General features: G+C 73.2%; 48 protein-coding genes (1 of these 48 cut by a window edge). 31 read left to right on the forward strand and 17 right to left on the reverse strand.

Features of this window, described 5'->3' with window-relative positions:
- The 5 genes from D7I43_RS05960 to tkt all read right to left on the reverse strand — a co-directional run.
- Window positions 1-897, reverse strand: the 5' portion of a protein-coding gene (locus D7I43_RS05960) for a glucose-6-phosphate dehydrogenase assembly protein OpcA (RefSeq protein WP_120327364.1). 117 nt of this gene lie to the left of the window's left edge; 897 of the gene's 1,014 nt are visible here — the first part of the coding sequence; the start codon lies at window positions 895-897; the stop codon falls past the left edge of the window.
- Window positions 894-2,444: a glucose-6-phosphate dehydrogenase gene (gene zwf, locus D7I43_RS05965; RefSeq protein ID WP_120327365.1), complete on the reverse strand. Its 1,551-nt coding sequence runs from the start codon at window positions 2,442-2,444 to the stop codon at window positions 894-896. Before zwf ends, D7I43_RS05960 begins: the two co-directional genes overlap by 4 nt.
- A gap of 2 nt (window positions 2,445-2,446) precedes the next feature.
- Window positions 2,447-4,096 carry a glucose-6-phosphate isomerase gene (locus tag D7I43_RS05970; protein ID WP_120327366.1) on the reverse strand — a complete coding sequence of 550 codons (1,650 nt, stop codon included), beginning with the start codon at window positions 4,094-4,096 and terminating at the stop codon, window positions 2,447-2,449.
- A gap of 67 nt (window positions 4,097-4,163) precedes the next feature.
- On the reverse strand, window positions 4,164-5,342 hold the full coding sequence (gene tal, locus D7I43_RS05975) for a transaldolase (RefSeq protein ID WP_120327433.1): 1,179 nt from the start codon (window positions 5,340-5,342) through the stop codon (window positions 4,164-4,166).
- Window positions 5,343-5,358: 16 nt separating this feature from the next.
- Window positions 5,359-7,494, reverse strand: a complete 2,136-nt coding sequence (tkt, locus tag D7I43_RS05980; RefSeq protein ID WP_120327367.1) for a transketolase — start codon at window positions 7,492-7,494, stop codon at window positions 5,359-5,361.
- Window positions 7,495-7,759: 265 nt separating this feature from the next.
- On the opposite strand from tkt, the gene D7I43_RS05985 reads away from it, so the two are divergent.
- The 3 genes from D7I43_RS05985 to D7I43_RS05995 all read left to right on the forward strand — a co-directional run bounded on the left by D7I43_RS05985 (window position 7,760) and on the right by D7I43_RS05995 (window position 10,338).
- Window positions 7,760-8,719, forward strand: a complete 960-nt coding sequence (locus D7I43_RS05985) for a heme o synthase (RefSeq protein WP_120327368.1) — start codon at window positions 7,760-7,762, stop codon at window positions 8,717-8,719.
- Window positions 8,720-9,081: 362 nt separating this feature from the next.
- The gene (locus D7I43_RS05990) at window positions 9,082-9,411 is read left to right on the forward strand and encodes a hypothetical protein (RefSeq protein WP_120327369.1); all 330 of its coding nucleotides are present in this window, start codon (window positions 9,082-9,084) and stop codon (window positions 9,409-9,411) included.
- Between the two features lie 6 nt (window positions 9,412-9,417).
- A complete protein-coding gene (locus D7I43_RS05995) occupies window positions 9,418-10,338 on the forward strand; it encodes an ATP-grasp domain-containing protein (RefSeq protein ID WP_120327370.1) in 921 nt (306 codons plus the stop codon).
- A gap of 125 nt (window positions 10,339-10,463) precedes the next feature.
- Here D7I43_RS05995 and D7I43_RS06000 read toward each other — a convergent pair whose 3' ends face one another.
- On the reverse strand, window positions 10,464-11,435 hold the full coding sequence (locus D7I43_RS06000; RefSeq protein ID WP_192902074.1) for a COX15/CtaA family protein: 972 nt from the start codon (window positions 11,433-11,435) through the stop codon (window positions 10,464-10,466).
- Window positions 11,436-11,533: 98 nt separating this feature from the next.
- Here D7I43_RS06000 and D7I43_RS06005 point away from each other — a divergent pair, with 98 nt between their 5' ends.
- From D7I43_RS06005 to D7I43_RS06055, 12 genes are all read left to right on the forward strand, one after another.
- Window positions 11,534-12,301 carry a helix-turn-helix transcriptional regulator gene (locus D7I43_RS06005; RefSeq protein ID WP_120327372.1) on the forward strand — a complete coding sequence of 256 codons (768 nt, stop codon included), beginning with the start codon at window positions 11,534-11,536 and terminating at the stop codon, window positions 12,299-12,301.
- Entirely contained in the window at window positions 12,298-13,728 is a 1,431-nt protein-coding gene (sufB, locus tag D7I43_RS06010) for a Fe-S cluster assembly protein SufB (protein WP_120327373.1), read from the forward strand. Before D7I43_RS06005 ends, sufB begins: the two co-directional genes overlap by 4 nt.
- Before the next feature lie 135 nt (window positions 13,729-13,863).
- Window positions 13,864-15,006 (forward strand): Fe-S cluster assembly protein SufD, encoded by a 1,143-nt coding sequence (gene sufD, locus D7I43_RS06015; RefSeq protein ID WP_120327374.1) that lies wholly within the window; start codon window positions 13,864-13,866, stop codon window positions 15,004-15,006.
- Complete coding sequence (locus D7I43_RS06020) at window positions 15,006-15,332, forward strand: non-heme iron oxygenase ferredoxin subunit (protein WP_120327375.1); 327 nt, start codon at window positions 15,006-15,008, stop codon at window positions 15,330-15,332. The genes sufD and D7I43_RS06020 overlap by 1 nt, the downstream gene beginning before the upstream one ends.
- Window positions 15,332-16,105, forward strand: a complete 774-nt coding sequence (sufC, locus tag D7I43_RS06025) for a Fe-S cluster assembly ATPase SufC (protein ID WP_120327376.1) — start codon at window positions 15,332-15,334, stop codon at window positions 16,103-16,105. The genes D7I43_RS06020 and sufC overlap by 1 nt, the downstream gene beginning before the upstream one ends.
- A 19-nt stretch (window positions 16,106-16,124) precedes the next feature.
- Entirely contained in the window at window positions 16,125-17,429 is a 1,305-nt protein-coding gene (locus D7I43_RS06030; protein WP_120327377.1) for a cysteine desulfurase, read from the forward strand.
- Window positions 17,429-17,902, forward strand: coding sequence for a Fe-S cluster assembly sulfur transfer protein SufU (gene sufU, locus D7I43_RS06035; protein ID WP_120327378.1), 474 nt, complete (start codon window positions 17,429-17,431; stop codon window positions 17,900-17,902). The genes D7I43_RS06030 and sufU overlap by 1 nt, the downstream gene beginning before the upstream one ends.
- A gap of 76 nt (window positions 17,903-17,978) precedes the next feature.
- Window positions 17,979-18,353, forward strand: coding sequence for a metal-sulfur cluster assembly factor (locus D7I43_RS06040; RefSeq protein ID WP_120327379.1), 375 nt, complete (start codon window positions 17,979-17,981; stop codon window positions 18,351-18,353).
- 135 nt (window positions 18,354-18,488) lie between these two features.
- Window positions 18,489-18,704 carry a hypothetical protein gene (locus tag D7I43_RS32455; protein WP_147427230.1) on the forward strand — a complete coding sequence of 72 codons (216 nt, stop codon included), beginning with the start codon at window positions 18,489-18,491 and terminating at the stop codon, window positions 18,702-18,704.
- Window positions 18,701-19,327 carry a LysE family transporter gene (locus D7I43_RS06045; protein ID WP_120327380.1) on the forward strand — a complete coding sequence of 209 codons (627 nt, stop codon included), beginning with the start codon at window positions 18,701-18,703 and terminating at the stop codon, window positions 19,325-19,327. The genes D7I43_RS32455 and D7I43_RS06045 overlap by 4 nt, the downstream gene beginning before the upstream one ends.
- 358 nt (window positions 19,328-19,685) lie before the next feature.
- The gene (locus tag D7I43_RS06050) at window positions 19,686-23,324 is read left to right on the forward strand and encodes a reprolysin-like metallopeptidase (RefSeq protein ID WP_120327381.1); all 3,639 of its coding nucleotides are present in this window, start codon (window positions 19,686-19,688) and stop codon (window positions 23,322-23,324) included.
- A gap of 83 nt (window positions 23,325-23,407) precedes the next feature.
- Complete coding sequence (locus D7I43_RS06055; protein ID WP_120327382.1) at window positions 23,408-24,070, forward strand: acVLRF1 family peptidyl-tRNA hydrolase; 663 nt, start codon at window positions 23,408-23,410, stop codon at window positions 24,068-24,070.
- Window positions 24,071-24,182: 112 nt separating this feature from the next.
- On the opposite strand, the gene ypfJ is transcribed toward D7I43_RS06055, so the two are convergent.
- Window positions 24,183-25,094, reverse strand: coding sequence for a KPN_02809 family neutral zinc metallopeptidase (gene ypfJ / locus D7I43_RS06060; protein WP_120327434.1), 912 nt, complete (start codon window positions 25,092-25,094; stop codon window positions 24,183-24,185).
- Between the two features lie 244 nt (window positions 25,095-25,338).
- Between ypfJ and D7I43_RS06065 the strand changes: the two genes are divergently transcribed.
- A complete protein-coding gene (locus D7I43_RS06065; RefSeq protein WP_120327383.1) occupies window positions 25,339-26,943 on the forward strand; it encodes an ABC-F family ATP-binding cassette domain-containing protein in 1,605 nt (534 codons plus the stop codon).
- A 164-nt stretch (window positions 26,944-27,107) separates the two neighbouring features.
- On the opposite strand, the gene D7I43_RS06070 is transcribed toward D7I43_RS06065, so the two are convergent.
- Window positions 27,108-27,698 (reverse strand): cadmium resistance transporter, encoded by a 591-nt coding sequence (locus D7I43_RS06070; RefSeq protein WP_192902082.1) that lies wholly within the window; start codon window positions 27,696-27,698, stop codon window positions 27,108-27,110.
- Window positions 27,699-27,951: 253 nt separating this feature from the next.
- Between D7I43_RS06070 and D7I43_RS06075 the strand changes: the two genes are divergently transcribed.
- From D7I43_RS06075 to D7I43_RS06085, 3 genes are all read left to right on the forward strand, one after another.
- A complete protein-coding gene (locus tag D7I43_RS06075) occupies window positions 27,952-28,179 on the forward strand; it encodes a helix-turn-helix domain-containing protein (protein ID WP_007462679.1) in 228 nt (75 codons plus the stop codon).
- 103 nt (window positions 28,180-28,282) lie between these two features.
- Window positions 28,283-29,050, forward strand: coding sequence for an enoyl-CoA hydratase/isomerase family protein (locus D7I43_RS06080; protein WP_120327384.1), 768 nt, complete (start codon window positions 28,283-28,285; stop codon window positions 29,048-29,050).
- Window positions 29,051-29,145: 95 nt separating this feature from the next.
- Window positions 29,146-31,134 (forward strand): ABC transporter ATP-binding protein, encoded by a 1,989-nt coding sequence (locus D7I43_RS06085; protein WP_240032811.1) that lies wholly within the window; start codon window positions 29,146-29,148, stop codon window positions 31,132-31,134.
- Between the two features lie 17 nt (window positions 31,135-31,151).
- Here the strand turns inward: D7I43_RS06085 and mug are convergent, their stop codons facing one another.
- The 6 genes from mug to D7I43_RS06115 all read right to left on the reverse strand — a co-directional run bounded on the left by mug (window position 31,152) and on the right by D7I43_RS06115 (window position 35,568).
- The gene (gene mug, locus D7I43_RS06090) at window positions 31,152-31,829 is read right to left on the reverse strand and encodes a G/U mismatch-specific DNA glycosylase (protein ID WP_120327385.1); all 678 of its coding nucleotides are present in this window, start codon (window positions 31,827-31,829) and stop codon (window positions 31,152-31,154) included.
- Entirely contained in the window at window positions 31,826-32,587 is a 762-nt protein-coding gene (locus D7I43_RS06095) for an SDR family oxidoreductase (RefSeq protein ID WP_120327386.1), read from the reverse strand. Before D7I43_RS06095 ends, mug begins: the two co-directional genes overlap by 4 nt.
- 48 nt (window positions 32,588-32,635) lie before the next feature.
- On the reverse strand, window positions 32,636-33,118 hold the full coding sequence (locus D7I43_RS06100; protein ID WP_240032821.1) for an SCO6045 C-terminal-like domain-containing protein: 483 nt from the start codon (window positions 33,116-33,118) through the stop codon (window positions 32,636-32,638).
- A 62-nt stretch (window positions 33,119-33,180) separates the two neighbouring features.
- Window positions 33,181-33,999, reverse strand: a complete 819-nt coding sequence (locus D7I43_RS06105; RefSeq protein ID WP_120327437.1) for an MbnB/TglH/ChrH family RiPP precursor modification enzyme — start codon at window positions 33,997-33,999, stop codon at window positions 33,181-33,183.
- Window positions 33,996-34,913: a TIGR04222 domain-containing membrane protein gene (locus tag D7I43_RS06110; RefSeq protein WP_120327387.1), complete on the reverse strand. Its 918-nt coding sequence runs from the start codon at window positions 34,911-34,913 to the stop codon at window positions 33,996-33,998. The genes D7I43_RS06105 and D7I43_RS06110 overlap by 4 nt, the downstream gene beginning before the upstream one ends.
- 82 nt (window positions 34,914-34,995) lie before the next feature.
- Complete coding sequence (locus D7I43_RS06115) at window positions 34,996-35,568, reverse strand: TetR/AcrR family transcriptional regulator (RefSeq protein WP_120327388.1); 573 nt, start codon at window positions 35,566-35,568, stop codon at window positions 34,996-34,998.
- 93 nt (window positions 35,569-35,661) lie between these two features.
- On the opposite strand from D7I43_RS06115, the gene D7I43_RS06120 reads away from it, so the two are divergent.
- The 3 genes from D7I43_RS06120 to D7I43_RS06130 all read left to right on the forward strand — a co-directional run bounded on the left by D7I43_RS06120 (window position 35,662) and on the right by D7I43_RS06130 (window position 38,347).
- Window positions 35,662-36,525 carry a carbon-nitrogen hydrolase family protein gene (locus D7I43_RS06120; protein ID WP_120327389.1) on the forward strand — a complete coding sequence of 288 codons (864 nt, stop codon included), beginning with the start codon at window positions 35,662-35,664 and terminating at the stop codon, window positions 36,523-36,525.
- Between the two features lie 55 nt (window positions 36,526-36,580).
- Window positions 36,581-37,225, forward strand: coding sequence for an HAD family hydrolase (locus tag D7I43_RS06125; protein WP_120327390.1), 645 nt, complete (start codon window positions 36,581-36,583; stop codon window positions 37,223-37,225).
- 186 nt (window positions 37,226-37,411) lie between these two features.
- Window positions 37,412-38,347: a serine protein kinase RIO gene (locus D7I43_RS06130; RefSeq protein ID WP_120327391.1), complete on the forward strand. Its 936-nt coding sequence runs from the start codon at window positions 37,412-37,414 to the stop codon at window positions 38,345-38,347.
- Between the two features lie 133 nt (window positions 38,348-38,480).
- On the opposite strand, the gene D7I43_RS06135 is transcribed toward D7I43_RS06130, so the two are convergent.
- Window positions 38,481-38,729, reverse strand: a complete 249-nt coding sequence (locus tag D7I43_RS06135) for a DUF2630 family protein (protein WP_120327392.1) — start codon at window positions 38,727-38,729, stop codon at window positions 38,481-38,483.
- Window positions 38,730-39,096: 367 nt separating this feature from the next.
- On the opposite strand from D7I43_RS06135, the gene D7I43_RS06140 reads away from it, so the two are divergent.
- From D7I43_RS06140 to D7I43_RS06170, 7 genes are all read left to right on the forward strand, one after another.
- Window positions 39,097-40,428 (forward strand): cytochrome P450, encoded by a 1,332-nt coding sequence (locus D7I43_RS06140; protein WP_192902084.1) that lies wholly within the window; start codon window positions 39,097-39,099, stop codon window positions 40,426-40,428.
- Entirely contained in the window at window positions 40,425-41,327 is a 903-nt protein-coding gene (locus tag D7I43_RS33485; protein WP_396844847.1) for a terpene synthase family protein, read from the forward strand. Before D7I43_RS06140 ends, D7I43_RS33485 begins: the two co-directional genes overlap by 4 nt.
- Window positions 41,324-42,973 carry a prenyltransferase/squalene oxidase repeat-containing protein gene (locus tag D7I43_RS06150; RefSeq protein WP_240032812.1) on the forward strand — a complete coding sequence of 550 codons (1,650 nt, stop codon included), beginning with the start codon at window positions 41,324-41,326 and terminating at the stop codon, window positions 42,971-42,973. The genes D7I43_RS33485 and D7I43_RS06150 overlap by 4 nt, the downstream gene beginning before the upstream one ends.
- A gap of 124 nt (window positions 42,974-43,097) precedes the next feature.
- On the forward strand, window positions 43,098-45,677 hold the full coding sequence (locus D7I43_RS06155; RefSeq protein ID WP_120327395.1) for a sensor histidine kinase: 2,580 nt from the start codon (window positions 43,098-43,100) through the stop codon (window positions 45,675-45,677).
- A gap of 90 nt (window positions 45,678-45,767) precedes the next feature.
- Complete coding sequence (locus D7I43_RS06160) at window positions 45,768-46,190, forward strand: roadblock/LC7 domain-containing protein (protein ID WP_120327396.1); 423 nt, start codon at window positions 45,768-45,770, stop codon at window positions 46,188-46,190.
- 5 nt (window positions 46,191-46,195) lie between these two features.
- Entirely contained in the window at window positions 46,196-46,582 is a 387-nt protein-coding gene (locus tag D7I43_RS06165; RefSeq protein ID WP_120327397.1) for a DUF742 domain-containing protein, read from the forward strand.
- On the forward strand, window positions 46,563-47,165 hold the full coding sequence (locus tag D7I43_RS06170) for a GTP-binding protein (protein WP_120327398.1): 603 nt from the start codon (window positions 46,563-46,565) through the stop codon (window positions 47,163-47,165). Before D7I43_RS06165 ends, D7I43_RS06170 begins: the two co-directional genes overlap by 20 nt.
- Before the next feature lie 145 nt (window positions 47,166-47,310).
- On the opposite strand, the gene D7I43_RS06175 is transcribed toward D7I43_RS06170, so the two are convergent.
- Window positions 47,311-50,166, reverse strand: a complete 2,856-nt coding sequence (locus tag D7I43_RS06175) for an aconitate hydratase (protein ID WP_120327399.1) — start codon at window positions 50,164-50,166, stop codon at window positions 47,311-47,313.
- 153 nt (window positions 50,167-50,319) lie between these two features.
- Between D7I43_RS06175 and D7I43_RS06180 the strand changes: the two genes are divergently transcribed.
- Together D7I43_RS06180 and D7I43_RS06185 are read left to right on the forward strand one after the other, a co-directional pair.
- Window positions 50,320-50,676: a VOC family protein gene (locus D7I43_RS06180; protein WP_120327400.1), complete on the forward strand. Its 357-nt coding sequence runs from the start codon at window positions 50,320-50,322 to the stop codon at window positions 50,674-50,676.
- Window positions 50,677-50,753: 77 nt separating this feature from the next.
- Window positions 50,754-51,401, forward strand: coding sequence for a DedA family protein (locus tag D7I43_RS06185; protein ID WP_120327439.1), 648 nt, complete (start codon window positions 50,754-50,756; stop codon window positions 51,399-51,401).
- A gap of 115 nt (window positions 51,402-51,516) precedes the next feature.
- Here D7I43_RS06185 and D7I43_RS06190 read toward each other — a convergent pair whose 3' ends face one another.
- The gene (locus tag D7I43_RS06190) at window positions 51,517-52,173 is read right to left on the reverse strand and encodes a C39 family peptidase (protein WP_120327401.1); all 657 of its coding nucleotides are present in this window, start codon (window positions 52,171-52,173) and stop codon (window positions 51,517-51,519) included.
- Between the last annotated feature and the right edge of the window lie 568 nt (window positions 52,174-52,741).

Genomic DNA, 52,741 nt, shown 5'->3' on the forward strand with positions numbered 1-52,741 from the left:
GACGATGGCGCCCAGCGCCTCGGCGTACACCTGGTCGGCGTCGAGGCGGCGCAGCTCCTCGGCCAGCTCGTCGCCGAGCGGCCGGCGGACCAGCGGAAGCTGCCGGTCGTCCTGGCCGGTACGCCGGAAGGTGGCCACGCTGTCGTCCCGGGTCAGCGTCAGGTGGTCGCCGTTGGCGCAACGCAGCTCCACCTCCCGCATCCGGGGGAACTGGTCGGTGTGCTCCCAGCGCGGGCTGATCCCGAGCCGGCTCGACAGCCAGCCGCACATCAGGGCGGCGGTCGGGTCGTGCGCCGGGGCCACCACGGTGGCCTCGGTGACCTTGGCCGCCGTCGTGTCGAACGCTCCGGCCACCAGGGTGCGCCACGGAGTGATCCGGGTCCAGGCCAGGTCGGTGTCACCCGGTGCGTAGTCGTGGGCGCGCTGGCGCAGCGCCGCGATCGGGTCGGCGGCCTGGGCGGCGTCGGTGATGCGACGGTCGGCGACCACGCCGAGGAAGTCGGTGGCGATCTCCTCCGGCGGCTCGCCGTGCCACCACGTCACCACGGGGACGTCCGGCACCAGCAGCGGCAGCACCACGGACTCGGCGTGCAGCGCCAGCCGGCCGTACATCCGCATCACCACGGCCTCGCACGGGCCGAGCCGGCCGCCCACCACGATCTCCGCGTCGAGCCGGTTGCGGTCCCGCTCGATGTCGGTGCGGACGACGACCAGCAGCCGGCACGGGTGGGCGGCGGCGGCGATGGTGGCCGCCGCCTCCGCCTCGCGTACGCGCTTCTCGTCCACCACGACGATGAGCGTGAGCGCCATTCCGCTGGCCACGCCGCCCGCGCTGCGACGCTCGGCGGCGAGGGCCTTGACCACTTCGTTGCCGGTGGTGTCCCACAGGCCGATCATGCTCGTCTCCAAGCCCGGCCCTCGCGGGCCAGCATCTCGTCGGCCGCCCGGGGGCCCCACTCGCCGGCCCGGTACGGCTCCGGTCGGGTGCCCGCCCAGGCCTGCTCCAGCGGGTCGATCACCTGCCAGCTCTGCTCGACCTCGGCGGCGTCGGGGAAGAGCGTCCGGTCGCCGATCAGCACGTCCAGCACGAGCCGCTCGTACGCCTCGGGACTGGACTCGGTGAACGCCTCGCCGTACTGGAAGTCCATGGCGATGTCGCGGACCTCCATGGCGGTGCCGGGGACCTTGGAACCGAACTTCAGCACCACGCCCTCGTCCGGCTGGACCCGGATGACCAGCTGGTTGTTGCCGAGCGACTCCACGTCCGTCGGGTGGAAGGGCAGGTGCGGCGCCTTCTTGAACATGATGGCCACCTCGGTGACCCGCCGCGGCAGCCGCTTGCCGGCCCGGATGTAGAAGGGCACCTCGGCCCAGCGCCGGTTCTGGATGCCCAGCCGGACCGCCACGTACGTCTCGGTCGTGGAGTCCGGCGGGACGCCCTCCTCCTCCAGGTAGCCGACGGCGCGCTCGCCACCGACCCAGCCGGGGAGGTACTGCCCGCGGACGGTGCCCGTGCTGACGTCCTTCGGCAGGGTGATCGCCTTGAGGACCTTCAGCTTCTCGGTACGGATCTCGTCGGGGTCGAAGCTCGTGGGCTCCTCCATCGCCACCAGCGCGAGCAGCTGGAGGAGGTGGTTCTGGAGCACGTCGCGGGCGGCGCCGGCCGAGTCGTAGAAGCCGGCGCGGGTGCCGATGCCGACGTCCTCGGCCATGGTGATCTGCACCGAGTCGACGTACTTGGAGTTCCACAGCGGCTCGAACAGGTTGTTGGCGAACCGCAGGGCAAGGATGTTCTGGACGGTCTCCTTGCCCAGGTAGTGGTCGATCCGGAAGACGTCCTTGCGGGTGAAGACGTCGTCGACCAGGTCGTTGAGCGCCTTCGCCGACGGCAGGTCGTGCCCGAACGGCTTCTCCACCACCACCCGGCGCCAGCCGCCGGACTTCGCGTTGTCGGCCATCCCGGTGCGGGCGAGCTGCTTGAGCACCACGGGGAACGCCGCCGGGGGGATGGAGAAGTAGAAGGCGGCGTTGCCGGGGATGCCGTGGCTCTGGCGCAGCTCGTCGAGCGTCTCGGCGAGGTGGTCGAAGGCCGCGTCGTCGTCGAACGACCCGCCGACGAACTTGATGTTCCCGGCGAGCCGCGCCCACACCTCGTCCCGCCAGGGCGTCCGGGCGTGCTTGCGCGCCGCCTCGCACGCGAGGGTCTCGAAGTCGCCGTCACCCCAGTCGCGGCGCGCGAAGCCGAGCACGACGAAGCCCGGGGGCAGCAGCCCCCGGTTCGCCAGGTCGTAGACCGCCGGCAGCAGCTTCTTCCGCGCCAGGTCGCCGGTGACCCCGAAGATCACCAGCGCGCACGGCTCGGGAATCCGCGGCAGCCGGCGGTCCTGTGGGTCGCGCAGCGGGTTCACCCCGCTCCTCCCCTCCGCTTCTTCCACGTCTTCCATCCTCACGCCCGCAGCTCACCGGCAGCATCGAGCAGCTGGGCCACGCCCGCGGACCGGTCGGTCAGGTGCAGCCGCAGCACCGGGCGGTTTCGCCCGGCCAGCGCCTGCCGGTCGCCGGCGGCCTGGGCCGCCTGAAGCTCCCCGAAGGTGTACGGCTTGCCGGGCACCGGCAGATCATCGGCCACCGCGCCGGTCAGCTGGAGGTAGCTGCCGACCTGCGGGCCGCCCTTGTGGTACTGGCCGGTGGAGTGCAGGAAGCGGGGGCCCCACCCGAAGGTGACCGGGCGGCCGGACGCCGCCGCGAGCAGCGGCCGCAGCCGGGCCGCGTCCGCGTCGGCGAACCGGTCGAGGTACGCCATCACGGCCACGTACCCGCCGTCGCCCATGCCGTCGAGCAGCCAGCGCAGCACGCCGACCAGGTCGCCGGGCGCGCCCGCCGGGGCGTACACCTCGATGGCGCCCTCGGTGAACGACGGCGTCTCCGCCGGCAGACCCGACGCCAGGATCTTGTTGGTGTTCTCCTTCGACTCGGTGACGTTCGGTTGGTTGAACGGGTCGATCCCGAGCACCACGCCGGCCACCGCGGTGGCGTACTCCCAGGCCAGGAACTGCGCGCCGAGCGGGCCGTTGACCGCCACGTCCGGGTCGCCCCCGCCGCCGGGCACCTGGCCCGCGGCCAGCGCGCCGCCATAGCTCACGGTGAGCACGTCGGGGCCCTCGACGCCGGGGCTCTGCGGCGACTCCACCACGACCGGCAGGATGCCCACGCCGGCCTTGCCGGTGGACTCGGCGATGAGCTGCTCGGCCCAGTCGCCGAGCCCGTCGATGCCGGTGCCGTCGGAGACCAGGGCGACCTTGTCCCGGCCGCCCGTGGCGGCGGCGCCGAGCGCGGCGCCCAGCGCCAGCGCCGGGTTGTCCCGGTCGGCGGCGAGCGAGGCGGCCAGCGCGTCCGCCTGGTCCAGCAGGTCGGCGACCTCCACGCCGGCCAGCGCCGACGGGACGAGCCCGAACGCGGTGAGGGCCGAGTAGCGCCCGCCCACGTTCGGGTCGGCCAGTACCGTGAACGCCCCCATGCCGGCGGCGATCTCCTCCAGCGGCGAACCCGGGTCGGTGACGATGACGAAGTGCCGGCCGGCCTCCGCCTCGGTCATCCCGGCGTCCAGGAACGCCTGCCAGTACGCCCGGCGGTGGCTGTCGGTCTCCACCGTCGTGCCGGACTTGCTGGAGACCACGACCACCGTGCGCTCCAGCCGGTCGCGCAGCGCGGCGCGCACCTGGCCGGGGTCGGTGGTGTCCAGCACGGTCAGCGGCACGCCCAGCGTGCGGGTGATCACCTCGGGGGCCAGTGACGACCCGCCCATGCCGGCGAGCACCACGTGGTCGAGGTCGCCCAGCTCCGCCTTCAGCTCGGCGAGCTGGGTGAGCAACTCCCGGCTGCGCCGGTGGGTGTCCACCCAGCCGAGGCGGATCTTCGCCTCGGCCTCCGCGTCCGGCCCCCACAGGCTCGGGTCCTTGGCGGCCAGCTTGCCGGGGACACCGGCGGCGACCAGCGCCTGACGGGTCGAGGCCGGGGCGGCCTTGTCGACCGCCTCCGCCCCGTGCACCGTGAGCCCGGCCGCCGACTCGGCGGGCGTCGACAACAGGTCGCTCACGCCCCCACCTCGCTCCGCTCGGCGGCGGCGCGAGGCTGCCACGCGCGGAGCCTGATGGTTCGCTCGCTCACGCGTTGCCTCCCGCCTGTGCCGCCGCCTGCGCGTTGCCCTGCGCCGCCCGACCCGGGGTGCCCGCGCCGTGCGCGGCCGACTCCAGCGACTTGCGGACCCCGTCGAGCAGTTCCAGCCAGCTCGCCTCGAACTTCTCCACGCCCTCGCGCTCCAGCACGGCGATCACGTCGGCCATGTCCACGCCGACGGCCTCCAGGTCGGTGAAGACCTTCCGGGCCGCGTCGTACGCGCCGGTGACCGTGTCGCCGCGCGTCTCGCCGTGGTCGGCGTACGCCTTGATGACCGACTCCGGCATCGTGTTGACCGTGCCGGGGGCGATGAGCTGCTCCACGTAGATCACGTCCCGGTAGTCCGGGTTCTTCGTCGACGTGGAGGCCCACAGCGGCCGCTGCGGGTGGGCGCCCGCGTCGGCGAGCGCCTGCCAGCGGTCGGAGGAGAAGACCTTGGCGTAGCGCTCGTACGCGAGCTGGGCGTTGGCCACGGCCGCCTTGCCGCGCAGCGCCTTCGCCTCGTCCGAGCCGATCTTCTCCAGCCGCTTGTCGACCTCGGTGTCGACCCGGGAGACGAAGAACGACGCCACCGACCCGATCTTGGACAGGTCGTGCCCGTTCGCCTTCGCCTGCTCCAGGCCGGCCAGGAACGCCTCCATCACCTGCGAGTAGCGGTCCAGCCCGAAGATCAGCGTGACGTTGACGCTGATGCCCTCGGCGAGGGTCGCCGTGATCGCCGGGATGCCGGCCTCGGTGGCCGGGATCTTGATGAAGAGGTTCGGCCGGTCGATCAGCCACCAGAGGGCCTTCGCCTCGGCGACCGTCCGCTCGGTCTCGTGCGCCAGCCGCGGGTCGACCTCGATGGAGACGCGGCCGTCGACGCCGTTGCTCTTCTCGTACGAGGGGCGCATCACGTCGCACGCCCACCGCACGTCGTACGTGGTGAGCATCCGGACCGCCTCCTCGACCTCCACCCCCCGTACGGCGAGGTCGCGCAGCTGCCAGTTGTACTCGTCGGCGTCACTCAACGCCTTCGCGAAGATCGTCGGGTTCGTGGTCACCCCGGCCACGTGCTTCTCCCGGCGCAGCTTGTCCAGCCCGCCGGACGTCAGCCGCGTCCGGGAAAGATCGTCGAGCCAGACCGCCACTCCCGCGGCGCTGAGCTCGCCCAGCCTGTCCGTCATGCCGTCCACGCTCCCCTCAGTTGCCGGTCGTGAAACCGGTGATGTCGCCGACCCGGGTCAGCGACGCGCGCGCCGCCGCCACGATGCGGTCCGGGGTGAACCCGAACTGCTCGAAGAGCACCGAATAGGGCGCGCTGGCGCCGTAGTGCTCCAGGCTGACGCTCTCGCCGCAGTCGCCGACGATGGCGCGCCACGACATCGCGATGCCCGCCTCCACGCTCACCCGTGCCTTTACCCCGCGTGGCAGCACCGACTCCCGGTACGCCTCGTCCTGCTCGGCGAACCACTCCTGGCAGGGCATCGAGACGACCCGGGTCGGGATGCCGTCGGCCTCCAGCCGCTCCCGGGCGGTGAGGCAGAGCTGCACCTCGGAGCCGGTGCCGACGAGGATCACCTGCGGCTTGCCGCCGCTCGCCTCGGCCAGCACGTACCCGCCGCGGGCCACGCCCTCCGCGCCGGCCAGCGTGCCGCGGTCCAGGGTCGGCAGCGCCTGCCGGCTGAGCGCCAGCGCCGTCGGCCGGTCGGTGTGCTCCAGGGCCGTCCGCCACGCCCACACGGTCTCGTTGGCGTCGGCCGGGCGGACCACGTCCAGGCCGGGGATGGCCCGCAGGGCGGTGAGGTGCTCCACCGGCTGGTGGGTCGGGCCGTCCTCGCCGAGGCCGATCGAGTCGTGCGTCCAGACGTAGATCACCGGCAGCTTCATGAGGGCCGCGAGGCGCACCGACGGGCGCATGTAGTCGCTGAACACCAGGAAGGTCGCCCCGTAGGGGCGGGTGCCGCCGTGCAGGGCGATGCCGTTGAGGATCGCGCCCATGGCGTGCTCGCGGATGCCGAAGTGCAGGGTGCGGCCGTACTCGTGGCCCGGGAACGCCTTGGTGGCGTGCACGGCCGGGATGAACGACGGCTCGCCCTTCATGGTGGTGTTGTTGCTCTCGGCCAGGTCGGCCGAGCCGCCCCACAGCTCGGGGAGGACGGGCGCGAGCGCGTCGAGGACCTTGCCGGACGCGGCGCGGGTGGCGATGCCCTTCGGGTCGGCCGGGAACTCCGGCAGCACGTCCGTCCAGCCCGCCGGCAGCGCCCGCTCGGCCAGCCGGTCGTGCAGCGCCTTGCGCTCCGGGTTGGCCTTCGCCCAGCTCTCGTACGCCCGCGTCCACTCCCGCTGGGCCTCCTCGCCGCGGCCCAGCACCTGGCGGGCGTGCGCGAGGACCTCCTCGTCGACGGCGAAGGTCTGCGCCGGGTCGAAGCCGAGGATCCGCTTGGTGGCGGCTACCTCGTCGGCGCCGAGGGCCGAGCCGTGGATCTTGCCGGTGTTCTGCTTGTTCGGCGCGGGCCAGCCGATGATGGTGCGCAGCGCGATGAAGGAGGGACGCCCGGTCTCCGCCTTGGCGGCCAGCAGCGCCCGGTGGAGGGCCTCGACGTCCTCGTGGTAGTCGCCCTGGTCGGCGTCGCCGCGGCGCCAGTCGACCGTCTGCACGTGCCAGCCGTACGCCTCGTAGCGGGCGGCCACGTCCTCGCTCTTGGCGATGCGGGTGTCGTCCTCGATCGAGATCTCGTTGTCGTCGTAGATCACGACGAGGTTGCCCAGCTGCTGGTGCCCGGCGAGGGCGCTGGCCTCGTGGCTGATGCCCTCCTCGATGTCGCCGTCGGAGGCGATGCACCAGATGTGGTGGTCGAAGACCGAGGCGCCCGGCTCGGCGTCCGGGTCGAACAGGCCGCGCTCGCGGCGGGCGGCCATGGCCATGCCGACCGCGTTGCCGAGGCCCTGCCCGAGCGGGCCGGTGGTGGTCTCGACGCCCGGCGTGTGCCCGTGCTCCGGGTGGCCCGGGGTCAGCGAGCCCCACTGGCGCAGGGACTTCAGGTCGTCGAGGTTGAGCGGATAGCCCGAGAGGAACAGCTGAATGTAGAGGGTCAGGCTGGAGTGCCCGGCGGAGAGCACGAAGCGGTCGCGGCCGGGCCACGTCGGGTTGGCCGGGTTGTGCCGCATCACCCGGTTGAAGAGCAGGTACGCCGCGGGCGCGAGGCTCATCGCGGTGCCCGGGTGACCGTTGCCGGATTTCTCCACGGCGTCCATGGCCAGCACACGTACGGTGTCGACGGCCCGGCGGTCGAGGTCGGACCAGTTGAGCGGAGTCTCGGGTTGGTTGGCAGCCACTGTGGTTGTGCTCCTCGGCAGATGGGCGGAACCCTCACTGGTGACCCTATCGAGCCGTCCTAAACGTCCGCCCGGGGATCACTGCATGCTCCTTCGTACTCCGATCGGAGGATCGGACGGTAGGCCGCGACGTGTGACGGCCCGCACCGTTGCCGGGTCGCCCGGGCAGCCAAAACGACAACGCGTAGTGTGTGGGTCGGTGTGTGGCCCGATGCGGGTCCGGCCGACCCAAATCTCCCGTGCCGACGCCGGAAGGTGGCAATCCGTGAGCATGATCACCGAGCGCCCCGTCAGCCAGCCCGCGGGGCAGCCGCCCGCGGCGACCGTGGCGGAGGGTTCGGTCGCGCCGCGCCGGGACGTCCGGGCGGTCGTCCGGGCGTACGTGGCGCTGACCAAGCCGCGGATCGTGGAGCTGCTGCTCGTCACCACCGTGCCGTCGATGATGCTCGCCGCGGACGGGCTCCCGTCGCTCTGGCTGGTGGCCGTCGTGCTGGTCGGCGGTTCGCTCGCCGCCGGCGCGGCCAGCGTCCTCAACTGCTACATCGACCGGGACATCGACCAGGTCATGCGGCGGACGAAGCGCCGCCCGCTGCCCGCGCACACCGTCTCGCCGCGCAGCGCCCTGATCTTCGGGCTGGTGCTCGCGGTGATCTCGGTGGCCCTGATGGCGGCGTTCACCAACCTGCTGGCCGCCGCGCTCACCCTGGCCGCCATCGCCTACTACGACCTCGTCTACACGCTCTGGCTCAAGCGGACCACGGCGGCGAACACGTTCTGGGGTGGCGCCTGCGGGGCGGCTCCGGTGCTGATCGGCTGGGCCGCGGTCACCGGCTCGCTCGCCCCGGCCGCCTGGGCCCTGTTCGCGGTGGTCTTCTTCTGGCAGATGCCGCACTTCTACCCGCTGGCGATGAAGTACAAGGACGACTACGCGCGGGCCGGCGTCCCGATGCTGCCGGTGGTCGCCTCCACCCGCCGGGTGAACGCCGAGATCCTGGTCTTCACCTGGCTCACCGTGCTGTCGTCGCTCGCGGTCTGGCCGCTGGGCATGAGCGTCGTGTACGGCGTCCCCACCCTCGTGGTGGGCGCGATGTTCGTGGTCGAGGCGCACCGGCTGGCCCGGCGGGCGGCGCGGGGCGAGGCGGTGAAGCCGATGCGGCTGTTCCACTGGTCGACCACGTACCTGACGATCGTCTTCGTCGCGGTCGCGCTGGACGCGCTGCTCTGAGGGACGGTCCGGCCGCCCGCACGGCGGGGGAGGCCCGGCGGGGCAGGTGCGGAATGGCAGCCTCGGTCGGCGGCCTGGCCGGCGACCGGCTGAGGCGGCCCGACCGGCCAGCCTCGGACGACAAATCACCATCATGGATGCTTTGTCGGTCTTTGCCCGTCATCAGGGCATCGCCACCCATGAGCCCGACCCGCTCAAGCTGTGCCGAGTGGATGGTATTTGCCGGGCCCGGTTGGCCCGATTACGCCCGGATAAATCCGGTCGAATCACCTGTGCTCTTCCTTAAACCTCCAGGTAACAGGCATCACAAAAGCTTCACGGTTCTCGCCCGCCCGGGTGGAAGTCTGCTTAGGCTTCGCGTCATGGCAGATGGTTCCGATACGACGCTGACGGCCGAGCACACCGACCAGGCCCCCAACGGCCTGGTGGCGGGGATCCGGTCGTTCGCCGCCGGTCACGGTGGTGCGAAGGCCGTCATCGAGTACGTCGGCAAGCGCGGCGCGCGCATCGTCCTCGTGGGTGAGGACGGCGTGTGGGGCGACCAGTTCGCGACCGACACGGTCGTCGCGCGGCAGGCCTGCGCCAAGGCGGGAGTCACCGTCGAGAACGCGTGGGAGCGGGAGTTGATGGACCAGATGCGGCCGAGCAACGACCTGTGGCGGTCGATGGCCCGACGCACGATGGCCCGTTGAGATAAGTTGACCAACCACCACCAGCCGACCCGGGGGGAACCCCGGGTCGCTCTCGTCACCTGTACCGAACTCGCCGACCTCGACCCGGACGACCGGCTCGTCCTGGGCCCGCTGGCCGGCCGCGGGGTCGCGGCCGAACCGGTGGTCTGGGACGACCCGGCCGCCGACTGGACGGCGTACGACCTGGCGGTGCTCCGCTCACCCTGGGACTACATGCTCCGACGCGACGAGTTCGTGTCGTGGGCGCAGCGGGTGCCGCGCCTCGCGAACCCGGCCGACGTGGTGCGCTGGAACACCGACAAGCGCTACCTCGACGAGTTGTCGGCCGCCGGCGTACCCACCGTTCCGACCTGGTGGGTCGCGCCGGGGGAGTCCTGGGCCCTCCCGGCGGACACCGGCGAGTACGTGATCAAGCCCGCGGTCAGTGCCGGCAGCCAGGACACCGGCCGGTACGACCTGGCCGACCCCGAGCACCGCCGGCTCGCCGTGGCGCACGTGCGACGCCTCTCGGACGCGGGGCGGGTCACCATGGTCCAGCCGTACCTCACCGCCGTCGACACCGTCGGCGAGACGGCGCTGCTGTTCCTGGCCGGGCCGCAGGGGCTGGCGTTCAGCCACGCCATCCGCAAGGGCCCGATGCTGAGCGGCCCCGACTTCGGCGTGGAGGGGCTCTACCGCCCCGAGGAGATCACCGCCCGCACCGCGACCGAGGAGCAGCTCGCCGTGGCGGAGAAGACCCTCGCGGCGGTGCCCGGCGGCGCGGAGCGGCTGCTGTACGCGCGGGTGGACCTGATCCCGGGCCCGGACGGCCGGCCGGTCCTGGTCGAGCTGGAGCTGACCGAGCCCTCGCTGTTCCTCGGCCATGCCGCCGGCGCCCCGGAACGCCTCGCCGAGGCGATCCTCACCCACCTGGCCCGCCACCGCTGAGCCCCGCCTTCGCAGCTCCCGCCGATCATGCGGTCGTGGTGGTGGGCAAGGGCGCGAACGCCGACACGTCGGGCGCCACCACGGCATGACCGACCCGGCCGGGCCGGGGTGGAGGAGCGGGTGGGTCAGGCGGGGGTCGGCACGCTCGGCACGGCGTCGCGCTCGGGCGCGGGGGCCGTCGTGGCGCCGACGGGGAGGCGTTCCCGCGTCGACCACTGGACGTGCAGGGTGGCCAGCAGGACCAGGCAGGAGCCCAGCATGTGCGCGCCCACGAGCACCGCGGGCAGGTGGGTGAAGTACTGCACGAAGCCGATCAGGCCCTGGCCGAGTTCGACGGCGACGAGCAGCAGCGCGGCGCGGGCGGCCCGGCCCGCGCCGACCGCGCGGAACGCGAAGACCATCGCCACCGAGAGGCCGAGCAGCAGGAACACGCTGTCGGCGTGCACCTGCGAGATCGACTCCGGGTCCAAGCCGTTGCGGGCCGCGCCCTGGTCACCGGCGTGCGGGCCGCTGCCGGTCACCCAGGTGCCGATGACCAGCACCGCCACGCTCACCGCGGTCGTGAGCCGGGCCAGCGCCCGCAGCGGCGCGGGCACCGCGGTCACCGCCGGGCCGTCCGGTTCCGCCGTGCGCCGCCAGAGGGCGTACGCGGCGGCGATCACCGCCATCGAGGCGAGGAAGTGCAGCCCGACCACCCACGGGTTCAGGTTGGTCAGCACGGTGAGCCCGCCGACCACCGCCTGGGCCGGGATGCCGAAGAACACCGCCACGGCGAGCGGCAGCACGCCGCGCCGGCGGGGCCGGTGGGCCAGCACCGCCAGCAGGGTCGCGAACGCGATGATGCCCACCGCGAAGGTGAGCGTCCGGTTGCCGAACTCGATCACCCCGTGCACGCCCATCTCGTCGGTGGGGACGTACGAATCGTCGGTGCACCGCGGCCAGGTGGGGCAGCCCAGTCCGGAGGCGGTGAGTCGCACGGCCCCGCCGGTCACCACGATCCCGACGTTCGCGATGATCGAGGCGAGCGCGAGCCGGCGCAGGAGCGTGGCGGAGACCGGAAACCGGACGGATCGCTTCACGGAGGGAATCCTACGCACCGTAGTGGTTCCCCTAACGGGTGACTCCTGTCCCCGGTGTCGGGGATCACCGGGACCCGGGTTTGCGGGCCCGTGGGCATTTACGTAACGTTGGCGTTGTGAAAAAGGCGGCGGGGGTCTCCGGGCACCGGCCGGCGACCGCTCCGGTCGCCGGTCAGCCGGCGTCCGCCCGCGGCGAGGCCGACCTCTCGACCCGCGACCGGGTGACCCGGCTGCTGCTGGAGCGGGGGGCGACCACCGCCGCGCAGCTCGGCTCGGCGCTCGGTCTCAGCCCGGCCGCGATCCGCCGGCACCTCGACGCGATGCTCGCCGACGGTGACGTGGTCGCCCGGGAGCAGACGGTCCGCGGTCACCGGGGCCGGGGCCGCCCCGCGAAGGTCTTCGTGCTGACCGACGCCGCCCGGGTCCGCTGCGGCACCCACCACTACGACAACATGGCCACCGCCGCGCTGCGCTGGATCGCCCGCAACGGGGGTTCGGAGGCGGTGGAGGCGTTCGCCGCCGAGCAGGTCTCCGCCCTGGAGGCCCGCTGCCGGGCGGCCATGGAGGACGCGGGCGACGACCCGCTCGCCCGCGCGGAGGCGCTCGCCGGAGCGCTCACCGCCGAGGGCTACGCTGCCAACGCGTCCACGATCGCCTCCGGCGGTCAGCTCTGCCAGCACCACTGCCCGGTGGCGCACGTGGCCGCCGAGTTTCCCCAGCTGTGCGAGGCCGAGACCGAGGTGATCTCCCGCCTGGTCGGCACCCACGTGCAGCGCCTGGCCACCATCGCGCACGGCGACGGGGTGTGCACCACGCACATCCCCGCCCAGCCGGGGCGTGCCCAGTCCGGAAAGACCGTCACCACTGTGAGGACAGATAGATGACCGAGCAGATCGTCCAGCCCCTGACCCAGGAGGAGCAGCTCGCCGCCCTGGGCCGCTACGAGTACGGCTGGGCCGACCCGGACGTCGCCGGGGCCTCCGCCCAGCGTGGCCTCAACGAGGCGGTGGTGCGGGACATCTCGGCGAAGAAGAACGAGCCGGCCTGGATGCTCGACCTGCGCCTGAAGGGCCTGCGGCTGTTCGAGCGCAAGCCGATGCCGGCCTGGGGCGCCGACCTCACCGGGATCGACTTCGACAACATCAAGTACTTCGTCCGCTCCACCGAGAAGCAGGCCACCAGCTGGGAGGACCTGCCCGAGGACATCAAGAACACCTACGACAAGCTGGGCATCCCCGAGGCGGAGAAGCAGCGGCTGATCGCCGGTGTCGCGGCCCAGTACGAGTCCGAGGTGGTCTACCACAAGATCCGCGAGGACCTCGAGGAGCAGGGCGTCGTCTTCCTCGACACGGACACGGCCCTCAAGGAGCACGAGGACCTGTTCAAGGAGTACTTCGGCACGGTGATCCCGGTGGGCGACAACAAGTTCGCCGCGCTGAACACCTCCGTGTGGTCCGGTGGCTCGTTCATCTACGTGCCGAAGGGCGTGCACGTGGAGATCCCGCTGCAGGCCTACTTCCGGATCAACACGGAGAACATGGGGCAGTTCGAGCGGACGCTGATCATCGTCGACGAGGGCGCGTACGTGCACTACGTCGAGGGCTGCACCGCGCCCATCTACTCCTCGGACTCGCTGCACAGCGCCGTCGTGGAGATCATCGTCAAGAAGAACGCCCGGTGCCGCTACACGACCATCCAGAACTGGTCGAACAACGTGTACAACCTGGTGACCAAGCGCGCCGTCTGCCACGAGGGCGCGACCATGGAGTGGATCGACGGCAACATCGGCTCCAAGGTCACCATGAAGTACCCGGCGGTCTACATGACCGGCGAGCACGCCAAGGGCGAGGTGCTCTCGGTGGCCATGGCCGGCGAGGGCCAGCACCAGGACGCGGGCGCGAAGATGGTGCACGCCGCGCCGCACACCTCCTCGACCATCGTGTCGAAGTCGATCGCCCGGGGCGGCGGCCGCACCTCGTACCGGGGCCTGGTGCAGGTGCTGGAGGGCTCGCACCACAGCAAGAGCACGGTCAAGTGCGACGCGCTGCTGGTCGACACCATCTCCCGCTCGGACACCTACCCCTACGTCGACATCCGCGAGGACGACGTGGCGATGGGGCACGAGGCGACCGTCTCCAAGGTCAGCGAGGACCAGCTCTTCTACCTGATGAGCCGGGGCCTCAGCGAGGACGAGGCGATGGCGATGATCGTGCGCGGCTTCATCGAGCCGATCGCCAAGGAGCTCCCGATGGAGTACGCGCTGGAGCTCAACCGTCTGATCGAGCTCCAGATGGAGGGCGCGGTCGGCTGACCCCGACCCGAGCCGTGACCAGCCCCGACCCGCTTGCGGGTCGCGTGAACGCTGACCTGTCCGGCCGGGCCGCGCGAACACCGACCGACCCTCCCGTCAATGACACCGCCGTCGCAGAACGAGACCAAGGAAGAGATGACTACCCAGGCTTCCGCGCCGCCGACCACCAAGTCGCAGGCGCTCCGCTCGTACGACGTCGCCGACTTCCCGGCCCTCACGGGCATGGAGGAGGAGTGGCGCTTCACCCCGCTCAAGCGGCTGCGCGGGCTGGTCGGCGGTGCGCAACCCGCCACCGGCGCCGTCCGGCACGAGCACGGTGACCTGCCCGACGGCGTCACGGTCGGCCGGATCCCGACGGACGACCCGCGGGTGGGCAGCGTGCTCACCCCGTTCGACCGGATCAGCGCTCTCGCGTACGGCGGCACGGCGGACGCGCTGCTGGTCCAGGTGGCGCGGGAGGCGGTCGTCGCCGAGCCGGTGACCGTGCGGGTGGTCGGCGGAGGCGTCGACGGGCTGGCCTTCGGGCACACGTTCGTCGAGGTGGGCCGGTTCGCGGAGGTGACCCTCGTGCTGGAGCACGTCGGTTCCGCGACGCTGGCCGACAACGTCGAGGTGGCGGTGGCCGAGGGGGCGAAGCTGACGCTGGTCACGGTGGCCGACTGGGCCGAGGACGCCGTGCAGGCGCAGCACCTCAAGGTGCGGCTCGGCCGCGACGCCAAGGTGACCCACGTCCAGGTGAGCCTCGGCGGCGACCTGGTCCGGCAGTACACGAGCGTCGAGTACACCGACCGGGGCGGCGAGGCCGAGCTGTACGGCGTCTACTTCGCCGACTCCGGCCAGCACCTGGAGCACCGGCAGCTCGTCGACCACGCGGTCCCGGACTGCCGCAGCTACGTCGGCTACCGGGGCGCCCTGCAGGGCGAGAGCGCGCACACCGTCTGGGTGGGTGACGTGCTGATCCGCGCCGAGGCCACCGGCACCGACACGTACGAGATCAACCGGAACCTGCTGCTGACCGACGGCGCGCGGGCGGACTCCGTACCGAACCTGGAGATCGAGACCGGCGAGATCGCCGGCGCCGGCCACGCCAGCGCGACCGGCCGCTTCGACGACGAGCAGCTGTTCTACCTGATGGCCCGGGGCATCCCGGAGGCCGAGGCGCGCCGGCTCGTGGTGCGGGGCTTCTTCGCCGAGCTGATCAACAAGATCCCGGTGGAGGAGCTGCGGGACCGGCTCGGCGCCGCCATCGAGGACCGGCTCGCCAAGGCGGGTGCCTGATGATCCGCGTCTGCTCCACCGAGGACGTGCCGAAGGGCACCGCCATCAGCGCGGACGTCGACGGCACCGAGATCGCCGTGGTGCACGGCGAGGACGGCAACTTCTACGCCGTCCACGACGAGTGCTCCCACGCGGCGGTCGCCCTCTCCGAGGGTGAGGTCGAGGGCTGCACGCTGGAGTGCTGGCTGCACGGCTCCCGTTTCGACCTGCGCACCGGCGAGCCCACCGGGCTGCCCGCCACCGAACCCGTTCCCGTCTACCCCGTCGAAGTCCGCGACGGCGACATCTACGTCAGCCTCACGCCGAGCAATGGAGTGACCCGATAATGAGCACCCTGGAGATCCGCGACCTGAAGGTGTCGGTCAAGCTGCCCGAGGGTGAGCTCAAGCCGATCCTGGCCGGTGTCGACCTGACCGTGAAGTCGGGCGAGACGCACGCCATCATGGGCCCCAACGGCTCCGGCAAGTCCACCCTGGCGTACTCGATCGCCGGCCACCCCAAGTACGAGATCACCGGCGGCACGGTGACCCTCGACGGCGAGGACGTGCTCGCCATGTCCGTCGACGAGCGTGCCCGCGCCGGCCTCTTCCTGGCCATGCAGTACCCGGTCGAGGTGCCCGGCGTGTCGGTGGCCAACTTCCTGCGGACGGCCAAGACCGCCATCGACGGCGAGGCGCCGAAGCTGCGCACGTGGGGCGCGGAGCTGCGCGGGGCCATGGAGCGGCTGCAGATGGACCCGGCCTTCGCCCAGCGCAACGTCAACGAGGGCTTCTCCGGCGGTGAGAAGAAGCGGCACGAGATCGTGCAGCTCGAACTGCTCAAGCCGAAGATGGCGATCCTCGACGAGACCGACTCCGGCCTCGACGTGGACGCGCTGCGCGTGGTCAGCGAGGGCGTCAACCGGGTCCGCGACACCGGTGACACCGGCCTGCTGCTGATCACCCACTACACCCGGATCCTGCGCTACATCAAGCCGGACTTCGTGCACGTCTTCGTGGCCGGCCGTATCGTCGAGCAGGGTGGCCCGGAGCTGGCCGAGAAGCTCGAGGAAGAGGGCTACGAGCGGTACGTGGCCGGGGCCGGGTCGGCGCGGGCCTGAGGCGACAGGAGCGCCGGGGATGACCACCATCGAGATCCCACCGGGGATGCCGCAGTACGGCGACGTGCCGCGATACGACGTGGCCGCGGTGCGCGCCGACTTCCCGATCCTGGACCGGGAGGTCAACGGGCACCGGCTGGTCTATCTCGACAGCGCCAACACCTCCCACAAGCCGCGTCAGGTGCTCGACGTGCTCGCCGAGCACTACGCGCGGCACAACGCGAACGTGTCCCGGTCGGTGCACACGCTGGGCACGGAGGCCACCGAGGCGTACGAGGGGGCGCGGGCCAAGGTCGCGGCGTTCATCAACGCGCCGAGCCCGGACGAGGTGGTGTTCACCAAGAACTCCACCGAGGCGATCAACATCGTGGCGTACGCGTTCTCCAACGCCTCGCTGCGTCCGGACGCCGACCCCCGGTTCCGCCTCGGCCCCGGCGACGAGGTGGTGATCTCCGAGATGGAGCACCACTCGAACATCGTCCCGTGGCAGCTGCTCTGCGAGCGCACCGGCGCGACCCTGCGCTGGTTCCCGGTCACCGACTCCGGGCGGCTGGACGAGTCGGGCCTGGACGACCTGGTCACCGAGCGGACGAAGATCGTCTCGCTGGTGCACATGTCGAACATCCTGGGCACGGTCAACGCCACGGCGCGGATCACCGAGCGGGTCCGCCAGGTGGGCGCGCTGCTGCTGCTGGACTGCTCGCAGTCGGTGCCGCACCTGCCCATGGACGTGGTCGACTACGACGCCGACTTCATCGTCTTCACCGGGCACAAGATGTGCGGTCCCACCGGCATCGGCGTGCTGTGGGGGAGGGCCGAGCTGCTGGCGGCCATGCCGCCCGTGTTCGGCGGCGGCTCGATGATCGAGACGGTCCAGATGTCCGGCTCCACGTACGCCGCGCCGCCGGCCCGGTTCGAGGCGGGCACCCCGCCGATCGCCGAGGCGGTGGCGCTCGGCGCCGCCGTGGACTACCTCAGCGGCATCGGCATGCGGGCCATCCAGTGGCACGAGAAGGAGCTGACGGCGTACGCGCTGGACGCCCTCGCCACGGTGCCCGGCCTGCGGATCTTCGGCCCGACCGTGCCCGTGGGTCGGGGCGGGACGATCTCGTTCGCCCTCGGCGACGTGCACCCGCACGACGTGGGCCAGGTGCTCGACTCGCTCGGCGTGCAGGTGCGGGTGGGTCACCACTGCGCCCGCCCGGTCTGCACCCGGTTCGGCGTCCCGGCGACCACGCGGGCCTCGTTCTACCTCTACACCACCACCGAGGAGATCGACGCTCTGGTGGCGGGCCTGGAGCAGGTGCGAAAGGTGTTCGGCTGATGCAGCTCGACCAGCTCTACCAGGAGATCATCCTGGACCACTACAAGCACCCGCACGGGCGCGGGCTGCGCGACGCCGCCGACCCCGCGGCGCGCACCGCGGAGGCGCACCACGTGAACCCGACCTGCGGTGACGAGGTCACCGTGCGGGTGGCGACGGACGGCACGGTGCTCACCGACATCTCGTACGACGGCATGGGCTGCTCGATCAGCCAGGCGTCGGCGAGCGTGCTGCACGAGCTGCTCAACGGCCGGGGCGCCGGGGAAGCGTTCGCGGTGCACGAGGCGTTCGTCGAGTTGATGTCCGGACGTGGCCAGGTCACGCCGGACGAGGACGTGCTCGGTGACGGGGTGGCGTTCGCGGGCGTGGCCCGCTACCCCGCCCGGGTGAAGTGCGCGCTGCTGCCGTGGATGGCGTTCAAGGACGCCGCGGCACGCGCCGGGGTGGGCGTGAGCCCGGAGGTGAAGGCATGAGCGAGCGTCAGCGAGCGAATCATCAGCACAGGGCGCGGGTGCCTCATGCCGGCGCCGAGCGGAGCGAGGTGACGGCATGAGCGACGAATCCACCACCACTGCCGCGACGCCGGCGACGGGCGGCGGCAAGGCCGCCCTCGCCGACATCGAGGAGGCGATGAAGGACGTCGTCGACCCGGAGCTGGGCATCAACGTGGTCGACCTCGGCCTCGTGTACGGCATGCACGTCGACGACGAGAACGTGGTCACCCTCGACATGACGCTCACGTCGGCGGCCTGCCCGCTGACCGACGTCATCGAGGACCAGGCGCGGCAGGCGCTGACCACCGGTCCCGGGGGCGGCCTCGTCAACGACGTCCGGATCAACTGGGTGTGGCTGCCGCCGTGGGGGCCCGACAAGATCACTGACGAGGGGCGCGAGCAGCTCCGCTCGCTCGGCTTCAACGTCTGACCCGGCCCTCGGGCCACACCGTCGAGCGCGACGTCCGCGACGGGCGTCGCGCTCGACGCGTCCGTGCCTGGGTCGCGTCGCGCGTGCGCGGTGCGGGGTGATCGCGCACGAACCAGGAAACAGTGGCCTCCGGACGTGCCCGAGACCACTGTTTCCACGATCGAGCACGATCGAGCGGGTCGTGCCGACCCGGCGACACGGATATCGGTGGCGCGCGCGAGCCGGGTGGCGCAGGATGACCGCGTGATCGAGACGTACCCGATGAAGCCCGTCCCTGTCGCCGCGGCCACCGCCGCGCGCCGACAGCGTCGCGGTTCCGGTGGCGTCCCGATCCGCCGCCGACCGTCGTGACCGGGGCGTTCCTCGCCGGCCTGGTCGCCGGCTACGGCGTCGCGATCCCCGTCGGGGCGATCGCCGTGCTGATCCTGGGACTGAGCGCCCGCACCTCGTTCCGGGTGGGCGCCGCCGCGGCGCTCGGGGTGGCCACGGCCGACGGCCTGTACGCGGCGGTGGCCGCGCTCGGCGGCGCCGCGCTGGCCGCCGTGATCGCGCCGGTCGCCGGGCCGATGCGGCTCGTGGCCGCGGTGGTCCTCCTGGCGATCGCCGCCCACACGGCCTGGCGGGCGCTGCGCCCGCGTCCCGGGGCCGCCACGAACGGCGGCGGCAGGGGCCTGGAGAGCCCGGCGCGGGCGTTCAGCGGGGTGCTGGCGTTGACCCTGCTGAACCCGGCGACCGTGGTCTACTTCGCCGCGCTGGTGCTGGGCCGGGGTGACACCGCCGATCCGGACGCGTGGGCGGCGGGAGCCTTCGTGGCCGGTGCGTTCATCGCCTCGGCGAGCTGGCAGCTGCTGATCGCCGGCGGCGGCACCCTGGTCGGCCGGGTGCTCACCGGGGCGCACGGGCGGCTGGTGACCGCGCTGGCGTCCAGCGCCATCATCGCCGCCCTGGCGGTCGCCACCCTGCTGGCCCGCTGACCAGCCGCGCCCGCTGACCAGCGCCCCGCTGACCAGCGCGCCCGCCGACGAGCGCCCTGCTGACCGGACGCCCGCTGACCGGCGCTCGGGATCGGCACGCACGCCATCGCGCGCCGACGCGTACACCGTCCACCGCAGACCGTCCGAACCGGACCGGCACTGGCTGTCCGGCTGATGTCGTGGGTCCGCCGTCCGCCTAGGGTCACGAGCAGTCAGTGGATCACTCGCGTACGCTCCGTCAACCCGGACCGCGCGGAGGACTCCAGCCACTCCTCACCCGACAGGAGACGACGTGAGGCTCACCCTGATACGTCGACCACGACACGGGTCACCCGCCGGCCGGCCGAAACGTGGACGGATGGCCACCCTGCTCGTCGCCGCGCTCGCGGCGGCGACACTGCCGGTGCTGGCGCCCACCCCGGCCGCCGCCGCCCCGGCCCCCGACAGTCCGTGGCAGAAGGTGGACGGCACACCGGCGCCGACCAAGGCCGGCCGCAAGGCCACGGTGGACGCCGAGCGGCTCGCCGCGTACACCCTCGACCGCGACGCCCTGCGCGGCGCCCTGGAGCGGGTGCCCCAGGAACGCGCCCGCTCGGCGCGCCAGCAGCGGCAGGTGGTGTCGCTCCCCGCGCCGGACGGCAGCTTCCAGCGCTTCGAGCTGGTGGAGTCGCCGGTCATGGAGGCCGGCCTCGCGGCCGCCCACCCCGAGATCACGACGTACGCGGGCAAGGGCCTCGACGACCCGACCGCCACCATCCGGGCGGACCTCACCCCGCTGGGTTTCCACGCCTCGGTCCGGTCCACCTCCGGCGCCTGGTACATCGACCCCTACTACCACCTCGACCAGAGCCTGTACGCGAGCTACTTCGCCCGTGACCTCCGGAACCCGCACGGTGCCCTGATCGAGCGGGAGGACGTCGCCGCGGCGGCGCGTGCCCTGGAGGACGAGGTCGGCGCGGCGCCGGCGGAGGTGCCGGTCGGGCCGCGGGTGCTGCTGCGCACCTACCGGGTCGCGCTGGTGACCGACCCGTCGTACGCCGCCTTCTTCGGCGCCGAGAACGTGACCGCCGCCAAGGTGACCCTCATGAACCGGGTGACGCAGATCTACGAGGACGAGACCGCGATCCGGCTCGTGCTCGTCAACGCCACCGACCGGACGAACCTGAACACCCCGGCGCTGGCCACCGAGCCGAACGGCCCGTGCGGGGCGGCCGCCTGCTTCACGCCGGCGCAGCTCAGCTCCTGCGGTGGCGGCACGCTGAGCCGGAACCGGATCGTCCTCGGTCAGCTCGTGGGGGCGAGCAACTACGACGTGGGCCACATCGGTCTCGGCGTCAACGGTGGCGGCGTCGCGAGCCTCGGCGTCGTCGGCGGCAACGGCAAGGCGCAGGGCTGCACGGGCCTGCCGACACCGGTCGGGGACTACTACGCGGTCGACTACGTGGCACACGAGATCGGCCACCAGTTCGCCGGCAACCACACCTTCAACGGCACGCAGTACAACTGCTCGGGCGGCAACCGCAGCGCCGCGAACTCGTACGAGCCGGGCAGCGGGTCGTCCATCATGGCGTACGCCGGGATCTGCCAGCAGGACAACATCCAGCCGCACAGCGACCCGTACTGGTCGCACCGCAGCTACACCGAGATCACCAACTACGTCACCTCGACCCGGCCGGCGATCAACGAGGTGCAGACCGTGTCGCTGCGGGACTTCGACACCGACGGTGACTCGTTCACCGTCAGCGTCGGCGGCGTCGAGTCGGCCCCCGTCGTGCGGGGCGTCAACTACACGACGGCCGGCATCAAGGCGGCCATCGAGTCGGCCGCGGGTTGGCCCGCCGGCGCGACCGTCACGGTCGCCGCCTTCGGTGGCAGCGGGACACTGAACGACACCGGCTTCCAGGTCACCTTCGGCGGCACGCTGGCCGGCACCAACGTGGACCAGCTCGCGCTGTCCACCGTCTCCGGCGCCTCCGGTTTCGTCGGCGAGACGGCGAAGGGCGGCGCCATCGACAACGGCGGCTTCCTCGTCGAGGAGACCGGCAACCACGCGCCGGTGGTCACCGTGCCGGACACCGTCACCATCCCGGTGCGCACACCGTTCGCGCTGACCGGCAGCGCCACCGACGCCGACGGCGACGCGGTCACGTACCTTTGGGAGCAGAACGACCGGGGCGCCGCGGCCGGCACCGCGCTGGTGAACAACACCAAGACGAACGGGCCGCTGTTCCGCGTGTTCGGCCAGGCGGCGTACGTGTCGCCGGAGGACACCCTGAAGTACCACTCCCCGGGCCAGAACGCGGTCACCACGAACCCGACCCGGGTGTTCCCGGACCTGGGGCAGATCGCGGCCGGCAACACGAACGCGAAGACGGGCGCCTGCCCGGCCGCGCCGGCGCCGCCGCCCACCGGCGGCGCGTCCAACGTGCCGGCGGAGCTGGTCGACTGCTACTCCGAGTTCCTGCCCACCCGGGACTGGGTCGGCCTGAACAACGACCGCACCCTGCACTTCAAGCTCACCGCCCGGGACGGGCGGCTCGGCGGCGGTGGCGTCGGCAGTGCGGACGTGGCGGTCGTGCTGGCCCCGGACGCCGGGCCGTTCCTGGTCACCTCGCAGGGCGACGGCGCCGTGCTCGACGGCGGCTCGACCCAGACCGTGACCTGGGACGTGGCGGGCACGGACGTGGCACCGGTGAACGCCCGCCAGGTGCGGATCTCGCTCTCCGTCGACGGCGGCGCGACCTTCCCGCACGTGCTGGCCGACGCCGTACCCAACACGGGCAGCGCCTCGGTGACCCTGCCGAACGTGGCGACGGACCGGGCGCGGATCAGGATCGAGGCGGTCGGCAACGTGTTCTTCGACCTCAACGACGCCGACCTCACGATCCGGGCCGTCCCCGAGGTGTCCCACGACGCCCCGACGGGCGGCGTGGCCGTCCAGTACAGTGACGCGCTCGCGCCGACGGTCACGGTCACCGCGAGCGACGCGGACACCGCGGGTGCGGCGTTGACCGCGTCCGCCGTGGGCCTGCCGGCCGGCCTGTCCCTCGCCGTGGCGGCGACCTCCGGCGCGGACACCCGCCCGGGTACGCGGAGCTGGACCGTCGCGGGCGCCACCACGGCGGCCCCCGGCGACTATCCGGTCACCGTCACGGTCTCCGACGGCACGGGGCTGGCCGCGAGCACGTCCTTCACGGTCCGCGTCGGCGCCGAGGACGCGGCCGTGAGCTGGGCCGGTGACACCCTCGTCACCACCGCGGCCGGCGGCAGGTCCGGCACCGCCCTGCTGCGGGCGGTGGTGCGGGACGGCTCGGTGCTGCCCGGCGCGTCCGACACCACCACGGGCGACGTGCGGCGTGCGACCGTGACGTTCACCGAGGGCGGCGTGCCGCTGTGCACGGGCGTGGTGGACCTGCTCGGCTCTCCCGCCGGCAGCGGCTCCGCCTCCTGCGAGGCCACCCTGCCGACGGGCACGCACACCGTCACCGCCACGGTCGGCGGCCACTACACCGGTGCGACCAGCGCGCAGGTGCGGGTCGCCCCCTCCGACGGGGCGTTCCTCACCGGTGACGGCACGCTGGACGCGGGCCGGTCCGCGGGGCTCTTCCCGGTCACGCCGGGCTCCCGGGTGACGGTCGACCTGGTCGCGAAGCCGGCGAAGGCCGGCCGGAGCCCGACCGGCTCGGCGACCGTCGACTTCCGGTCGGCGGGCCGCGACTACCAGATCCGCGGCACCGCCGTCGAGGGCCTCGGCCTGAGCCGCGCCGGCGACCTGGCGCAGGTGCGGTACCGGGCGAGCCTGCACGACAGCGACGGCAGGCTGGTGGCCGGCGGGCTGACGCTCACGGCGACGGTGACCGACCGGGGCAGCCCCGGCCGCGACGACACCGTCGGCGTCACGCTCTGGCGGGGCGGTGAACTGCTCTTCTCGTCCGACTGGAGCGGCGCCGGCACCGCCGAGGCGCGGCTGGTCGGGGGCAACCTCACCGTCCACTGACCGCCGACGACGCGGGAGGGCGCCCGGGCGTCCTCCCGCGTCCCGCGGCGCCGGGCCGGCCCCCGGTGCCGTACCGTCGGGCCATGAACAGCCGACCCGCTGCCGGTGGCGGTCGGTGGGTCGAGGTCGACCCGGCCCGCGTGGCCCGCTGGGTGGCGGGCTTCACCGACCGGCACGGCCCGCCGAGCGTCAGCATCCAGGCGTACGGGCTGCTGCTGACCGCCCCCGACGGCGCGACCGCCGAACTGCACGCCCCGCCCGGCGCGCCGCCGACCGACGACGTGCCCGCGTTCGTGGCCGAGGCCACCGCGCCACGCCGGATCGGCCTGCTGCTCGCCCGCAAGGGCGCGGTGGCGGTCGGGGTCGCCGAGGGCGCCGACCTCGTCGTGTCGAAGGTGGACACCCGTTACGTGCAGGGGCGTACGGCCGCCGGCGGCTGGTCCCAGCAGCGCTTCGCCCGCCGGCGCGACAACCAGGCGAAGGCGGCGCTGGGCGACGCGGCCGACCTGGCCGTACGCCTGCTGCTGCCGGAGGCGGGCTCGCTGGCCGCCCTGGTCGTCGGCGGTGACCGGCGGGCCGTCGACACCGTGCTCGCCGACCGGCGGCTCGCGTCGCTGGCGGCGCTGCGTGCCGACCGGCTCCTCGACGTGCCCGAGCCACGGCACGCCGTGCTCGTCGACGCGGTCGCGGCGGCCCGGGCGGTCCGGATCCTGGTCCGCGACCCCGACCGGGACGCCCGCGCCTGACCGACCGCCCCCGGGTGTGGCGGCCACCACCGCGGAATCGAGCGCGATCGTGGCGCGGACGTGGCCGGGCCCCCGGCGGCGGAGCCGGGGGCCCGGATGGGGGAGGGAGGAATCAGCCGTTGCCGAAGGTGTCGCAGGCCTTCGGGTCCCCGCTGGAGTAGCCCCGGGTGAACCACTCCTTGCGCTGGGCCGACGAGCCGTGGGTGAACTCGTCCGGGTTCACCGGCCGGTTGGCCCGCTCCGAGATGGCGTCGTCGCCGATCTTCTCGGCGGTGTCGATCGCCTGCTGGATGTCCTGCTCGCTGATGCTCGTGAAGATCTTCTGGCCGCCCGCGTCGGCGGTGCCGGTGGCGTTGCGCGCCCACGCGCCCGCGTAGCAGTCGGCCTGCAGCTCCAGCTTCACCGAGAGCGCGTTGGCGTTGCCCGGGTCGCGCTGCTGCTGGCGGCGCATCTGCGCCTCGGTGCCGAGCAGGTCCTGCACGTGGTGGCCGTACTCGTGGGCCAGCACGTACGGCTGCGCGAACTCGCCCTCGGCGCCGAGCTGGTCGGCGAGCACCCGGTAGAAGCTGAGGTCGATGTAGACCAGGTCGTCGGCGGGGCAGTAGAACGGGCCGACGCCGGAGTCGGCTCCGCCGCACGCCGTGTTGACGGCCTGGCTGAAGAAGACGGTCTTCGACGGCTGGTACTGCTCGCCGAAGGCCCGGGGCAGCTCGGCCTGCCAGTACGCCTGGATGGAGTTGACGTAGAGGGTGTTCCGGCAGTCCAACTGCTGGAGCGCGTCGTCCGCCGAGCACTTCTGCTCCAGCGAGGTGTTGTCGCCCGTCGAGTCGCCGCCACCGTCCAGGGCCGCGTTCAGCCCGAAGCCGCCGCCGAGCAGGGCCACCAGGACCGCGACGACGAGGCCGACGATGCCGCCGCGGCCGCCACCGATGGGGATCGGTATCCCGCCGATACCGCCCCCGCCCGAGCCACGGCGGTCGTCCACCTGGCTGGTGTCGATCTGCGCGTTCTCGTTCAGCTGCATGTTGTCCCCGATCACCGATTGGGCCGTGAAGGTGCTTGCGGTACCGGACCGGGCCCGGACGCCTGGTTTCGTACCCGATGATCTTGATTGGTAATCCGGAGGGAAAGTCGGACGCCGGCCGGTACACTTGTCGCCGTGCTGCGCTGCGAAGGCTGAACCGCCCCGCGCCGACGGGCCCGTCGCCCGCCGGCGCTTTCGTGTGCCCTGAGTCAGCCTTCCAGACCCCGAGAGCGAGCCCCACGAAATGATCACTGCAACCGGCCTGGAGTTGCGCGCCGGCGCCCGCATCCTGCTGTCCGACACCACGCTGCGCGTGCAGCCCGGTGACCGGATCGGTCTGGTCGGCCGCAACGGCGCCGGCAAGACCACCACCCTCAAGGTGCTGGCGGGGGAGGGACAGCCGTACGCCGGGCAGATCGAGCGCCGCAGCAACATCGGCTACCTGCCGCAGGACCCGCGTACCGGCGACCTCGACGTCACCGGCCGGGACCGGGTGCTCTCCGCCCGGGGCCTCGACGTGCTCATGTCCCAGATGAAGGAGATCGAGGCCAAGCTCGCCGACGACGCCGACGAGCGCCTGGTGCGCCGCTACGGCGCGCTGGAGGACCAGTTCGCGTCGCTGGGCGGGTACGCCGCCGAGGCGGAGGCGGCCCGCATCTGCGCCAACCTCGGCCTGCCCGACCGGGCGCTCGCCCAGCCCATCGGCACCCTCTCCGGCGGTCAGCGTCGGCGCATCGAACTGGCCCGGATCCTGTTCCGCGACGCCGGCGAGAACGGCGGCGGCATCCTGCTGCTCGACGAGCCCACCAACCACCTCGACGCGGACTCGATCACCTGGCTGCGGGGCTTCCTCGCCAACCACAAGGGCGGGTTGGTCGTGATCAGCCACGACGCCTCGCTGCTTGACGCCGTCGTGAACAAGGTCTGGTTCCTCGACGCCACCCGCTCGGTCGTCGACGTCTACAACCTGGGCTGGAAGGCGTACCTGGAGGCCCGCGAGACCGACGAGCGCCGCCGCCGCCGCGAGCGGGCCAACGCCGAGAAGAAGGCCGGCGCGCTCATGGCCCAGGCCGACAAGATGCGGGCCAAGGCCACCAAGACGGTCGCCGCGCAGAACATGGCCCGCCGGGCCGAGCGGCTGCTGTCCGGGCTGGAGGAGGTGCGGGTCGCCGACAAGGTGGCCAAGGTGCGCTTCCCCACGCCGGCGCCGTGCGGCAAGACCCCGCTCACCGCCACGGGCCTCTCCAAGTCGTACGGCTCGCTGGAGATCTTCACCGACGTGAACGTGGCGGTCGACCGGGGCTCCCGGGTGGCCATCCTCGGGCTCAACGGCGCCGGCAAGACCACGTTGCTGCGGATCCTCGGCGGCCTGCTCGAACCGGACACCGGTCAGGTCAATCCGGGCCACGGCCTGCGGCTGGGCTACTACGCGCAGGAGCACGAGACGCTCGACGTGGACCGGAGCGTGCTGGACCACATGCGCAGCGCCGCGCCGGAGCAGACCGACACGGACCTGCGCAAGATCCTCGGCGCGTTCCTCTTCTCCGGCGAGGACGTGGACAAGCCCGCCGGGGTGCTGTCGGGCGGCGAGAAGACGCGGCTGGCCCTGGCTACCCTGGTCTGCTCGGGCGCCAACGTGCTGCTGCTCGACGAGCCCACCAACAACCTGGACCCGGTCAGCCGCGAGCAGGTGCTCGACGCGATCGCGCGCTACCCGGGCGCGATCGTGCTGGTCACGCACGACCCGGGCGCGGTCGAGGCGCTCAAGCCCGACCGGGCCATCCTGCTCCCCGACGGCGACGAGGACGCCTGGAGCGACGACCTCCTGGAACTGGTAGAGCTGGCCTGACCCATTCCGCGCGCCCGGCCGGGCTGCCCGGCCCCGGCCGGCTGCTCCCGTCGATCATGAGGTTATTGCCCTTCGCCTCGGCGTGTCGCGGCAATAACCTCATGATCGACGGGACGGGACGGCGCCGGGGCAGGGCAGGACGGGCGCCGGGGCGGGGCGGGGACTTACGGGATCAGGGTTGGCAGGTGGGACAGGACGCCGGAGGTGGCCAGGATGACCACGCCGATCGCCACGAAGAGGGCCGGGACGAGCCAGTGCCCGGCCCGCTCCACGAGGCGGACCACCCGGGGGTGCCCGCCGAGCCAGGCGCCCGCGGCGCACCAGAGCGCGACGAGCACCACGAACACCAGCAGGTAGACGGCGCTGTCGGCGGGGCCGAGGGCGCGGAACACCGGCACGTACACGGCCACGTTGTCGGCGCCGTTGGCGATGGTCACCCCGGCCACCCCGAGCGCGCCGGTCGCCACGGCCGGTGGCTCCTCGTCGTCGCGGTGGAGCAGCGCGCGGACGCCGAGCGCGATCGGCAGCAGGCCGAGCAGCCCCGTCCAGGGCTCCGGTACGACCAGCAGCCCGGCCGCGACGACGGCGCTCGCCACCGCCAGCACGCCGATGCCCAGGTACTGCCCGGCGACGATCTGCCGGCGTCGCGGCCGGCCGGTGGTGCGCGCGGCCACGAAGAACAGGGTCAGGATGACGATGTCGTCGATGTCGGTGGCCGCGAAGACCACGGCGGCGGCGCCCGCGCTGCCGAGCATGTCGATCACGCTCGGCAGACTACGGCCCGGGCCGGCTCGATCGGGCACCCGGAGCCGCCGGCAGCGGGTCGGCCCGCCGCTACGCGGGCGGTGGGAGGGACCCGGCTTCCGCAAGGGCGTCACCCTATCGGGAAGCTGACATCGCATAGCGTGTCGGTTGGCGAATAGTTGATATCTGGCGCATGATCGTTCGAGGCGGTCTAATAGGTGGGACCGTATCCGAACCGCACAGTCTGGGACGTGAGGACACAGCATGGCAGCCACCGGCACAGCCACCAGCACTGAGAAGGGTCGCCGGATCGTCGGAGCCGAGCGTCAGACGCTCGCCAAGGACCTGGTAAAGCGGTACACCTCGGGGGAGAGCATCCGCGCCCTCGCGGCCTCGACCGGCCGTTCCTACGGCTTCATCCACCGAGTGCTCACCGAGTCCGGCGTGCAGCTGCGCCAGCGCGGCGGCGCCCGGCGTCGCAAGAAGGCGTGACGTACCCCGCGACGACGTTCGTTCGGTCCGCGGTGCCGCATCGCGGCGCGCAGGCCGGATCATCGTCCCGCTCGTTCATCCGCGCCGTCCTTCGGGCCGCCCGGTGACCGCCGAGGCGACCGGAGTACGGCTGGACTGCGACGGGCCGGTCGCGACGGTCACGTTGTGCCGGCCCGACGTGCTCAACGCCCAGACTCCGGCCATGTGGCGCGCGATGATCGACTTCTCCCGGGAGCTTCCGGGCGACGTCCGCGTCGTGGTCGTGCGCGGTGAGGGCCGCGCGTTCTCCGCCGGCCTCGACCTGTCGGTCGCCGGCGCGTCCGGGCCGGGTTCCTTCGTCGAGCTCGCCGGCCTGCCCGAGCAGGAGTGCGCCGACCGGATCGCCGAGTTCCAGGCCGCCTTCACCTGGCTGCACCGCCCGGACATCATCTCCGTGGCGGCCGTGCAGGGCCACGCCATCGGGGCCGGCTTCCAGCTCGCCCTCGCCTGCGACCTGCGGGTGCTCGCGCAGGACGCGAAGCTCTCGATGGCCGAGGTGACCCTCGGTCTCGTGCCGGACCTCGCCGGCACCAAGCGCCTGGTCGAGCTGGTCGGCTACTCCCGGGCGCTGGAGATCTGCGCCACCGGCCGCCGGATGGACGCCGCCGAGGCGGACCGGATCGGGCTCGCCACGCTCGTCGTACCGCCGGCTGACCTCGACGGGGCGGTGGCCGACCTGACCGCCGGCCTGCTGGCCAACAACCGGGACGCGGTCGTGGAGATCAAGGCGCTGCTCGCCGGTGCCGCCGCCCGCAGCCACGCCGAGCAGCAGCGGGCGGAACGCGAGGCGCAGACCCGCCGCCTGCGGGACCTCGCCGGGCGGGGAGAATAGTAAGGACCGTCCGGGAAGATTCGGGTTACGAGCGAGGTTGTCACACTCGTCGGGAGAATTGACCCGACGGTGTGGTCGACCCGACGATCCCGGAGGTGAGCGTGTCCAACCCGATGGGCGGCGTGGCCGGCTGGAGCATGCTCCGGTCGATGCGCAACGAGGACGAGGTCTCCGCGCACCGGCTCCGGCGCGGGGTGGCGCGGCGGATCGTGGCGTTCGCCCGGCCCTACCGGCGAGACATCATCGTCTTCCTCGTCACCGTCGTGCTGGCCGCGATCATCGGGGTGGCGACGCCGGTGCTCGCCGGTGACGTGATCAACGCGATCAACCGGGGCGGGTCCGAAGCCGGTTCGCTGGTGGTCCGTCTGGCGCTGATCATCGCCGGCCTCGCGATCGCCGACGCGCTGCTCTCCCTCGCGCAACGGTGGTACTCGGCGCGCATCGGCGAGGGCATCATCCTCGACCTGCGCACACGGGTCTACGACCACGTGCAGCGCATGCCGTTGCAGTTCTTCACCCGGACCCAGACCGGCGCCCTGGTGAGCCGCCTCAACAACGACGTGCTCGGCGCCCAGCGGGCCTTCACCTCGACGCTCTCCGGCGTGGTCAGCAACGTCATCCAGCTCGTGCTGACCGCCGGCGTCATGTTCACCCTCTCCTGGCAGATCACGGCCCTGTCGCTCGTGCTGCTGCCGCTCTTCATCATCCCGGCCCGGCGCGTCGGCCGCCGCCTCGCCGACATCACCCGCGAGGCGTACAACCTGGACGCCAAGATGAACGCCACCATGACCGAGCGGTTCGGCGTGGCCGGCGCCCTGCTGGTCAAGCTGTTCGGCCAGCCGGAGGCGGAGGCGCGCCGGTTCGCCGTGCGGGCCGAGCGGGTGCGCGACATCGGCATCCAGTCCGCCATGTACTCGCGGACGTTCTTCGTGGCCATGCTGCTCGTCGCCTCGCTCGCCCAGGCCCTCACGTACGGGCTGGGCGGCTGGCTCGCCGTCGGCGGCCACGTCAGCGCCGGCACCGTCGTGACGCTCGCGCTGCTGCTCACCCGGCTGTACGGCCCGCTGACCGCCCTCTCCAACGTCCGTGTCGACGTGATGAGCGCGCTGGTCTCCTTCGACCGGGTCTTCGAGGTGCTCGACCTGCGCCCGGCGATCGAGGAGAAGCCCGACGCCGTGCCGGTGCCGCGGGGCAACGGCCGCGTCGAGTTCCGCGACGTCCGGTTCCGCTACCCGAGCGCCGTGGAGATCTCGCTCGCGTCGCTGGAGGAGGTGGCCACGCTCGACCGTACGGTCAACGAGCCGGTGCTGCGCGGCGTCTCCTTCACCGTCGAGCCGGGGCAGATGGTGGCCCTCGTGGGCCCGTCCGGTGCCGGCAAGTCGACGCTGTCCATGCTGATCCCGCGCGTCTACGACGTCACCGACGGCCAGGTGCTGGTCGGCGGCGTCGACGTGCGGGACGCCACCCTGGCCTCGCTGCGCGACGAGATCGGCGTGGTCACCCAGGACTCGCACCTGTTCCACGAGACGATCCGCGAGAACCTGCGGTACGCGAAGCCGGACGCCACCGACGACGAACTCTGGGCGGCGCTGGCCGGCGCGCAGGTCGCCGACCTGATCCGGTCCCTGCCCGACGGGCTGGACACCACGGTCGGCGAGCGCGGCTACCGCTTCTCCGGCGGCGAGAAGCAGCGCATCGCCATCGCCCGGCTGCTGCTCAAGGCGCCCTCGATCGTCATCCTCGACGAGGCGACGGCCCACCTCGACTCGGAGAGCGAGGCCGCCGTGCAGCGGGCGCTGTCGGTGGCGCTGGCCGGGCGTACGGCGCTGGTCATCGCGCACCGGCTCTCGACGGTCCGCGACGCCGACCAGATCCTCGTCCTCGACGGCGGACGGATCGTCGAGCGGGGGCGGCACGAGGAACTGGTGGCCGTCGGCGGCCTCTACGCCGAGCTCTACCGCACGCAGTTCGCGGTCGCCGACTCGCCCACGCCGTACGTGGACGCGACCGGCCCGGAGCCCGTCGTCATGCCGCTGGGCACGTACGTGCCCGACGAGGCGCTGCCGCCGGCCGCCGCGAACTGACCCCCGGCCGGGGCGGCTCAGAGCACGGTCGACGCCTGGCGCAGCTCGGCGAAGGCCGCGCCCAGGGTCTCGGGCGTGAAGTGGGCGTTCAGGCCGTTCGGGTTGGGCAGCACCCACAGCCGGGCGTCGGCGAGGCGTTCCGGCTGGGCGCCGAACGTGGCCTTCGGCCGCGCGAAGCCGATGCGGTACGCGGTCACCCCGACCACCGCCACCCAGCGGGGCCGGTACCGCGCCACCTTGTCCCGGAGGATCTGCGCGCCCTCGACCAGTTCGGCGGCGGTCAGCTCGTCGGCGCGGGCGCTGGCCCGGGCCACCATGTTGGTGATGCCGATCCCGTACCCGGGCAGCGTGTCCTGCTCGCTCGGGTGCAGCAGCCGAGGGGTGAACCCGCCCCGGTGCAGCGCCGGCCAGAACCGGTTGCCGGGCCGCGCGAAGTGCCAGCCCGTGGCGGCCGACCAGAGTCCGGGGTTGATCCCGACGAACAGCACGTCCAGGCCCGGCGCGATGACGTCGGGGAGGGTGCGGTCGGCCGCCGCCGCGAGTTCCTCCCGGGTGGGCCGGGGATAGCGGCCGGCGGGGCTGGTCGCGGGACGGTGGTCGCCGGCCGGTGTGGAACCGGGCCGCCGCGCGCCCGGGGCCGGTGTGCCGGGGCGGGACCGGTCGGGCCGGCGTCCGCCGGACGGATCGGGGGTCACAGCGTACGCAGCGCGCCGCCGTCGACGGGAATGGTGATCCCGGTGAGGTAGCTGGCGGCGGGGGAGAGGACGAACGCGGCGACGCGGCCGAACTCGGCGGGGTCGCCGATGCGGCGCAGGGGGATGCCCGCTTCGATCTCGGTGAGGGCCAGGCCCGGGTCACCGGCGGCGGCCAGCAGCTCCCGGTTGCGGTCGGTGAGGATGCGGCCGGGGAGGAGCCCGACGACCCGTACGCCGCGCGGCCCGTACTCGTCGGCCACGTCCTTCGCGGCTCCCACCAGGCCGGGCCGCAGCCCGTTGGAGATGCCCAGCCCGGGCACCGGGCTCCGGGCGGAGGTGGAGAGGACCAGCCCGATCGCCCCGCCGTCGGTGAGGGAGGCGGCGACCGCGCGCAGGGCGCGTACGGCCCCGAGGAAGACCGTCTCGAACGAGGCCCGCCACTGTTCGTCGGTGACCGACGCGACCGTGCCCGGCGGCGGCCCGCCCACCGAGATCAGCGCACCGTCGAGCCGGCCGAAGTGCTCGCGGGCCGCGGCGACCAGGCGCTCGGGAGTCGTCGGGTCGCCGAGGTCGGCGGCGACACCCACCGCGCGCTCCGCGCCGCCGAGGCGCTGCGCCGCGTCGGCGACCGCGTCGGCGTCCCGCGCCGACAGCACCACGCGCGCGCCGTCGGCGACCAGATACTCGGCCGTCGCGTACCCGAGGCCCTTGGAGGCGCCGGTCAGCACGTACACCCGTTCGGTGAGTCCGAGATCCATGCCGCCGATCCTGCCGTACGCCGGTCGACCAGGGCCAGCCGCGGTGACCTACGCGGCGCGGCTGGCGGGGCGGAGGAGGCGCACCCGCCCGGCGACCTGGACCGCGACGGCACCTCCCGCGCGGCCGAGCGACGGCAACCGGCGCGGTCGGGGCGCCCGCCGGCCGTCGTAGCGGGCGGCGGCCTCCCGCAACGCGAGCTCCTCGGCGCCGAGCGGTGGCAGCGTGCCCCGCTCGCGCAGCGCGCGGGCCAGGTCCCAACCGTCGCGCAGCGACCCCTGGGTCGGCCGCCCGGCCGCCCAACCGGCGAACGTCGCCGTCCAGTCGGACCCGAAGGAGGCCGCCAGGAGGGGCCAGTGCCGGGCCACCTCGCCGGCCCGCTTGCGCAGCAGGGCGGTGCGGGCCGCGGCCAGCGGCGCCGGAGCGAACCCGGGCGGCACCGGCCCGCCGGCGACCAGGGCGGCCACCAGCTCCGCCTGCCGCGCGGCGAGGTCGTCCACGCGCTCCGCCTGCCGCGCGGCGAGGTCGTCCACCTGCTCCGGCTGCCGCGCCGCCAGGTCGTCCACGCGGCCTCCGTCCGCCGCCGGTCCCACCGTCACGTGACCACCGGGAAGCCGGACGCCGCGGCGAGCGCGTCGAGTTCGGCGCGGAGCACGGACGCGGGCGGGTAGGCGCCGTCGCGTTCGAGCAGCAGCGCGGGCGGTCGCCGACGGGCGCAGAGTTCCCCGACCAGCTCCAGCACGGCCGGCGGAACCGGATCGGTGTGCGTGTCGTGGTAGAAGCCGCCGTGCTCGGCGCCGCCGGCCACGTGCACGTAGCCGACCCGCTCCAGCGGCAGCCGGTCGAGCAGGTCGAGCGGGTCGGCGCCCCGGTTGCGCGCGTTGGCGTAGACGTTGGCGATGTCGAGCAGCAGCAGCGCCCCGGTCCTGTCGAGGATCTCGGTGAGGAACGCGGCCTCGTCCAGCTCGTCGTCGGGCCAGTCGAAGAGCGCGGCGATCGGCTCCAGCGCGATCGGCACCGGGATCTCCGCCTGCGCGCGGGCCACGTTGGCGCAGACGGCGTCCACGGCGGCCCGGCTGCGCGGCAACGGCAGCAGGTGACCGGCCTCCAGCCCGCCGGCGCGGACGAACGCGATGTGCTCGCTCACCAGCGGCGCGGCGACCAGCTCGGCCACCGCGGCGAGGTGCGCGACCCGGGCCGGGTCGACGGGCTCCGCCCCGCCGAGGGAGAGCCGTACGCCGTGGGGCACGACGGTCACCCCGCGACCGCGCAGGTCGGCGAGCCCGGGCGGCAGCGGCCCGGAGGCCGCCACCGACTCCGCCACCACCTCGACGAACCGCAGCCCGGGCAGCTCGGCGACGAAGCCGGCGATCTCGGGGCGCCAGCCGATGCCGACGCCCGTCGGGCCGGTCATCCGCCGCACCCGCCCCCGCCGCAGCCACCTCCGCCGCAGGAGCTGCCGCCTCCGCACGAACTGCCGCCGCCGCACGAGCCACCTCCGCTCGTGCCGCTGTAGCCACCGGCGCCGGAGATCGCCTGCCGCTGGATCTCGGCCTGCTCGGCGAAGCCGGGATCGAGGGCCCAGAGCGAGGCGGTGCCGAACAGCGCCACGCCCATGGCGGCGCCGGCCGCGCCGTACGTCGCGTACGCCGGGGACGACGACGGCGCGAGGTGGACGTGCTGCCGCCGCGTCTCGCGCAGCGCCCGCCGGCCGGCGCGGGTCAGGTGCGGCACCCGGCCCAGCACCAGGAGGAACACGAAGATCGCCGCCAGGCTGAGCATGAGGTAGCCGGTGGGTCGCCCGTTGGTGAGCCCGGCGACGGCCCGCATCCCGCCGATGATCAGCAGCGAGATCAGGAAGAACGCGCCCCGCCGCGCGGCGGTCCGCTGGACGGCCGTGAGGAGCAGCCCGCGCTGTTCGAGGCCCTCGCGCAGGTCGGTGAGCGCCCGGCTCACCCACTGGTCCCGGGGCAGGTCCCGCACCCGGGCCCGCTTGCCGGCCGCACGGAACACCGCCTGGTCCAGCGGGGTCGTCCCCGCGGGCAGTGCCCCCGTCGTCATGAGCCGGCGGTCCGGTCCGACCCCGATGGCACCCGTGCTGCGCAGGCCACCGACGGTGGCGTGCACGGCGAGGCCGGGACCGCCGTTGAGGAACGCCACCTGCTGTGGGCCGAGCGTCAGGGTGCCGGCGTCGCCGGGGCCGGCGAGCAGCCGTACGCGGTGGATCACCGAGACGACCACGACGAGCGCGGCCGCGGCGAGGTAGAACCGGAGGAAGGTCGGACCGGGGATGCCCCAGGTGTCGCCCGGGGCGGCGAGGTCGGTCATCGGCTGCTCCTGTCACCGGAGGGTCGGCCGCCCCATTGTGGAGCACCATCGCCATCGCCGGCGCACCGCGTCCGGCGGCCGGCTAGCGGCGGCGGACCGCCTCCTCGACGAGATCGAGCACCGGGCCGAGGTCACCGGCCGGGCGTCCCATCGCGAGATGCAGCACCAGGCCGTCGTAGGCGAGTTCGAGGAACTGGGCCAGCACGTCGATGGGGACGTCCTCGCGCAGGACACCGGCCTCGCGCTGGCGGGCCAGCCGGTCGCGGGTCGCCTCGGCGATCGCCGCGGACCGCTGGGCCCACCGCCGGGCGAACGCCGGGTCGGTCCGCAGTCGACGGGACACCTCCAGCTGGGTGCCCAACCACCCGGTCGTGTCCGGGGACATCGCCCCGGCCAGCAGGTCCCGCATCACCTGGACGAGGCCGTTGCGGGCCACCGTCTCGACCATCGCCGCGGCGTCGTCCTCGGCCACGGCGAGGAAGAGCGAGTCCTTGTCGCGGAAGTGGTGGAAGATGGCTCCGCGGGACAGCCCGGTGGCCTCCTCGAGCCGGCGCACGGTGGCGCCCTCGTAACCGTGCCGGGCGAAACACGCCCGCGACGCGGCGAGGATCTCCTGCCGCCGCGCGTCGAGCTGGTCCTGGCTTACTCTGGGCACGCGTCGATCGTCCCAGGTGACCCCGGGTAACGCAAACCGTACGTACGGCTTGGGATCTGGAGGTCGTACCGGCCCCGGTCTACCATCGGCCGCGTGACGCCACCCCCCGCCGCCCTCCCTCCCGCCCCGCTGACCGTGGCCGCCGTGCAGGCCGAGCCGGTGCCCGGGGACGTCGCCGGCAACGCCGCCACCGCCGCCCGGCTCGTCACCCGGGCCGCCGAGCGGGGTGCCCGGGTGGCCGTACTCCCGGAGCTCTTCCTGCCCGCGTACCACCCGCCGACGCTCTCGGCGGACCCCGCCGGCACCGACGTGGCGACCACCGGCGAGCGTACGGTGACGGATCCGCGCCTGGCGCCGCTGTGCGAGGCGGCCGCCGCCGGCGGAGTCACCGTGGTGGTCGGCGCCGCTGTGCGCCACCCCGACGGGCGGCGCACCATCTCCTCCCTCGTCGTGGACCGCGGTGGGGCCGTGCGGGTGGGCTACGACAAGCAGCAGCTGTGGGGCGACGAGCGGGAACTCTTCAGTCCCGGGTCCCGGGGTGCCACCCTGCTCGTCGACGGCTGGCGGCTGGGGCTCGGCATCTGCTACGACGGCTGCTTCCCCGAGCACGGCCGGGCCGCCGCCGCCGACGGCGCGCACGGTTACCTCTGCCCGAGCGGCTACCTGGCCGGCTCGGAGCACCGCCGCGACCTCTACTACGCGGCCCGGGCCCTCGACAACACCATGTACGTGGTCTTCGCCAACGCCGTGGGCGGCGCCGACCCCTGGCGCTTCAACGGCGGGGCGGCCGTCTACGACCCGGAGGGGCGCCCGCTGGCCCGCGGCGCGGACGCCGGCGAGGACGTCCTGGTCGCGACGCTCGACCCGGCCCAGCTCGCGGCCACCCGGGCGGCGCACTCGATGCTCGCCGACCGCCTGCCCGACCAGGGTTCCGACCGGCTCTCGCTGGTCGGCTGAGGAGTTCACGTAACGGATCTGTCGGCGGAGGCGCTGGTTCCCGTAGGGTGCCCGAGTGCCACTGCTCCTCCTGGACCTGGACAACACCCTGCTCGACCGAGCCGGGGCGTTCCGCGCCTGGGGGCAGCGCTTCCTCGACGGCATCGGCGCGCCCCGAAGCGACATCGACTGGCTGTTGTCCATCGACGCCGACGGGCTGACCGACCGGTGGGACGTGGCCGACGCGATCCGGGACCGGTACGCCCTGCGCATCCCGTCGATCGACCTCGTGGAGGAACTGCACGACGGGGTGGTGACGCACACCCGCCTCGACCCGCTGGTGGCCTGTGCGCTGCGGATCGCCGACGACGCCGGCTGGGTGCCGGTGGTGGTCACCAACGGGGCGGTACGGCAGGAGGAAGCCAAGATCCGTAACACCGGGCTCGACCGGTACGTCGCGGACTGGGTCATCTCCGAGGAGGCCGGGGTCAGCAAGCCCAACCCGCGCATCTTCGCCATGGCGGCGCAGCGGGTGCGGATGCGGCTGCGCGGGGCGTGGGTGGTCGGCGACAGCCCGGAGGCCGACATCGGCGGCGCGGCGGCGGTCGGCCTGCCCAGCGTCTGGCTGCACCGGGGGAGGACCTGGTCGGACGGCCGGTTCCGCCCGACCCGGGTCGCGGACGGGCTGATCGCCGCGGTCGCCACCGTCCTGGCCGGCTGACCGCGGCGGTCGCGGCCCGGCCGGGTCACGCAAATTCGATTGACCGGTCGCGGGGCGCCGGTGAGCATGGAGCGCGCATCGTGCACACGGGCGTACGCCCGTCGAGGAGAGGGGGTCGGTCATGGCCGTCATCTCGGGTCGTCTTCACCGGCCTCCATCCGCCTCGATCAAGGGACAACCACCGCAGTGCGCGAACACGACTTTCCGGCGCAGGGGCGCCGGACCCGCGGCAGGCGCCGCTTCGACGACGACGAACCGCAGTTTCTGAGGCACGGCCGGCGACCCGAGCCGGTCGTCGCCGACCCGGACGACGCACCGGACCCGGACACCGGCGAGCGCTGGTCGTCCTGGGACGACGCCGTGCACGGCCCGGAGCCGCACCCGGCCTGGGTGGTCACCGAGCTGGCCGCGAAGGACACCGACCTCGGTGTGCTGAAGACGGGCAAGGAGGCGGACGTCCACCTGGTCCGCCGGGCGGTGCCCGGCACCGACCGCTCCTGCCTGCTGGCCGCCAAACGGTACCGGGACGCCGACCACCGGCTGTTCCACCGCGACGCCGGCTACCTGGAGGGACGGCGGGTCCGCCGGTCCCGGGAGAACCGGGCGATGGCCGGCCGGACCGCCTTCGGCCGGCAGCTCATCGCCGGGCAGTGGGCGGCGGCCGAGTTCACGGCGCTGGCACGGCTCTGGGAGATCGGCGCGGCGCACGGCAGGATCGCCGTGCCCTACCCGGTGCAGCTGCGCGGCACGGAACTGATGCTGGAGTTCCTCGGCGACCCGGACGAGGGGACGGCCGCGCCCCGGCTGGCCCAGCTCCGGCCGGACGCGGCGGGACTGCGCGATCTCTGGGAGCAGCTGGTGGACGCGCTGGTGGTGCTCGCGCGGGCCGGGTACGCCCACGGTGACCTCTCGCCGTACAACCTGCTGGTGCACCACGACCGGCTCGTCATGATCGACCTGCCGCAGGTGGTCGACGTGGTGGGCAATCCCCAGGGCCCCGAGTTCCTGGCCCGGGACGTCCGGGTGGTCGCCACCTGGTTCGCGGCCCGGGGCCTGCCGGCCGACGTGGCGGATCCGACCACGCTCACCGAGGACCTGTTGCGCGAGGCGGGAATCCGCTGAACGGGGCGGGCGTCCGCCGAACCGGGCGGGCGCCCGCGAAACGGGGCGGGCCGGGCGCCGCGGGGCCGGGCCCGCGCGACCGGGTCCGGCGATGCCGGCGCGGCGCCGCCGGACCCGGTCCGCCCCACGCCGGTCACTGGAGGTAGCGCTCGACCTCGGGCTTGGGGCGTACGCCCTGGGCGTCCGGGTCGCCGTGGGTGCTCCGGGCGGCGCGGCGGCGGCGGAGCAGGTCCCAGCACTGGTCGAGGGACTCCTCCAGCTCCCGCAGCCGGTCGCGGGTCGCCTCGTCGGTGCCCGTGTGGCCGGCCTGCGCCTCCGCGCGCAGCCGGTGCTCCTCGTCGACCATCTCGGTGATCCGGTTCAGGACCGTCTTGTCGTCCATGACCAAGAGCCTGTCACAGGGCGTTCTGCCCTGCGCGCGTTCCCTCACCCTCCGGGCCGCTCCGGGCCGCGGCGGTCGCGGGTGTGCCGATCGTCACGCCGGCCGGGCGGTGGGAGGGGGCGCCGGCCGGGAGAAGCGCGCGGATGTGCGAAACGGGCCACTCCCGCGCACGAGCCTTACCAGCGGCGCACCTGCGCGCCGTGAAATTTTCTCCGGACGCGACTAGAGAAGTTTGACTCGGCAATGGCATGCTCGGTCGAGTCCTGACTCCACATAGTCGTTCCACGACGCACAGTCGCAACAAGGGGGTTCGGCGCAGGTGCATTCGCCACACATCGGGCAGTCCGCCACCCGACGAGCGCGCACCATCCCGCTGCACCAGGTGGTGCCGAGCCTCCTCCGTGACCCGGCGCGTGCCCTCATCGCCCTCGGCAACCGGACCGGCGGGGAACTCGTCCGGATCAACGTGGGCTCGTTCCGGCCGTACCTCGTCACCCACCCGCGCCACGTCCAGCACGTGCTCCGCGAGCGGGCCGACAACTACGAGCGTGCCGGCGACGGGCTGTTCTGGCGTCCGGTGAAGCGGCTGTTCGGCGAGGGCATCCTCGGCGAGGGGCAGATCTGGTCGGCCAGCCGCCGCACGCTCCAGCCGATGTTCACGGCCAAGCGCATCGAGGCGCTCGTCGACGGCATGGCCGAGGCCATCCGGGAGGCCGTCGACGAGCTCGACGCGCCGTCGCGCGACGGCCGGATGGTCGACATCGGAGTCGAGCAGTCCCGCATCGTCTGCCGGGCCATCATGAAGGTGCTCTTCGGCGACAAGATCTCGGTGCCGGACGCCATGCGGGTCGTCGACGCGCAGGACGTCATCGCGACCGCCGTCATCCCCCGGATCGTCGTGCCGTTCGCGCCGCTGTCGCTGCCGATGCCCGGCGACCGGCCGTTCCGTCGCGCGAAGCAGATCGTCGACGACGTGCTGCTGCCGATCGTCCGCGCGTCCAAGGCGACCGCCGACGAGGGCGACGACGTCATCTCCACGCTCTGGCGGGCGCGTACGGAGGACGGGCGGCAGCTCAGCGAACAGCAGGTGCGCAACGACACCGTGGCGATGTTCGCGGCCACCACCGAGACCACGATCAACGTGCTCACCTGGCTGTGGCCGCACCTCGACGAGCGCCCGGACGTCGCCGAGCGGCTGTACGAGGAGATCGCCCGGGTGGTGGGCGACGGGCCGGTCCGGCGCGAGCACCTCACCCAGCTGCCGTACACCCGGATGGTCCTCGACGAGCTGCTACGGCTCTACCCGATCGGCTGGATCATCCCGCGGCGCGCGGTGGCCGACGACGTCATCGACGGCGTGGAGGTGGAGGCCGGCGCCACGATGGTCGCGAGCCCGCTGATCACCCAGCGGATGGCGGCGTTCTGGGACCGGCCGGACGAGTTCGACCCCGACCGGTTCGTCCCCGAGCGGGTCCGCGCCCGGCACCGCTACGCCCACTTCCCCTTCGGCGGCGGCCCGCACCAGTGCCTCGGCATGTACCTGTTCTACCTGGAGGCGCAGCTCATCCTGGCCACGATGCTGAGCCGCTACCGGTTCCGGCTGCGCCGCTCCGGCGTACCGGGCCTGCGTCTCGCCGCCGCGCTGCGGCCGCGGACGCGGGTGGAGCTGACGCTCGTGCAGACGGCGGACGCGGCCTGAGCATGACGCGGACCCAGCGACCGGGCGACGAGCTGGACCTCGCCGCCGAACAGGGCAGGATCTGCGCGCTCGCCGCGAAGGGGCAGCGCGACCTGCAACGGGCGGCCGCCGCCCACCCCGACCTCTTCTCCGCCCGGCCGTTCGACCCGGCCCTGTTCAGCAGCATCGCGCTCGCGATGGCCTTCAGCGCTCCGACGTGCACGGTGGACGAGCTGCGGTTCGCCAACCGGGCGGTGCTGTGGGGCTTCGCCGTGGACTGGCAGGTGGACTACCTCGCCAAGTCCCGTGAGGACGTCGACCGTGTCGTGGCCGACACGCTCGCCGTGGTCGACGGCGCCGCGCCCGGGGCGGAGGACGCGCTCGGACGGTTCCTCGCCGAGCTGCGCGACGAACTGGCCCGGACGCCGGGCTACGCGCGGGCGCGGGGCGTGTGGCGGGAGGAGGTCGCCCGCACGCTGGCCGCGATGGCCCGGGAGTGGGACTGGCGCGAGGCCACGGCGGGCGGGCGGCCGCCGAGCTACGAGGAGTACCTCGACAACGCCGACAACCTCGCCTGCACGGTGGTCAACGTCGCGCACTGGATCCGTACCGGCGACGCCGGCGTGCACGATCGGCTTCCGGAACTCGTCGCCGCCAGCGACGAGGTGCAGCGGGTGCTGCGGCTCGTCAACGACCTCGCGACCCACGACCGGGACCGGGAATGGGGCGACCTCAACGCGATCACCCTGGTGGGCGACGCCGACGAGGTGGCGCGACGGGCCGCCGCGCTGACCGCCCGGTGCCGCGAGACGCTCGCCGACCTGGCCGGCCGGTTTCCCCGCGAGGCGGACTACCTGACCCGGCAACTCGGCTACACCAGTGGCTTCTACGGCTCGACGGACTTCTGGGGGGCGCGGTGAGCGGCGGGCCGTGGGAGCAGACCGCGGCGGAGCGTCCCGCGCCGGGCGGTGGGGCGGGCGCGGCGTCGACCGGTGGGGCGGGCGCGGCGCTGGCCGAACGGTCGGCGCGCGACCCGGGCGGCGACCTGGTCGCCTCGATGCTGGCCGAGCCGGCCGGACGGTCCTCCCCGTCGGTGTACGAGACGGGCCGGCTGGTCAGCCTGGCGCCCTGGCTCACCGGCCACGGCGAGCGGATCGCGTGGCTCGTACGGACGCAGCGGCCCGACGGGGCGTGGGGCGCGCCGGACGGCTACGCCCTGGTGCCCACGCTCAGCGCCACCGAGGCGCTGCTCGCCGTGCTGCGCCGCGGTGACGGCGGTTTCGCGCGGGAGCGGCTCGGCCAGGTCGCCCACCGCGGCCTGCGTGCGCTCCACGACACGCTGACCGGGCCGGGGGCGCCGCCGCCACCGGACCTGCCGGCGACCGACCTCATCGTGCCCGCGCTGACCGACCTGATCGCCGGGCACCTCGACGCGCTGCGGGAGCGGCCGGACCTCGGCGACTGGGACGCCGCGCCCCGGCCACCGCTGCCCGTCGGCCTGGACGGCGGCCGGCTGGACCGGGTCCGGATGCTGCTCGCCGCCGGCCGTCCGCTGCCGGAGAAGCTCGCGCACGCGCTGGAGGTGGTCGGCCCGGCCGCCCGCCGGGCCGTGGGCGTCGGCCCCGTCGGCCCCGGCACCGTGGGCGCGTCACCGGCCGCGACGGCCGCCTGGCTCGGCCCCGATCCCGGCCCGGCGCACCCGGCCCGGGCCTACCTGGAGGACCTCGTCCGGCAGTACGGCGGGCCGGTGCCGTGTGCCAGTCCGATCACCGTGTTCGAGCGGTCGTGGGTCCTCGGCACGCTCTGCCGGGCCGGCGTCCCGGTGCGGGTGCCCGACGTCCTCACCGCCGAGCTGCGGGACGCCCTCGGGCCCACCGGCACACCGACTGGTCCCGGCCTGCCGGCGGACGCCGACACGACATCGGTCACCGTGTACGCCCTCGCCCGGCTGGGCCAGCCCGTCGACCCGACGGTGCTGCGGGCGTACGACACCGGGGAGCACTTCTGCACCTGGCCGGGGGAGGACGGGGCGTCGGTCACCACCAACGCGCACGTGCTCGACGCGCTCGGGCACCTGCTGCCGTACGGCGGGCCGGCCGCGCCGTGGCTCGCGTCCGCGGTGGACCGCGTCACCCGGTGGCTCCTCGACCAGCAGGAACCGGACGGACGCTGGTCCGACCGCTGGCACGCCTCCCCGTACTACGCGACCTGCTGCGCCGTGCTGGCCCTGACCGGGTACGGGAGTGCCGACGCGGCGCGGCGGGCGGTCGACCGGGCGGCGTCCTGGGTGCTCGCCGGGCAGCGGCCGGACGGATCCTGGGGACGCTGGTCGGGCAGCGCCGAGGAGACGGCGTACGCGGTGCAGACGCTGATCGCCGCGGGGAACCGCGACGGCGCCGGTGCGGCGGCGCTCGCTCGGGGCGCGGCCTGGCTGTCCGAGGTGGACGATCACGACGGCGCGCCGGAGCTGTGGCACGACAAGGACCTGTACCGTCCCACGCTGATCGTGCAGGCAGCGGTGCGGGCGGCCCGGTGGCTCGTACGCCCGGAGGCCGGCGGCGGCTGACCGGCGCGCGACCATAGTCGACGGTGCCATGATCAGGACCGCTTGAGTGAACAACCCGACACTGCTAGCGTGCGCCGGAGTCGATGAGTGCACACATGAGCAGATATCCGGCCAGGACGGTGTGATGGGTTCCCGCAGTACGAATCTCCGTACAAAAGTCATTGCCCTGCTCGTGTCGCTGGTCGCCCTCTGGGCCTTCGCGGCGTGGGTCACCGTCCGGGACGGGTTCAACCTGCTCGGCGTGCAGACGCTCAACTCGCGGGTCTTCGAGCCCAGCGATCCGCTGCTCGTGCAGCTCCAGAAGGAACGCCGGCTGTCGCTGGCGTACCTCGGCGGGCCGGACGCGGCGCAGCTCGAGCAGTTGGCCGCGGAACGGCGTCGCACCGACGACTACGCGGCGACCTTCCGTGAGTCGGTACGGGACTGGCGCACCGAGGTGCCGGCGAGCAGCCAGCTCGAACAGCGCATCGACGAACTCCTGGGCGACCTGGACCGGCTCAACGAGACGCGGGCCGGCGTCGACGCCCGGAACGTCGACCGCGCGACCACCATGGCGGCGTACGTCGGCGTCATCGACTCGATCTTCCGCGTGTTCGACGCGCTCGGCGGTCTGGACGACCCGCAGATCGCGCAGGAGACGGCGGCCCTCATCGACCTCAACCGGGCGCGCGAGCTGCTGTCCCAGGAGGACGCCCTGCTGACCGGCGCGCTCGCCGCCGGGCGGATAACCGCGGCCGAGCAGGCCCAGTTCGCCCACCTCGTCGGCGCGCAGCGGTTCACCACGGAGCAGACGGCCGTGGACCTGGCCCGCACGGACCGCGAGCGCTTCCAGAACCTCGTGGCGAGCGACGAGTTCCAGCGGTTCCGCGCGCTGGAGGACCAGATCGTCCGCTCCCGCAACGTGCCGGGCCGGCCCCCGGTGTCGGCGGCCGACTGGGACGCCGCCGTGTCGCCGGCCATGCAGAACCTGCGCGACGTCATCATCGCCGGCGGCGAGGACGTCGTGTCCCGCGCGATGCCCGTGGCGATCGGGGTGATCGTGCGGCTGGTGCTCGCCGCCGGTCTCGGCCTCATCGCCGTGGTCGCCTCCATCATCGTGTCGATCACCACGGCCCGGTCGCTGCTGCGGCAGCTGGAACGGCTGCGCGAGGCGGCGTTCCAGCTGGCCAACGAACGCCTGCCCAGCGTCGTGGAGCGGCTCGGTCGCGGCGACGACGTCGACGTGGCCAAGGAGGCGCCGCCGCTCGAGTTCGGCCACGACGAGATCGGCCAGGTCGGCAAGGCCTTCAACGTGGTGCAGGAGACGGCGATCCGCACCGCCGTCGAGCAGGCCGAACTGCGCCGCAGCGTCCGCGAGGTCTTCCTCAGCCTGGCCCGGCGCACCCAGGCGCTCGTGCACCGGCAGCTCACCCTGCTCGACGCCATGGAACGGCGCGAGCAGGACGCCGAGGAACTGGAGGACCTGTTCCGGGTCGACCACCTGGCCACCCGGATGCGGCGCAACGCGGAGAACCTCATCGTGCTCTCCGGCTCCACCCCGGGCCGGGCCTGGCGGCGCAACGTGCCCATGGTGGACGTCATCCGGGGCGCGGTGGCCGAGGTCGAGGACTACACCCGGGTCAACGTGCTGCCGATCGGGCGGGTGTCGCTCGCCGGCCGGGCGGTCGGTGACGTCATCCACCTGCTCGCCGAGCTCATCGAGAACGGCCTGTCCTTCTCGCCGCCGAACACCACGGTCGAGGTGCGCGGCCAGATGGTGGCGAACGGGTTCGCCATCGAGATCGAGGACCGGGGCCTCGGCATGAGCCCCGAGGACCTGGCGGCGGCCAACCACCGGATCACCGACCGGTCCGAGCTGAACCTCGCCAACGCCTCCCGCCTCGGCCTGTACGTGGTGAGCCGGCTCACCGAGCGCCACGGTGTGAAGGTGCAGTTGAAGGAGTCCGCGTACGGCGGCACGACCGCCGTCGTGCTCATCCCGAGCGAACTGGTGACGAGCGCCGACGACGACCCGGACACCTCCGGCGGCATCCCGGCCGCCGCCCGGGCCGCGGGCGCCCCCGCCGCGAAGGTGGCCGCCGGAGGCCCCGCCGACACGGGGGTCGGCGGTTCGGACACGCCGGTCACCGCCCCCGCGCCGGCCGGCCCGGTCGCCGCCCAGCCGGCCGCGCCGGTGGCGCTCGCCGAGCCGCCCGCCGACCCGTCCGCGAACGCCGAGACGGCCGTCGACGGGGAGACGCTGCCCACGCGTACCCGCACGGTGCCCCCGGCCGACGGCGGGCTGCCCACCCGCACCCGCCGTACCCCCGAGCCGCAGGCCGCGCTCGACGGGCCGACGGTGCCGACGGGCCTGCCGATGGCGGTGCCGCGGCCCGTGGCCGACGCCCCCGCGACGGGCACCGGCGGACCCGGCGCCGAGGGCGGTCCGCTCCCGGCGCGGATCCAGCCGGCACGGACCGACTCCGGGCTGCCGGTGCGGGTCCGGCAGGCCAGCATCGTTCCCGAACTGCGTGACGATCCGGCGGCGACCGCCGCTGATGACGACGACGAGGAGATCGTGCGGCCGCCCGAGCAGGTGCGCCGGATGATGAGCTCGTACCAGAGCGGAACCCGCCGGGGCCGGACGGAGGCCGCCCGCCTCATGGGCGACGACGCACCGGAGCCCGGGCCCGCCCCGGACACCGACGAGCAACAAGCGACCTGACCTGTGCCGACGGTGCGGAGGTCCGCCCGCGACGGAACGGTCAGACCCAGACGAAGACGGCTAACCAGCCGTGGGAGAAGAGGACGACGAGTGGCCCAGAAGACGGCATCGAGTGCCGACCTGACGTGGTTGCTGGATGATCTGGTCGGCCGGGTGAAGCAGGCCGAGCATGCGGTCGCGCTCTCGACGGACGGCCTGTTGATGGCCTCCTCGCAGGGGCTCAGCCGGGACGACGGAGAGCACCTCGCCGCCATGGCGGCGGGCATCCAGAGCCTGGCCCGGGGCGCCGGCAAGCGGTTCGGCGGCGGCCAGGTGCAGCAGACCATCATCGAGATGCAGTCCTCGTTCCTCTTCGTCACAGCGGCCGGGCGCAACGCCTGTCTCGCCGTGCTGGCCAGCGAGGACGCCGACATCGGCCTCATCGCGTACGAGATGGCGATGCTGGTCACCCGCGTCGGCAAGCACGTGGCGTCGCCGACCCGGACGGCCGAACAGCCGCCCGGCGAGAAGTAGCCGCCATGACGGTGCAGGGGGAGTCCGCGGAGCACCAGTGGGTGGACGACCACGCCGGGCCGGTGGTGCGCCCGTACGCGGTCACGCGCGGCCGCGCCCGCCCGGTCACCGGCACTTTCGATCTGATCTCGCTGGTCACGGCGACCCGCGCGGACGTGAGCGCGGAAGTCGGCCTCGGCCCGGAGCACCTGGCAATCGTGGGGCTCTGCCAGCGTGTGCAGTCCGTGGCCGAGATCGCCGCCCACCTGGACCTGCCGGTGGGCGCCATCCGGGTCCTACTGGGTGATCTGGTGGCCCGCAACCTGGTCCAGGTCCGCGAGCCGCGCACCTCGGCCGGCCTTCCCGACAACAGTGTTTTCGAGGCGGTAATCAATGGACTACGGGCACTCTGAGCGGCCCGCCGGAGCGACCCCACTGCCGACCGCGATCAAGATCCTGATCGCGGGTGGCTTCGGCGTCGGCAAGACCACCATGGTCGGTGCGGTCAGCGAGACGCGCCCGCTGCGGACCGAGGAGGTGCTGACCGAGTCCGGCGTCGGCATCGACGACCTGTCCGGGGTGGAGAGCAAGAGCACCACGACGGTCGCCATGGACTTCGGTCGGATCACGATCAGCGACGACCTGGTGCTCTACCTCTTCGGCACGCCCGGGCAGGACCGCTTCTGGTTCGTCTGGGACGAGCTGGCGCTCGGCGCGATCGGCGCCGTGGTGCTCGCCGACACCCGCCGGCTGGCCGACTGCTTCCCCTCCATCGACTACTTCGAGGGGCGGGGGACACCCTTCGTGGTGGCGGTGAACTGCTTCGAGGGCGCCAAGCAGTACCGGCTGGACGAGGTGCAGGCGGCGCTCAACCTCGACCCCGGGGTGCCGGTGCTGCTCTGCGACGCCCGCCGGCGGGAGTCCAGCAAGGAGGTGCTCATCACCCTCCTGGAGCACGCCATGAAGACCCGGGACGCCCGCCGCACGCTGGACTGAGCCGGCCGTTCCCGGCCGGCTGATACGGGCCCCCGGCCATCTGGTCGGACCGCGGCTCCGGTGCCGGACCGCCGACCGCCGCGGCCGTGACGACGAGCAGGGCCCCTCCCCGCGAGCGCGGGGAGGGGCCCTCGTCCGTCGTACGTCAGCTGTTGATCATCCGGCGCAGCACGTACTGCAGGATGCCGCCGTGCCGGTAGTAGTCCGCCTCACCGGGGGTGTCGATCCGGACCACCGCGTCGAACTCGACGCCCGTGTCGGTGCTGACCTTGACCGTACGCGGCGTCTCGCCGTCGTTCAGCGCGGTCACGCCGGTGATGGAGAACGTCTCCGTGCCGGTCAGGCCGAGCGAGTCGGCGTTCTCGCCGGCGGGGAACTGCAGCGGCAGCACGCCCATGCCGATCAGGTTCGAGCGGTGGATCCGCTCGTACGACTCGGCGATGACCGCCTTGACGCCCAGCAGCATGGTGCCCTTCGCCGCCCAGTCCCGCGACGAACCCGAGCCGTACTCCTTGCCGGCCAGCACGACCAGCGGGACGCCGGCCTCCTGGTAGGCCACCGAGGCGTCGTAGATCGTGGTCTGCTCACCGGTCAGGTGGTTGACCGTGAAGCCGCCCTCGACGCCGGGGACCAGCTGGTTGCGCAGCCGGATGTTGGCGAACGTGCCCCGGATCATCACCTCGTGGTTGCCCCGGCGGGATCCGTACGAGTTGAACTCGTGCCGCGGCACGCCGTGCTCGGCCAGGTAGCGGCCCGCCGGCGAGTCCGGCTTGATCGAACCGGCCGGGGAGATGTGGTCGGTGGTCACCGAGTCGCCCAGCTTCGCCAGCACCCGGGCGCCGGTGATGTCGCCGACGGCCTTCGGCTCCCGCTCCATGCCCTCGAAGTACGGGGGCTTGCGCACGTACGTCGACTCGCCGTCCCACGCGAACGTGTCGCCGGTCGGGGTGGGCAGCGACTGCCAGCGCTCGTCGCCGGCGAAGACGTCGGCGTACGCGGAGCTGAAGCCGGTGGCGCCGATCGCCGAGGAGATGACGTCCTGGATCTCCGCGCTGCTCGGCCAGATGTCGCGGAGGAACACCGGCTGCCCGGAGCTGTCCTCACCGATCGGCTCGTTGGCCAGGTCGATGTCCATGGTGCCGGCCAGCGCGTACGCGACCACGAGCGGCGGGGACGCCAGGTAGTTCATCTTGACGTCCGGGTTGATCCGGCCCTCGAAGTTGCGGTTGCCGGAGAGCACCGAGACGACCGCGAGGTCGGCCTCGTTCACCGCCGCGGAGATCTCCTCCGGCAGCGGGCCGGAGTTGCCGATGCAGGTGGTGCAGCCGTAGCCGACCAGGTGGAAGCCGAGCTTCTCCAGGTACGGCGTGAGGCCGGCGCGCTCGTAGTAGTCCATGACGACCTTGGACCCGGGGGCCAGGGTGGTCTTGACCCACGGCTTGCGGGACAGGCCCCGCTCCACCGCGTTGCGGGCCAGCAACGCCGCACCGATCATGACCTGCGGGTTCGAGGTGTTGGTGCAGGAGGTGATCGCGGCGATCACCACGGCGCCGTGGTCCAGCTCGAACTCGGTGCCGTCCGCGCCGGTGACCCGGATCGGGTTCGTGGCGCGCCCGCCGGCGCCGACCGCCGCGGTCTCCAGGTCGCGCGGGGCGTCGGCCGGGTCCTCGACCCCGTTGGCCGGGGAGTCGCTGGCCGGGAACGACTCGGCGCTGGCCTCGTCGGCGTGGCCCACGACCCCGTACGGCTTCTCCAGCTGCGGCACGCCGGGCTTGCGCTCCCGGTCACCGCCGGTCTCGTCGGCGGCCACGTAGTCCTTCAGGGCCGAGCGGAACAGCGTCTTGGCGCTGCCCAGCGGCACCCGGTCCTGCGGGCGCTTCGGGCCCGCGAGGGACGGCTCGATGGTGCCCAGGTCGAGTTCGAGGCGCTCGGAGTACTCGGGCTCGGCGTTCGGGTCGTGCCAGAGGCCCTGCTCCTTGGCGTACGCCTCGACGAGCGCGACCTGCTGCTCGGTGCGGCCGGTGAGCTTCAGGTAGCGGACGGTCTCCTCGTCGATCGGGAAGATCGCCACGGTGGAGCCGTACTCCGGCGACATGTTGCCGATGGTGGCCCGGTTGGCCAGCGGCACGGCGCTCACGCCCGGCCCGTAGAACTCGACGAACTTGCCCACCACGCCGTGCTTGCGCAGCATCTCGGTGATGGTGAGCACCAGGTCGGTGGCGGTGGTGCCGGCCGGCATCTCGCCGGAGAGCTTGAAGCCGACGACCCGCGGGATCAGCATGCTGACCGGCTGGCCCAGCATGGCGGCCTCGGCCTCGATGCCGCCGACGCCCCAGCCGAGCACGCCGAGGCCGTTGACCATCGTGGTGTGCGAGTCGGTGCCGACGACCGTGTCGGGGTACGCCTGGCCGTCGCGCTCCATGATCGTACGGGCCAGGTACTCGATGTTGACCTGGTGCACGATGCCCGTGCCGGGCGGGACCACCTTGAACTCGTTGAACGCGGTCTGGCCCCAGCGCAGGAACTGGTAGCGCTCCTTGTTGCGCTGGTACTCCAGCTCGACGTTGCGCGCGAAGGCGTCCTCGCGGCCGAACAGGTCGGCGATCACCGAGTGGTCGATGACCAGCTCGGCCGGGGCGAGCGGGTTGACCTTGCCGGGGTCGCCGCCCAGGTCGCGGACGGCCTCGCGCATGGTCGCCAGGTCGACGACGCAGGGCACGCCGGTGAAGTCCTGCATGAGCACCCGCGCCGGGGTGAACTGGATCTCCACGCTCGGGTCGGCGGTGGGATCCCACGCCCCGAGCTGCCGGATGTGGTCGGCGGTGATGTTCGCGCCGTCCTCGGTCCGCAGCAGGTTCTCCAGCAGGATCTTCAAGCTGTACGGCAGCCGGTCGTGGCCGTCCACCTTGTCGATCTTGAAAATCTCGTAGCTCGCGTCTCCGACGCGTAGCTGGGTCTTCGCACCGAAGGTGTCGAGGCTCGCCACGTCGTACTCCTTCACACCAGCGACCGTGTCCTGAGCAGTCTGTCGCACCGGTCCGGGTGCCGCCGAGGTTAGGCGACACTTACCGGCGTCCCGCACTCAAACAAAACCGTACGTCCGTCTTGCTATGAGCGCAACCTCGTGCCAGTCTGCGGAACGAGGAGGTGTTCCATGATCCATCACGTCCAGCTCGCCTGTCCGCGCGGCTCCGAGGACGCGTCCCGGGCGTTCTACGTCGGCGTGCTCGGGATGACGGAGAAGCCGAAGCCACCGGCGCTGGCCGCCCGCGGCGGGTGCTGGTTCACCGGCCACGACGCCGAACTGCACCTGGGCGTCGAGGACGACTTCCGGCCGGCCCGCAAGGCGCACCCCGCCCTGCTGCGCCCCGACCTCGACGACCTGGCCGCGCGGCTCACCGCCGCCGGCGCCCCGGTGGTGTGGGGCGACGGCGAGCTTCCCGGGATGCGCCGGTTCCACACCGAGGACGTGCACGGCAACCGGCTGGAGTTCCTCGCTCCGGCGGAGTGACCGGCGACGCGTCCCCGCACCTCGCCGGGTCCCGTCGCCCCCGGGTAGCGTTCGAGCGCCGGACGGGGAGGGTGGGCGTGCTGGACGTACAACACTGGCTCGTGGCGCTGCCGCCGCTGGCGGTCTACCTGACCGTCGCCGGGGTCATCGGGGTGGAGAGCGTGGGCGTGCCCCTCCCCGGCGAGATCACCCTCCTCAGCGCGGCGCTGCTCGCCGCGACGGGGGTGGTCGAGCCGGCGTGGGTGGCGGCCGCCGCCGCGCTCGGCGCCGTCGTCGGCGACTCGCTCGGCTACACCGTCGGCCGCCGGGGCGGCCGGCCGTTGCTCGCCCGGCTGGGTCGGCGCTTCCCCCGGCACCTGGGCCCGGAACACCTCGCCCGGGCCGAGCAGACGTTCGCCCGGCACGGGGTCTGGGCGATCTTCCTGGGCCGGTTCGTGGCGCTGCTGCGCATCCTGGCGGGGCCGCTGGCCGGGGCGCTGCGCGTGCCGTACGGCCGGTTCCTGGCCGCCAACGCGGCCGGCGGGCTCGTCTGGGCGTTCGCCACCACCTACCTGCTCTTCCACCTCGGCCGCGTGGCCGAACACTGGCTCAGCAGCTTCTCCTGGGCGGGGCTCGCCCTGGCGGTGCTCGCCGGTCTCGGCAGCACGTGGTGGCTGCGGCGGCGCGCGCGCCGCGCACACGGGCAGGCCGAGCGCGAGGAGGCGGTGCCCGGCGCGCCGCGCTGAGGTGGGTTACGGCGGGCGCCCCACGGCGGGGGCGTCCCGCGCCGGGACGACGAAAGGGCCCGGCCCCCGGTTGGGGGTCGGGCCCTTTCGCTTGTGGTGGTGCGCCTCGGTTGGGTCAGGAGGCGCTGTAGCCGCGGGTGGCGATCCAGTCGGCCAGGTTGTCCACGCTCATCCAGTAGGAGGCGGTGGCCGGGTCGGCCGAGTCGGCGATCTTCACCTCGTGGCCGCCGTCGCGGTAGCCGACGACGCTGATGTAGTGCCCGCCCTCGAAGGAGTGGGTGTTGCCGTCGGTGTCCACGGCGGTGCCGGCGATGTTGGCGACCACGGCGCGGCCGTCGTCGACGGTGTCGACGATGTCGGTGCGCAGCTTGTCGGTCTGCTTCTCATCGGCGGTCGGGCTGGAGATCTCGACGCTGTGGTAGGCGTTCTTGCCGGTTTCCTTGTTCAGGACGGGGGTGATGTCGTTGATGGAGTTGGTGCCGGCTTCGGTGGTGCCCATTTCCTTGGCCATGGCGTCGACGTTGATGTCCTTGCCCTGGACGGAGAGGGCGTTGCGGGTGGCGGCGGGGCCGCAGTAGTAGAAGTTGGGCTGGGCCTCGTAGCGGACGTTGAGTTCGCGTTGGCCGTGGTCCTTGCGGTTCTGGACCTGCGCGGCGGGCTTGCCCTCGGCGGGGGCGGCGTGGGCGGCGATGGCGGGGCCGGCGATGCCGCCGCCGGTGGCGGCGATGGTCGCGGCGGTGAGGGCGGTCTTGCGGATCAGATCGGTACGCATGATGGGTGCCTCTCTGGTCGGGGGTGTTTCGGGGGTGTGCGGCACACGCGCGGGGGTGTGCCGTGAGGATTCGGGGGCGCCGGGGGTGGTGCCTGCTCGGCGCGGTGGTGCCTGCTGGGCGCCTCGGGGGTGTAACGGTCCGGGCCGGGGATGCATTCCACCGGGCTCGGGGCCGCGTCGCACGGGCTCGGAACCGCGGCGGCCGGGCTTGGGCGCGGCGGCCGGCCGGGTCGTAGAGGCTTGGCCGGTGGCCGGTGGCCGGTGGCCGGTGGCCGGTGGCCGGTGGCCGGGGTTGGTGCTCGCCGGGGGTTCGTGCGTGGGCCGCGGGGGTGGCTGCTTCGCCCGGCGTCGGCATGTTCAACGACGCGGGGGTGGGCATGATTCCGCCGTGGGGGTGGCCCCGACCACGGCACACCCGACCCCACAACCGGACATGACGCCGGTCGCGTCCGCGCTGGTGGTGTAAGAGACGGCCATCGCGGGATCCGGTCTGATGTTAGGCGGCGATCGGTGCCGCGTTGGTCTGGTCGGTGTCGTGTTGGTCGGGCTGGACGGGGATGAGTCGGGC

Origin of the sequence: Micromonospora globbae (assembly GCF_003610785.1) — a bacterium.
GTDB classification, from domain to species: domain Bacteria; phylum Actinomycetota; class Actinomycetes; order Mycobacteriales; family Micromonosporaceae; genus Micromonospora; species Micromonospora globbae.

Bases quoted from the DNA above. Each gene is read 5' to 3' on its own strand.
- zwf (WP_120327365.1), bottom strand. From the start codon at position 2,444: ATGGAAGACGTGGAAGAAGCGGAGGGGAGGAGCGGGGTGAACCCGCTG.
- tal (WP_120327433.1), bottom strand. From the start codon at position 5,342: ATGACGGACAGGCTGGGCGAGCTCAGCGCCGCGGGAGTGGCGGTCTGG.
- D7I43_RS05990 (WP_120327369.1), top strand. From the start codon at position 9,082: ATGGCAGATGGTTCCGATACGACGCTGACGGCCGAGCACACCGACCAG.
- sufB (WP_120327373.1), top strand. From the start codon at position 12,298: ATGACCGAGCAGATCGTCCAGCCCCTGACCCAGGAGGAGCAGCTCGCC.
- sufD (WP_120327374.1), top strand. From the start codon at position 13,864: ATGACTACCCAGGCTTCCGCGCCGCCGACCACCAAGTCGCAGGCGCTC.
- D7I43_RS06020 (WP_120327375.1), top strand. From the start codon at position 15,006: ATGATCCGCGTCTGCTCCACCGAGGACGTGCCGAAGGGCACCGCCATC.
- sufC (WP_120327376.1), top strand. From the start codon at position 15,332: ATGAGCACCCTGGAGATCCGCGACCTGAAGGTGTCGGTCAAGCTGCCC.
- D7I43_RS06030 (WP_120327377.1), top strand. From the start codon at position 16,125: ATGACCACCATCGAGATCCCACCGGGGATGCCGCAGTACGGCGACGTG.
- sufU (WP_120327378.1), top strand. From the start codon at position 17,429: ATGCAGCTCGACCAGCTCTACCAGGAGATCATCCTGGACCACTACAAG.
- D7I43_RS06040 (WP_120327379.1), top strand. From the start codon at position 17,979: ATGAGCGACGAATCCACCACCACTGCCGCGACGCCGGCGACGGGCGGC.
- D7I43_RS06050 (WP_120327381.1), top strand. From the start codon at position 19,686: ATGGCCACCCTGCTCGTCGCCGCGCTCGCGGCGGCGACACTGCCGGTG.
- D7I43_RS06055 (WP_120327382.1), top strand. From the start codon at position 23,408: ATGAACAGCCGACCCGCTGCCGGTGGCGGTCGGTGGGTCGAGGTCGAC.
- ypfJ (WP_120327434.1), bottom strand. From the start codon at position 25,094: ATGCAGCTGAACGAGAACGCGCAGATCGACACCAGCCAGGTGGACGAC.
- D7I43_RS06065 (WP_120327383.1), top strand. From the start codon at position 25,339: ATGATCACTGCAACCGGCCTGGAGTTGCGCGCCGGCGCCCGCATCCTG.
- D7I43_RS06070 (WP_192902082.1), bottom strand. From the start codon at position 27,698: ATGCTCGGCAGCGCGGGCGCCGCCGCCGTGGTCTTCGCGGCCACCGAC.
- D7I43_RS06075 (WP_007462679.1), top strand. From the start codon at position 27,952: ATGGCAGCCACCGGCACAGCCACCAGCACTGAGAAGGGTCGCCGGATC.
- D7I43_RS06095 (WP_120327386.1), bottom strand. From the start codon at position 32,587: ATGGATCTCGGACTCACCGAACGGGTGTACGTGCTGACCGGCGCCTCC.
- D7I43_RS06105 (WP_120327437.1), bottom strand. From the start codon at position 33,999: ATGACCGGCCCGACGGGCGTCGGCATCGGCTGGCGCCCCGAGATCGCC.
- D7I43_RS06110 (WP_120327387.1), bottom strand. From the start codon at position 34,913: ATGACCGACCTCGCCGCCCCGGGCGACACCTGGGGCATCCCCGGTCCG.
- D7I43_RS06135 (WP_120327392.1), bottom strand. From the start codon at position 38,729: ATGGACGACAAGACGGTCCTGAACCGGATCACCGAGATGGTCGACGAG.
- D7I43_RS06155 (WP_120327395.1), top strand. From the start codon at position 43,098: ATGGGTTCCCGCAGTACGAATCTCCGTACAAAAGTCATTGCCCTGCTC.
- D7I43_RS06165 (WP_120327397.1), top strand. From the start codon at position 46,196: ATGACGGTGCAGGGGGAGTCCGCGGAGCACCAGTGGGTGGACGACCAC.
- D7I43_RS06170 (WP_120327398.1), top strand. From the start codon at position 46,563: ATGGACTACGGGCACTCTGAGCGGCCCGCCGGAGCGACCCCACTGCCG.
- D7I43_RS06180 (WP_120327400.1), top strand. From the start codon at position 50,320: ATGATCCATCACGTCCAGCTCGCCTGTCCGCGCGGCTCCGAGGACGCG.
- D7I43_RS06190 (WP_120327401.1), bottom strand. From the start codon at position 52,173: ATGCGTACCGATCTGATCCGCAAGACCGCCCTCACCGCCGCGACCATC.